Raw genomic sequence first — 57,671 nt, 5'->3', positions numbered from 1 at the left:
CGACAGTTTAAGCAGGAGTATCACTTTGATGGATAGTTTGCTGGGAGACAAGTTTTCTAACCATACTTCGGTTAAGATAATGAGCCATGCTGCCACGCTCGATCTTGATCAGTTCGAAAACTCTGCCTTTTACGATAAACTGGAGCGGGCAAGGCAACAAACGATTGGACGCACTATCCTGCTATCACAGGTGTTAAGCCAGGTGCAGGACTTAATCACCATGGCTTTTCTTGCAGCCGGATTACTTGCATTTAATCCGTGGCTGATTATTCTGTTGCTTGTTGCGATTATACCGGCTTTTCTTGGCGAGGCTTATTTTAATGATAAGACATACGCGCTAAGCAGGCGACAGACACCTGAAAGAAGAGAACTAGACTATGTACGTTTTTTAGGTGCAAGTGATGAAACGGCTAAAGAGGTTAAAATTTTTAATTTGTCCGGGTTTATTATTAATCGGTTTAAAGAGTTGTCGGGCCAGTTTTATAAAGACAATAAGTTGTTGGCAATGAGGCGAACGGTATGGGGAACACTGTTTACCATGTTAGGAAGTGCGGGGTATTACGGAGCTTATGTTTTTATGATCGCACAAGCAACACAGGGGAAAATAACAATTGGCTCCCTAACTTTTCTCGCCGGTTCTTTCAGACAACTAAGAAGTTTGTTGGAAGGAATATTAATTCGTTTTACCAGCGTTTCTCAAGGCGCAGTTTACTTGCAAGACTTTTTTGAGTTTTTCGAAATACAGCCTAAAATTGTTCTAGCTACCAATCCCGTGCCCTTTCCAAAACCAATTAAGTACGGATTTACTTTCGACAATGTTGGCTTCAGGTATTCCAATTCCGAACGATGGGCCAATCGTCACCTCAGCTTTACACTTCGTCCGGGAGAAAAGATTGCTTTGGTAGGAGAAAATGGCGCAGGCAAAACTACACTTGTAAAGTTGCTGGCCCGTTTGTACGATCCTACAGAAGGACAAATTCTGCTTGACGGAATTAACCTGCGTGAATACGACCTCGATGAATTGAGAATACAAATAGGTGTGATCTTCCAGGATTTTATTCGTTACCAAATGAGCGTGAACCAGAATATTGCGGTTGGAAATATTTCAGAGGTCAGCAATCATCCGCTTATTAAGAGCTCATCAGAGCAAAGCATGGCGCATCCTTTGATTGAGAGGTTGCCGAATAAATACGAGCAGATGTTAGGTAGACGTTTCAATAACGGAATTGATTTGTCCGGCGGAGAATGGCAAAAAATAGCCCTTGCCAGAGCATATATGAAAGACGCTCAGTTGCTGATACTTGATGAGCCAACTGCAGCCTTAGATGCAAGGGCGGAGTATGAAGTGTTTCAACGATTTGCTGAATTGACAAAAGGGAAGACAGCCGTACTGATATCCCATCGCTTTTCGACCGTGAGAATGGCTGACAGAATAGTTGTGTTGGAAAAAGGCCAGCTGGTAGAAATAGGCAGCCACGAAGAATTACTGCAAAAAGGGGGTAGATATGCAGAGCTATTTAGACTGCAGGCCATGGGCTACCAATAATGCATACATCATTCAAACTAGTTGTTTTCTCAGTGCGGCGGCGGGGGCAGATAGTACACGAGTGCGACGCAACAAAAGTTTTATAGTAGTGCTAAAGCCGGTACAAACGAAACAAAACAAGCACATAAGTTCAAAAAAAAATACAATCAAAGATTACCGTAACTTCCTTTTCTGCTTGCACAATCAAAATTTGAGGAATGACAAACCGAAGAAACTTTTTGCAAAAATCAGCCACAATGGTGGGCGCGTCTTTATTGGTGTCGGCCATTAATAACCAGGCATTTGCCATTTTTAAAAATCGTGTAATGCCCTCTGATCAAATAAATATCGGCGCCATTGGCATTAATGGAATGGGTTGGGCAGACGTATCAGCTGCACTAAAAGTACCGGGGGTAAACCTGGTAGCAGTCTGTGATGTAGACAAGAATGTGATCGACAAAAGAATGGCCGACCTGGCCAAGATGAAAGTAGACGCTTCGAAAGTGAAGGTTTACAGCGACTATAGAAGCTTATTAGATCAAAAAGATATCGATGCCGTAATTATTGGAACCCCTGACCACTGGCATGCGCTGATTATGATGCATGCTTGTGAAGCTGGGAAAGATGTGTATGTTGAAAAGCCTGTAGGAAATTCGATTGGAGAATGCCAGGCGATGGTAGCTGCACAACAACGATATAATAAAGTAGTTCAGGCCGGGCAATGGCAGCGTAGCCAACAACATTTTAAAGACGCGGTAGACTTTGTGCACAGCGGGCAGCTGGGCAATATTAGAACCGTGAAAGTGTGGTGTTACCTTGATTGGGCAAGACCTGCACCTGTCATTCCTGACTCTGCACCTCCGGCTGGCGTCGATTACACTAAATGGCTCGGGCCGGCTCCTATCCGTCCGTTCAATGCCAATCGTTTTCATTTTAATTTCCGTTGGTTTTGGGATTATGCAGGAGGCTTAATGACTGATTGGGGAGTGCATTTATTAGACTATGGCTTGCTTGGAATGAAAGCTTCTTTGCCCCATTCTGTTTCTGCTTTGGGCGGTCGTTTTGCTTACCCTGACTTGTTCGAAGAAACTCCAGATACTTTGACTACCACTTACGAGTTTGAAGACTTTAATATGATTTGGGACTCCGCTCTCGGCATAAATAACGGCCCTTATAATCGTGAGCATGGTATTGCATACATAGGCAACAACGGAACACTTATTTTAAACCGGGAAGGCTGGGAAGTGATAGAAGAAAGGCAAGGCAAAAACAAGGTAAGTAAACCCCTGGTTAAGCCTTCTGATAACGGCCTTGATAAGCACCTCGTCAACTTTATCGATGTAATTAAGTCGCGCAAGATGGAAGACTTGCACTGCTCAATACAGGCAGGAGCACATATAGCCACGGTCGCCCAAATGGGAAATACGGCGTATCGCAGCGGACAAAAACTAGTATGGGATTCGGCAAAAAGCAAGTTCACAGATAAAGACATTAACAGCAAGTACCTGACAAAGCAGTACCACAATGGTTACAAGTTGCCGAAGGTTTAAAGCAATTATGGCAAGAAATGAAAAGCAGGAATAAATAGGCATTTTTGCCTGAAACCACTTCGAGAGTTCTCAATTTGTAATTGAAATTCCATCAATTATCCTGTCTTTTCTTTCATAAGTAGAAACTGTTATAACCGTTATAATTCATTCCTTCATCATACCCGTTTCCTTATATTTGCCCAAATTTTTTAAAGTGAAGTCCCGGAACGTTATCCTCCTAATTCTGTTTATTCTTTTCATCGATCAGGCTTTTAAGTTCTACATAAAAACGCATTTTTTTATCGGTCACGAAGTGAAAGTACTGGGGATGAACTGGTTCAGGTTGCATTTCGTAGAAAACGAGGGAATGGCATGGGGCTGGAAGATGGGTGGCGATTGGGGGAAAGTTGCTTTGACATTGTTTCGCCTTGTTGCCGTGATAGCCGGTGTCTTTATCATCCGCGATTTTATAAGAAAAAAATACCACGCAGGTTTTATTTACTGCAGTGCTTTAATTTTTGCGGGCGCTCTAGGCAACCTGATAGACAGTATGTTCTATGGTCTTATTTTCAATGACAGTGATCCTTACATGCAAAACATAGCGCAGTTTATGCCAAAAGGGGGAGGATACGCGAGCTTCTTACATGGTAAAGTAGTTGACATGCTTTACTTTCCAATTATTACAAATACACATTATCCTAGCTGGTTTCCGTTTTGGGGCGGGGAAGAATTTGAGTTTTTCAGACCTGTGTTTAACATCGCTGACGCCTCAATTTCAATAGGAGTAATTGCTATCCTGATTTTTCAAAACAAATTCTTTAAGAAGCACGATGAGCAATTGCACACTACTACTTCAGAAATTAAAATAGATGACAAAGTGCAGGTGGTAGAATAATGCCTAATTTAAAAATACTTATTTAAAACATGAAAAGAGTGGAGATTGAATCTCCACTCTTTTCATTTAAAACAATAAATCAGCATCCCGCTGCTCCTTCTATACGCGTTGAAGACTCTTTATGCCCCATTCCGTTATTCCCTTCATAATCCCTTCTAATACAGTAGCGGCTATTCCTAACATAACAAAGGGTCATCTTTTTTTAAGACAACCCTTCGCTATAATAAAAAAACCTATTTTAAGTTTTCCTCACTTTTGCCCTGAATTTGCCATTGGTAATTGGTGCTACTGTACCAGTGGCGTTTACTGCTGACCCTCCAAATGTTCCGGTTACTATCCTCGTGGTTGAATCATATGCCGAAATGGTTATCGTTGTACTGGCAGACGGAGTATTGAAATCGGCTGTATATATCTTATTAACCTTCGAAGTATCCTTGTAATCAGTATAATAAAATGCAGCAAGAGAATTTGCACTATTGTAAGTACTTCCGGATGCAATTTTTCCCGTCTGAGAAAATACACCAAACTGGATAGTTGTATCACCGGTGGTAGGAGTATAGCCCAGGAAAATGAAGCCGTAGATATTATTTATGGTAGTGTCAAATACATCGTAAAAAGGACCATGGAAGAAGTTAGTTCCTCCGTTAAAGCTCCATGCTGAATCCCGGTCGTTTTCAGGAATTACATTGCCTGTTGTTCCGGCAGTTACGTTTACAGTAAAGCTACATGTACTGCTACCCGCAGTAACCGGGATAGAATTTGCACCAGCTGTAGTAGGTGTTCCACTTCCTTGCAAGACGATTGTTTGAGGTCCCAGGGTAGTAAAGGTTCCTGTTCCGCTGAAGCTCATACCTCCTGTTGATATTGTACTTACTGAGTAGCTGCCTAGAGCAGTTACGTTTACTTGTAATGAAACCTTGTTGGCAGAATTAAGAGCGATCCCGGTCGTGTATGTACCCTGCACGCCAGCGGTAGTACAACTTCCCGGCGTACCTGCAAGTGAGTAAGTAGCGGGTGTTTTGCTAATAACGGTTACAGTAAAAGAGCAGAAAGTAGTATCGAAGGCGACAGTAAACGTGGTTGCTCTCGCTGCTACCGGTCTACCTGTTGCTTTCAATTTTATTGTTTGAGTTCCAGCAGGCGCATAACCTGAGTCCTGGAAAGAAAAACCATTTTGAGTATCTGTAAAAATCCGGTAGGCTCCACCTGTAGCAAAATTCACCTGGACTGATACGTAGCTATTATCATTGAGCGTACTATCGACAATGAAAGGACCACTAACAGCAATATTCCGACAGTTATTTGCCGAGTCAAGTAACGACCCTGTCGCAGTCTTGCCTGCAAATCCACTGTCCAAGCTCAACTCCTTTTGACAGGCGATAAAAAAAACAAGGCCTGTCAATACAATCGACAAATACTTTAATGTTTTCATGGAACAAAGAAAAAGTTTTTTACTGAAAGATTTTTTTACTCCGCAAGTTTTTAGGCCTCGATGGAATTGCCTCTTACGAAGATGGTAGTTTAAAAGATATGGTTGGGAGCTATTTTAACTTTTTTCATACATTTTAACATACAATAAATATTGAGACAATACAATCCTTACCTGGTTTCAATGTACCATCAATATGTATGTACCAGTTTAGGCAACAGTATTAGCGGGTGCGATTGTATTATTTTTTAAAATTGAATCAACGTTTGACAAGGTTACCACAGCGATTTGAGTAAGGGCTTCATTGGTAAAAAATCCCTGGTGAGCAGTAATCAACACGTTGGGAAAACTGATGAGCCGTGAAATAACATCGTCTTGTATAATGCCACCGGAAAGATCTTTGAAAAACAACTTCTCTTCCTGTTCATACACGTCAATTCCTACATATCCAAGCTTGCCCGATTTCAGTCCCTCGATTACCGCCTTTGTATCTACCAGTCCTCCCCGGCTTGTATTGATCAGCATAGCTCCTGTTTTCATCATAGCAATCGTTTCGCTGTTCACCATGTTATGTGTTTGGTCATTCAGCGGCGAGTGAAGGGAAATAATATCACTTGCAGCTATTACGTCGATAAGGGGCAGGTACTCAACCCCCAAAGCCTCCACTTCTCTATTTGCTATAAGATCAAAAGCAAGCACTTTACATCCAAACCCTACCATGATTTTACAAAAAGCGCGACCAATATTGCCGGTGCCAACCACCCCCACAGTTTTACCATGCAAGTCAAATCCAAGCAAACCATTCAAAGAAAAATTTTGTTCGCGAACGCGATTGTAAGCTTTATGAGTTTTGCGGTTAAGAGTCAAAATCATAGCAACAGCATGTTCAGCAACAGCTTCGGGCGAGTACGCCGGTACTCGGCAGACCTTTATATTATTTTCTTTCGCTGCCGCAAGGTCAACGTTGTTAAATCCCGCACATCTTAGCGCTATAATCTTTACCCCCATTTCAGCCAGGCACTCAATTACCTCCCTGTTCACTTTGTCATTTACAAAAACGCAAACCGCTGCGCTTTTCTTAGCGAGCGCTACGGTTTTTTCATTTAAAGCGGCCTCTAAAAATTCGAACGTAAAGTTGAATGCACCGTTGTGCTTGTTGAAGAATTCTTTGTCGTAAGGTTGAGTGGAAAAGAATGTGATTTTCATAAGGTAAAATTACTAAATGACTTAAAGGTTAGTTATTTAAAAAAGAAACAAACGACGTCTTTATCGGGATGAAGATTTATTGATCAACGAAAAAAACTGTATAGATGTCCCTCGTTTTAAAAACAAATTCCTGTATTCGATTTTATATTTAATTTGTTCCTCATTGTAAACTCATCTGCTCCCGTTTAGGGGGAGATAAAAATCAAGATTTAGATGAAAAGATATTTGTATGCTTTTGCCAGCTGTTTGCTCTTACAAACTTCCATTTCCAAATCATTTGCACAAAAAAGTGACGCGGTTAAAATTGTAAAAGATCCAAAAGAAAATAAGTTTGATGTGACTATTGGTGGAAGATTTTTCACTAGTTTTTTATATCCCGGCTCTATAGAAAAGCCTGTCTTATATCCAATTCATTCTTCCAACGGAACAGAAGTAACACGGGGCTTTCCCTTGCGGACAAAAGCGGGGGACCCGACCGATCATCCTCATCATCTTGGACTTTGGTTCAACTTTGAAAATGTAAACGGTTTAGACTTTTGGAATAATTCATATGCTATCCCCGCAGAAAAAAAGAATTTGTACGGATGGATAAAAACAGATAAAATCCTTAAAACCTCCAGCGGTGATAAAGGGGTAATTGCCTACCATGCAAACTGGACCAATCAAAAGAACGAAGTGTTGTTAGAAGAAACAACCAACTACGAATTTTCAGGCAAAGGCAACCAACGAATTATAGACAGAACTACTACGCTAAAAGCAGTTACACAAGTTGTTTTCAAAGACGCCAAAGATGGCCTATTAGGGTTGAGAGTTGCACACGCATTGGAAATCCCCGCTAAAGAAGATCAAAAATTTACAGACGATAAAGGCAATGTAACCGTCGTAAAAGCAGGAACAGATAAGATACCGAACGGAAACTACATAACCAGTGAAGGCAAACAAGGCAACGATGCCTGGAGCACAAGAGCTGCCTGGTGTAAAGTATATGGTAAGATGGGTAATGACTCTGTTAGCATCAGCATTATCGATCATCCTTCCAATCCAAATTACCCTACGTTCTGGCACGCCAGAGGTTACGGTCTTTTTGCGGCAAATCCTTTGGGAGAGAAAATTTTCACCAATGACAAATCAGCAAAAAACTTAACCTTAAAACCGGGAGACTCGGTAACTTTCAAATACCGCGTTTTAATTGAAGAAGGAAAGCAATCAACCACTGCCGATCAACTAAACAAGGTCGCTGCTGATTTTGGCAAAAGATAAAAGACGGTTCATTTTCCTCCATAAAAAACGGGGCTTACTCTTTAAAAAGTAAGCCCCGTTTTTATTATTACAGCTACGCCACCAACATTTCCCTGTTGTATTTATTTCGGTACTCTAAAGGAGACAGGCCGGTGATCTTTTTAAAGCTAACCCTAAATGCTTTCGGGTCGGTATAGCCCACTTTATACATTGCATCGTTTACATTATCGCGTGTAGACTCCAGGCTAATTTTAGCCGCCTCAATTTTTACCCGCTGTATGTATTCTGCCACTGTATTAGCAGTAGCTTTTTTAAACCTGCGCTCAAAATTTCTACGACTTAAAGCAAACATGGAAGTCAGTCGCTCTATACTTATTTTGTCCTGGTAGTTTTTTTCGATAAACGCCTGCGCTTGTTTTATCGGCTCATCTTCATGGTTTTTCTGGCCCTCAAAAATCACGAACGACAATTGGTCTTTGCGTTCTATTTCTATGGCAAACACTTTGGCAGTCAACACAGCAATCTCCCGACCCGCGTGCTTTTCAATAAGGTATAGAATCAGGTTGAGATAAGAGAAAGCACCACCGCTTGAATAAATCCCCTGCTCGTCGGTAATGATCTTTTCGGTCACTAAATTCACGTCAGGGAATAGTTGTCTAAACCCTGCTTCAGCCATCCAGTGAGTGGCACATTTTCTTCCCTTTAGTAATCCCGTAGATGCAAGCAGGAAAGCACCCAAACAAAGGCTGGCAACCTCTGCCCCACCCTTGTATTGTTGTATGATCCACGGAATAAAATCCTTGTTATTTTCTATTGCTCCCGTTAGCTCGCCATCAAGGGCAGGTATAATGATCAGGTCCGTCTTTTTTACATCATCTAACAATACATCTGTGTTAGCCGTAAACAATCCCCCGCTCAGGGGCGTCTCCTTTGTAAGTCCAACCAATTGTACCTCAAAAATAGGCGGAGCACCTTTAGCTTTGAAGAACTGATTTACCTGGGTAAATAGTTGGCGCGAGCCTTCAAGGCTTCCCAATATAGCGCCCTTTGGAACGAGGATAGATATATGCTTCATGTTTCAAATGTAGGAAAACTCTTTGTCGCAATCAACCCCTTACATTGCCGTAGTTACACCTTTTCAAACATGAATAAAGACAGTAGGTTTGTATGGCAATGTGGTTGTCAGGAAACAGCAATACTGAACATTGTTGTGTACTCACTTGTACAGCAAATGTGTAATCAACTTAAAACAGCTGCGCATTATGGAAACTGAGGTACTTGAAAATGTTCTACCGGTTTTTGGCTTCCAGGTCAAAACTTTTCCAATGGGAATTAAAGAAGCTTTTGATGAGTTAACAACAAGGATTTCTGCTGAAGACGGCCGTTTTTACTATGGAATTAGTGAGTGTACTAAAGACGGCATTGTCTACATAGCGGCCGCCGCAGAAAAGTTCGAAGGCGAAGGAGATCAATATGGCTATCAACATTTTTTGATCGAAAAAGGTGAATACCTCGCAGTAACAGTTCTCGACTGGCTTTGTAAAACCGATAGTATAAAAGACGTTTTTGTAGAGATGTTTACAGACGCCCGGGCTGATCGCTCGAAACCATGTGTGGAAATATATAAGAGTGATGATGAAATGGTTTGTTTGGTAAAAACGCTTGAGGCGAGAGACTAAGGTTTAAATAATTTATTGCTCCATTTCTTAATAACACAAACATGTTTAAGAACACAAAAGCGTTTAGCGGCTTCTCCGTAAATGACCTTAATAAGGCAAGAACGTTTTATGGTGAAGTACTTGGTCTCGAGGTAATCGACAGCCCAATGGGCCTGTTGGAGTTGAAGATAAATGGAGGAAACAAGATCATTATTTATCCAAAGCCGAACCACATTCCAGCCACTTTCACTGTGCTCAATTTTCCTGTTGATGACATTGAAAAAGCGGTAGATCTGCTGATTGAAAAAGGTGTGACGTTTGAACAATATGAAGGACAAATTAAGACCGACGCAAAAGGAATTTGCCGTAGTCCTGTAGGTCCTCAGATTGCCTGGTTTAAAGATCCTGCGGGAAACATTTTATCGGTGCTGCAGGAGAAGTAAGAAAACTCCTTCGCTTCCTTAAAACGTAGTACGAGTTAGTTCAATGTTGAAAGAAGCAATAATGTAAAAGTGAGTGACACAACGATGTTGCTACTTGTACAAAAGTCCGTAAAACAAAGTTTATGATAGCAGAGAAATTATACATTGATGAACTGGTCAAGAGCTACGAGGAGATCTCGTCACAATTACTTCGGCTGGCCGAAAAGATGACCGAAGAAGAATTTACCGCCATCCCTTTTGAAGGAAGCTGGACCGCGGCGCAGGTTTGCGAGCACATCATAAAGTCAAACAAGTCTATAGTGAATGCACTGAAGGCAGAAGGTAAATTAGTTGCCAGGAACGCTGACCAACGAATACCTGAACTAAAAAGTCTGTTTCTTGATTTTACCAATAAATTTCAATCACCTGCACCGGTAGTACCAACACAATTAAGCTATAAAAAAGAAACGTTTGTTTACGAGCTAAAGAAGACAACGGAAGATGCAAAAGAATTAAGTAAGGCAGTGAACGAATTTGAAGCGATCAACGTACCCGGCTTTGGCGAACTAACCAAGCTAGAGCTATTATACTTTATCATCTTCCATACCCAGCGACATATTCAGCAATTAAAAAAAGTGGTTGAAAAGGTTGTTAGTAAGCATTAACAGCCTTACCAACGGCAACCACAAAGTATTCGTTTTTAGATTTCGAAAGAAAACAAGATCTTACAAAACGAAGTTTTTGAAAATGATTAAATATGGTAGAAGTTTTTAAAACCAATGTTAGAGAACATCATCACGCGAAGTTGCTGGTACATCATATTCACCAAAATTTTTGCGAATACAAAGCCAACTTCGACCTGGATGATTGCGATAACATATTGCGGGTGAAAAGTTCGACAGGACAAGTGGAAGCTACTGTGTTGATTGACCTTTTGAAGGAACTGGGATTCGATGCTGAAGTTTTACCTGACGAATAATCACCAAAAATAATCAGCGACTTTTTTCAACTAAAAAATAACCTCAAAAATTAAACAACCATGAAAATGCTAGTAAAAATTCTAGTCGTAATTGTAATCATCGTAGGAGTCGTTTTGATTATGGCATTGTTTGTAAACAAACATTACACTATTCAACGCGAGATCACGGTAAACAAACCAAAACAGGAAGTTTTTAATTACATCAAACACCTTAAAAACCAGGACAACTTCAGCAAGTGGGTGATGCAGGACCCGGGGATGAAAAAAGATTTTAAAGGAACAGATGGCACGATAGGATTTGTGTATGCCTGGGATAGCCAGGATAAGAACGCCGGCAAAGGCGAGCAGGAAATTGTGAATATAAAAGAAGGCGAAAAACTAGACGTTGAAGTAAGGTTTGAGAAGCCTTTTGCCGGAGTTGCTCACACTCCTTTTGCTACGGAAGCAGTCTCTGAAAACCAAACAAAAGTAACGTGGGGTATGACCGGTGAGAACCCGTATCCAAGAAATATAATGAACCTTTTTATGGACAAAATGATGGGGAAAGATATTGAAGCAAGTCTTACCAATTTAAAAGGGATCCTCGAGAAATCTTAGTAGATGTTATTACCGGGATTGGTTCATCAGCGACTAAAGAACAAGAAAAACATTATTCATTACAACTAAAAACAAAGATCATGGCAACTAAAATTTTCGTGAATTTGCCCGTAAAAAACCTTAACAAATCGATTGAGTTCTTTACCAAACTCGGGTATTCATTCAACCCACAATTCACTGATGAGAAAGCTACATGCATGATCATTGCTGAAGACATTTTTGTAATGCTGCTGGTGGAGCCATTCTTTAAAACCTTCGTTCCGGGTGAGATCGCTGATGCCACGAAAAGTACCGAATCTATTATTTGCCTCTCTGCCGAAAACCGGGAACAAGTAGATGAGATGGTAAGAAAAGCGATAGATGCGGGTGGATCAACTTATAAAGAAGCGCAAGACCATGGCTTCATGTACGGTCATGGCTACCAGGATCTTGACGGACACCTTTGGGAAATCATGTGGATGGATCAAAGTTCAGGAAGTCAGAATTAAGGTACGTCTGAACGTTCTTGATGCTATAATACATAACTGCCGGGCTTTTGCCCCGGCTTTTTTTATTCCCTAAACATTATTACGCAATAGAGGTTTTAATAAAAATGCAGTCTTTTTACGAATTGTCTATATTTCGTAGAAATAAAAACAGCTCGACTTGCACGTGCTGTTTTCATAACGCACTTCTACTTCTAAAACTTATTATCACATGACCGCAGAAGAATTGCGCTTGCAGAAACCGTTAGAGGGTAAAAGCAAATGGAAAAAATGGGGGCCGTATGTTTCGGACCGACAGTGGGGAACTGTGAGAGAAGATTATAGTGCGGACGGAAAGCCGTGGGACTATCTAACTCACGATATGGCACGAAGTAAGGCCTATCGCTGGGGTGAGGATGGCATCGCCGGCATAAGTGATAATGAGCAACTACTTTGCTTTTCAGTATGCTTTTGGAATAAAAAAGATCCGATCATCAAAGAAAGACTTTTTGGTTTGGGCGGCAACGAGGGCAATCATGGTGAGGACGTCAAAGAGTTGTACTACTACCTCGATTCCACTCCTACCCATTCGTACATGAAGATGTTGTATAAGTATCCACAAAGCGAGTTTCCATATTCAAAACTGGTGGAAGAAAATCGTAAGCGGGATAAGCTGCAGCCGGAATACGAATTAATGGATACAGGTATTTTTGATGAGGATAAATACTTTGACATTTTTGTTGAATATGCAAAGGCCACTGAAGAGGACCTGTTGATAAAGATTACCATTCACAACCGGGGTGATGAAGATGCTGCGCTACATGTTCTACCTCAACTTTGGTTTCGCAACACGTGGTCATGGGGATACAATAACTACAAGCCTCACCTTACATCTTGTGACTCGGGCAACGTCTTGGTCGACCATCAGGCGCTAGGTCATCTTACGCTGCATTTAGAGAAAGCAGCGCCACTTTTATTTTGCGAGAATGAAACGAACACCAAAAGATTATATGGTGTTGACAATAAGACGTCTTTACTCAAAGATGGAATAAATGAATTTTTAGTAAATGGCAATAAAAAGGCTGTTAGTAGCAATGCAGATACAACCAAAGTGGCCGTCAATTATGAGGTGGTGGTGAAAGGAAAAGAATCAACCACTATACGGCTAAGGTTATCTGCCGACAATAAACAACCATTTGAAGATTTCGAAAGCATATTTAAAACGAGGATCGATGAAGCGGATGAATTTTACGCATCAGTTCAAAACGATGTTGTATCAGAAGAGGACAAGATGATCCAAAGACAAGCGTATGCCGGCATGCTATGGAGCAAGCAGTTTTATTATTATGATGTGGATGAATGGCTTAAAGGCGATCCTGCACAGCCACCTCCCAGCCCTGCACGTTTAAAAGGAAGAAACCATGAATGGAAACATCTGAATAATGCCAACATTATTTCAATGCCTGATAAATGGGAGTATCCGTGGTATGCGGCATGGGACCTTGCTTTTCATTGCATCCCGATTTCTCTCATTGATCCACATTTTGCCAAGGGCCAACTACTGCTGCTAACGAAGGATTGGTATATGCACCCCAACGGACAGTTTCCTGCATACGAATGGTTGTTCAGTGATGTTAATCCTCCTGTACATGCCTGGGCCACCTGGCGGGTGTATAAGAACGATGAGAAGCAACATAATGGCAAAGGAGATACAGCGTTCTTACAGGCTGTTTACCATCGGTTGCTCATTAATTTCACCTGGTGGGTAAACCGCAAGGACGCTGAAGGAAATAACATTTTTGAGGGCGGCTTCCTGGGATTGGATAACATCGGTGTTTTTGATAGGAGCGCTCCCTTGCCAAGCGGTGGCACTATCGAACAAGCAGATGGCACCAGTTGGATGGCGATGTACTCGCTCAACATGATGCGCATTGCGTTAGAGCTATCTCGTACCAATCCCGTCTACCAGGATATGGCCTCCAAATTCTTTGAACACTTCTTGTACATCGCAGGCGCTATGGCTAGTATGGGCGATAAAAATTCAGGGTTATGGGATGATGAGGACAATTTTTATTATGATACGCTGAAGATGAAAAATGATGGAAGCGTGAAGTTGAAAGTGCGCAGCATGGTTGGTCTAATTCCGTTGTTTGCCGTAGAAGTGATCGATCACCAACTATTGGAGGAAGCGCCTGAATTTGCAAAGCGTTTGAAATGGTTTTTAAATAATCGTCCCGATCTTGCCAGCCTAGTTTCCAGGTGGCAGGATAAGAATGAAGGTGAAAAACATTTGCTTAGCCTGTTGCGCGGGCATCGAATGAAGAAGATTTTAGAACGCGTACTTGATGAAAACGAATTTTTAAGCGAGTACGGCGTTCGATCTCTTTCCAAAGTATACGAGAAACATCCGTATGAGTTTGAGTTGAACGGCACCTTTTTCAACATCCACTATTCGCCGGGAGAGTCTCCGATAGGAATGTTCGGCGGCAACAGTAATTGGCGTGGTCCAATTTGGATGCCCGTTAATTTTCTCATTATAGAAAGTATTAAACGCTTTCATAGTTATTACGGGGATGATTTTAGAATAGAATGTCCAAAAGGAAGCGGCGAGTATATGTCTCTTGCAGAAGTTGCAGAATATCTTTCAAAACGATTATCAAAGCTTTTCCTTAAAGATGAAAATGGACGGAGGCCATTTAATGGAGCTGATGATAAACTTCAAAGGGATCCTAATTTCTGCAACTATATTTTGTTCTACGAACACTTCCATGGAGATAATGGAAGAGGTGTTGGAGCATCGCATCAAACAGGATGGACGGGTTCAATTGCCAATCTTTTGCAGCCAAAAAAAGATTTATTTGCGTCAACAAACGAAGAAATAAAAGCAAGCGAACCACTAGATCTGCAAAGCAAATAGTGTTGTAATCATAACTAAAATGCCATTTCCAATAGGACATTACTACTGTCGTTGCGAAAGAAATAAAAACTGTAGCGGCACAATGATTGATTGGGTTTACCATACTTGTATGGATATAGTCGGGCAACAAAAAACACATTTTGCAAACAATCATTAAACAACCATCTCCTTCGATATTAATTGTAGAAGATGATGAAGACGATATTTTCATTTTAAAAGAAGGCTTCGATGATATCGATTTTAAGAGCATCACTTTTTATACAAGTGCTGCAACGGCCTCCGATTATCTCAATTCAATTGAAGAAGAATTTCTCCCTACAATCATTGTCACAGACTTTAATCTTCCCGCAGTCGATGGATTCGAATTTGTAAAATTTTTAAAAGGCAACGAAAAACTTTCAAAGATCCCCGTGGTCGTTCTTACCACTTCTATGTCTGCAATAAATAAAAAGCTTTTCTCTAACGAGGGCGTAGCACAAGTGATCCTCAAGCCAAATGCATTTGACGAATATAAAAAAGTAGCTGAGGTTTTAATAAACCTTGCACAGCAAAGCTTATCCTCGAAATAAGAAAGCAGGAACTTTTCGTTTCACTTCAGATGTTGTTTTATGCAGTAATATCTTAACTCATAAATTAAAAAGCAACAGCATGCCTCACACAACTCACCCGTTTAGTTTCCATTTCATTGATGTACGAATGCAGGTTGAAGTATAGTAGCATTTAATTTTTATTAATGCAGTTTTCCTACAGAAAGATCTGGTGATCTTTCTGTAATTTTTCACTACTAATCAACTATGCCAGATATATTTATAAGCTATGCCCGGGAGGATTTTGCTCTAGCTAAAGTGTTAGCAGATTCTTTCACCTCTAACGGCTGGAGCGTTTGGTGGGACAGGCAAATTAAAGCAGGTAGTAATTATCGAAAAGTAATTTCACAAAATTTAGACGCTGCTAAACATGTAATTGTACTTTGGACAAAAAACTCGATAACCTCGGATTTCGTTATAGATGAAGCTTCTGCCGCGATGGAAACAGGCAAACTTGTTCCGATTCTAATTGGTTCAATTCGCCCTCCTTACGGATTTCGCGGCTGCCATTGTATTACTTGGGATGAGCGGAACGAAGTAGGCGAAGAAAAAATGAAGGAGTTGCTACCTCATTTGACTCCTGCGATTAATAACCTCGATCTCAATTATCGTTCTGAGATCGATGAGAATTTTCCGCCTGATTTCGCTAGTAAAAACAAGTACTCAGTCTCCGATACCGTTGCGGATGATATATACTCTCGTCCAAAAATATGGCATTGTATCTTTTGTGGCTGGCGCTGCGAAGAGGAATACAATGATTATAAATGCAAAGAATGCAAATCAATTCGCCCTTTCGTTGGTGGCAGTGCTACAATGATGCCTTGTGAAAAATGCAAACATTACAGTTTAGCGTGTGCTTCGTATTGCGAGTGGTGTGGAGAAAAGTTTGAAGATTAGGTTTATGATATTAAGGGTAAGAAGCTCGAACCTTAGTAGCCGGACAACGTTGTGTTTGAAAAACAAGGTGTGAAGACTACAGGATTATCAACTTACCCTTCGAACTATCATTTTTATCTGTTTGCTTATAACAGTACTTTTATGCTCACTTATTGAATTTCTTTAAAATCACTTTTGACTGTTCAATCAAGTTAATTCATACCTACTAATTAAATCCGGAGTTATTTATCAGTTCTAACCTGAAACACTTACTTCCAAAAAAAAATCTACCTGCCAATATGAAAATCAAACATTGCCTGGTCTCTTATTTATTTCTTTTTTTTACTTATCAAGCCAGTTCTCAAGCCACAAAAAAGGTTCGTCCAACTCCGCCTCCGCAACCAACCTCTAAAGTCTGGTCTGCGGAAAAAGCAAACGTTTGGTACAATGAACACAACTGGATTACAGGGGCAAATTTTATTCCCAGTAATGCGATTAACCAACTCGAGATGTGGCAGGAGTCCTCTTTCGATCCGGAAACGATAGACAGGGAATTAGGATATGCGGAGGGGATCGGGTTTAATACAATGAGAGTTTTTCTTCACAGCCTTGTTTGGCAACAAGACTCTGTAGGATTTAAAAACAGGATAAATAAGTACCTCGACATTTCGAATAAGCATAACATCAAAACGATCTTTGTATTTTTTGACGATTGCTGGAATAAGGAACCAAAGCCGGGCGTACAACCTCCGGTAAAACCAGGCATTCATAATTCAGGTTGGATGCAGGATCCTGGCGATCCTTATTCAAAAGACACTACCGTTTACCCCAGTTTGGAAAAGTATGTAAAAAGTATCTTAAGGGGTTTTCGTACCGACAAAAGAATTTTGTTGTGGGACCTGTACAATGAGCCGGGCAATAACAACAAGAGAGATTCATCTATGCCCTTGCTTAGAAAAGTTTTTTCATGGGCAAGAGATATTAACCCAGAGCAGCCTGTTAGCGTAGGTCTCTGGGCTTGGGATTTTTACGAATTGAATGCTTTTCAATCAGCCAATTCAGATGTGATTACTTACCACAACTACGAGGACGTGCCTTTGCACAGCCGCGTGATGGACCTTTTAAAAACAACAGGTAAACCACTCATCTGTACCGAGTACATGGCTCGTACGAGGAAAAGCACTTTTAAAGACATTTTTCCTCTTTTGAAGAAATACAATGTAGGAGCCATCAATTGGGGACTTGTTGCCGGCAAAACAAATACGATGTATGCTTGGGACGATCCTATCCCAACAGGTGATGAACCGAAAGAATGGTTTCATGACGTTTTTCGTAAAGACGGAACACCTTATAAAAAAGACGAAACCGAGCTGATCAAAAAATTTACTTCACAAATTTCCCCTGACATTTCATTGGATAAAAAGGCGTTTCAATCAACCATTGATGGAAAAAATACCAATTTGTATTTATTAAGAAACAGGAACAACTATACTGCTGCCATTACAAATTATGGCGGACGGGTGGTAGGCCTTTGGGTGCCTGATAAAAAAGGGAAACTAACGGATGTTGTACTAGGACTTGCTTCTATACGTGAATACCAGCAACCATCAGGCGGAGCCTTTGGTGCATTAATTGGTCGCTATGGAAATAGGATAGCAAAAGCCAAATTTTCATTGGATGGAAAAGTGTATTCTCTTGCAGCCAACAACGGTCAAAATTCAATACACGGGGGCGTAAAAGGTTTTCAAAAAGTAGTTTGGGATGCAAGACAAACAAGCGACAAAACACTTGAACTAACGTATCTGTCGAAAGACATGGAAGAAGGCTTTCCGGGGAATTTGCTGGTGAAGGTGACTTATACGTTAAACGATAACAACGAACTTAAGATAGATTACGAGGCGACAACAGATAAAAAAACGGTAGTGAACTTAACCAACCATTCCTATTTCAATTTAAATGGTGAGGGTAGCGGCCCAATTACTGATCATACAATCCAGATCAATGCAAGCAGCTACACTCCTGTCGATGCCACTTTAATTCCGATTGGCAAAGTTGAACCTGTTGCAGGCACTCCTCTTGATTTCACTACACCGGCTACCATTGGTTCAAGAATCAATGACACTCACGAGCAAATAAAAATCGGGAACGGATACGACCACAATTTTGTTCTTAATAAGGCAGGACCCGATAAACTACAACTTGCAGCAATTGTTACGGGAGATAAAACAGGAATCGAGATGCAGGTGTTTACGACTGAACCGGGAGTGCAGTTATATACAAGCAACTTCAATAAAGGTATGTACACGTTAAAGGGTGGAGGCAAAGACGACTACCGCTCAGCATTTTGCCTCGAAACACAGCATTTTCCTGATTCTCCAAATCAGCCTGCATTTCCTTCAACGGTAGTAACGCCGGGAAAAGCTTACAAAACCTCTACCGTGTTTAAGTTCATTTCAACAAAGTAAACCATCAGCAACACAAAGCTTTAAATGAGAAAGTCGGGCACTTGCCCGACTTTCTCATTTAAACAAAATGCCAGTAAAAAGATTAAAACTGCGATAACTAAATGATGAATTAAGAAGTTGGTGACACCTGGAAACCACCAGCCTGCTTTTTTTCTTCCATGCTTTCCCGGGCTGTTTCCTTTGATCCCTTTACCGCAATCAAGGTTATTATTGCGGACAAAAGGAGGGCGCCCGACATAAATATGTAAGATGCTCCAAAGCCGCCGGTACTTCCATTCAAATAGCCAACTAAATAAGAGCCGGCAAATGATCCTAGCGCACCAAAACTGTTGATCAGGGCTATCGCTCCACCGGCGACGTTACGTGGTAGTATCTCAGTAATTATTGCGAAGAAAGGTCCGTAGGGTGCATACATCGCAGCACCAGCAATAACTAGCAACACAAAGGATAACCAGAAGTTAGTGGTGCCTGTTAAGTAAGAACCATAAAAAGCAATGGCGCCGATTAACAAGAAAGGCCAAACGAACACTTTACGGTGTAAAGTTTTGTCAGAAAAATACGAAGCGGACAACATTCCAATAATGGCAAAAACATACGGAACAGATGAAAGCCAGCCCGTTTTTACAATGTCCATGTTAGGGGCTGCATTAATGATAGAAGGCAGCCACATCACAAACCCATACACGCCAATACTCCATAAAGCATATTGAAGGCACAGGAGAATGACGGTCTTTGACTTGAATGCTTCTGCATAATTCTTAACCGGTTTTATACCTGCTTGTTCTTGCTGTAGCTTGTCCTCAAGAGCCTGCTTTTCAGGTTCAGTGAGCCACTTTGCGTTTTTCGGAACTTCGTCAACCAAACGCCACCACAGGAAAGCCCATATAATGGCTGGCAATCCTTCCCAAATAAACATCCATCGCCAACCTACAGATCTTATCAGGTAACCGGATAAGATAGACATCCACAAGATGGTAGCCGGATTACCTAGAATCAAGAAAGTATTTGCGCGAGAGCGTTCTGTCTTGGTGAACCATTTGCTTAAAAAAATCAGCATAGCCGGCATCACTGCACTCTCTACTACGCCGAGCATGAAACGAATAACAATCAGCATATTCACATTACTAATCATACCCGTCGCCATTGCCAACCCGCCCCAAAGAATAAGTGACCAGAAGATCAATTTTTTCGCGCTTTTATTAGCAGCATATAATGCCCCAGGAATTTGAAAAAAGAAATAGCCAAGAAAAAATAGTGACCCTAATAGTGAAGAAATGGACGGGGTAATATTTAGGTCTTTGGCCATTCCCCCGGCGGCGGCGAAACCAAAATTTGCACGGTCGAGGTAGGCAAGACTATACGTTATAAAAGCGATAGGTATTAACCGGTACCAACGCTTCATCGCAATCGTAGTTGACATGGAACTTAAAAGTTTATTTGTGTAGAACTGACCAATTTTAAATATGATGTAGAGAGCGCGATTACCAGGTTCTTTTACTCATCACCTTATCGAGTTCTGCCCGGGTCATCTTTCCCAACTCGGGGTGTTGCTCCAACCATTTAAGGAACCCCGTTTTAATGTCATCGGTCCATTGACTATCTATTTGCCCTGTGGTGTATTTGCCCGACTTCACCATCTCGAAACCGAACTGGTCCTTACGCACTACAAATTCGGCTGTGCTAACGACCTGCTCCGCAAGATGTGCCGGAACAAAAAGTACTCCTTCTCTTTGAGCGATTACAAGGTCGCCCGGCAAAACCATTACGGTTCCAATTCTTATGGGCGTGTTCAAACCCATCAATACCATATCTTCTAAAAACGAAGGATGAAAATCTCTCACAAAAGCATTAAAACCTTTTATTTCCTGCAGTCCTTCGATGTCTCTTGCCGCACCGTTAAACACTACCCCATTTCCTGTTTTGCTAAAAATGGCGTTGCCAAGCGTCGAGCCCATCAACGTTCCTCCTGCAATTTTTCCAAAACCATCTGCCACATATACGTCTCCTTTCGTCAGCGTTTCTATCGGCCACGAATTCGTATTGCCTTTCCTGCCTTGAGTTACCCCGCGAGCCTTAATGTTCTTTTCGATGTCGGGTCTTGTCGGCATAAACATAGCAGTAACCGCACGCCCCACAACAGCCACATTGTTCTCTACCATCTTCCAGTTGCCTTCGAACTGGTTTGTATAGCCTTCATTTTTCAAGACGGTCCAGGCATCGTCAATCCCAATGTTTTTCGCCCTTTTTAACAGATCATCCGAAATCTTTGGGCGGCCATCAGCAAAGCGCTCCCCTTTCCATTCGGAAGTAAGAAAAATCAATTCGTCTTTAGAAATAGTTTGCGCTACCAGGGGACCGGCACAGAAAAGGCTACAAACAAAAGCCAACAAAACAACAGCGGTAATTTTCATTATTCTAACTCTGATTTTTTATGTTATTTTCCTTCAAAGGAAGGCTTGAGGTTTTTCATTAACCCAACAAACAACTACTATTAAACATCGTTGCGTCGCACACTTGTACTTTTTTTTCTTCAAGCAACAATATTGATCTGATCCCACAAACTCGCCCAAGAGTCGCTTCCAACAAGATCCTTTGAAAAACTACTTTTGAACGGAGCGTCGCAACGATGTTTGGTCAAACTACAAATGCTTGCCAAAAAGAATAAAAGTAGCAGCAATGGTTTTTACTAATTGCGTCCTTCTTTCTTCAAGTAAGCCTCTACCTCTTTTGATGTAATGGCAGTTTTCTTTGGATACTTTTTAAACCATGCCCGAAATTCCTCTTTAATATTCTCTGCCCAATCCCCATGCACTTCGCCAGACGGATATTTGCCTGATTGCAGCATTGCCCGCTCAAATTCATCCCGAAGCCCGGTCATTTCAGAGGCAGTCACAAGGCCTTCCATCAGGTAGGCGGGTATAAACACAACTCCATATTCATTCGCAAAAACCACATCACCCGGTAGCACACTTACATCGCCCACCCGAATTGGCGCGTTGATAGAAGTGGGAGTCATGTCCTTAATGTATGACGGATCGCTTCCTTTAATCCAGGCGTTGAAACCTTTAGTTTCTTTCAACTCCTGCATATCGCGGATGGAACCATAGAAAATAACGCCCTTCCCTGTTTTGCCATAGATCGCATTGCCCAGGCTTGAGCCTATGAGGGTACCATCTTTAATCTTACCAAATCCATCAGCTACATAAATATCATTTTTGGTCAAAATGTCTATCGGCCAGATGTTGATGCCGCCGTGCTGCGAGCGACCTTCAGCTTTACCCTGAACTCTTACAAACGTATCAAGGTCAGGTCTCATGGGCATAAACTGGGCAGTCACCACTCGGCCTACCATAGTTTCGCCCGGTTTTAGAATTACCCAATTTTTCTCCACCTGGTTGCGGAAACCTTTGTTGCCGAGGTAACCCCAGATTTGCTCCAGCGTGCAATTTTGTAAGCGTTCGAGTAGACCATCAGATACCTTCGGGCGTCCGTCAGCGCTGCGTTCTCCCTCCCACTTGGAAGTCAACATCTTCACATATTCGGGGGTTGAACCAACGTGCTGGGCTTTTACAAAAAATGATGAGAGAACAAAGGCGGTAAGAAATATTCTTGTCTTCATAATGTAGAATTTACTGAATTGATTTTTACGTTTTATAGTTAGTAAAAGAGTTTTCTTGTTAACGGCGGATCCTGTAAAAGATGATCTTCCTAATTCGAAGGAACATGTACCAAAGCTTTGATACGGTTGATAATTATATAAATGAAATAAAAAAGTTGGTTTTAAACAAAAAAGAGAAGGCGATTTAAATTGATTAAACCTCATATAGCATCGTTAATTGTTTTTAAATAAAGCCAGGCAGCACGTATTCTTTTTTCCCAACAAGGAAATAATCATCAGAGAACTTACTTCCGAAAATATCATAAAGAACCCGACTAATCAAATGTAGCGATAAAGCTTTTTTATCAATGCTTAGAAGTAGTTTTCAAATTTCTTTTTAATGACTAGATAAACGGATTTTTCGATTTGCACTGTTTCTGCCCCAAATGTTTCAAACCTTAGAAACAAGTGGTGCTAGACGGTCTGTTGAATTAGGAGCAGAAAAACACTTGGAGCGAGACACCTAAAAAAGTTTTGTTTATCCTTTTTAAACCATTGGCAAACTGTCGTTATACAATTTTCTAATTTAGATTAAAGCGACAAAATAATTAGGGGTAATGGAGCTACCCTCATGCCCCAGTCTTTTCTGTAGCAATTGTTGTGGTACAAAAATTTATATCAGTAGTAAAAACATATTTTATGGCAAAGTCAGTTATTGGAAAGCACGTCGGTGCGGGCGCTGCGAACTCACTACTTAAAGAATTTTTTGTAGATGAATTGAAAGACATCTATTACGCTGAAAAGCAAATTGCAAAGACGCTACCTAAAATGAAAAAGGCAGCAACTTCAGAAGAGCTAAAAACAGCTTTTGAAAGTCACAAGACGATGACAGAGGAGCAAGTGGATAGACTTGAAAAGGTTTTTGAACTATTAGGCGAAAAAGCAAAAGGTAAAACTTGCGAGGCAATCGAAGGAATAATCAAAGAAGGCGAGGGAATTATTGCTGACACAGAGTCAAACACAGCTACCCGTGACGTAGGTTTGATTTTCGCTGCTCAAAAAGTAGAGCATTATGAAATCGCTACTTACGGTGGACTAGCGCAACTTGCAGAAACTCTAGGACTTTCTGAAGTCGCTCAACTACTGCACACAACCTTGGAAGAGGAAAAACAAACAGATGTATTGTTGACGAAGATTGCAGAGAACAACGTGAACTATGAAGCGTCAGAAGAGAAGGCATAAGGAACTTGTTCTTAGACAAAAAGCCACCGATTTCGGTGGCTTTTTGTTTGGCGCCATAGAAAAAAGAACCAACTTTTAGACAAGACGTTTACTACCGCCTTCCTATTTCAAAAAAGCGTCCAGTGCCTTAGTCGGTTTTCCGTCACTTCCCCAGGCACTTAAGCCATAGCCACTCCAGCTTTTTGCACCTTCAGGTTCCCAATAAATTACTCCCAGACCTTTCCCATTTGGCACAGCCCTCACCTTTTGTTGAACTGCAACCAGCATATCATAAGTATTTTGAACTTTTGTGTCTTCGCCTCCTACTTCTACTACCATTACTTCTTTACCATAACGGGTAACCAGGTCATTCAAATTTGTACTGAGGTCATTAATGGAAAGGGTGTAGTCTGGCTTACCATCTAACCAATATGGATAATATGACAAGCCAATTACGTCGTACTTAGCTTTATGAGCGGTAGCGCTATCAAACCAGCTTCTGAAGCGAGGAATGTTGTTTCCCTGGTCAACGTGAAGAATAACTTTTGAGCGTGGACTGGTAGCCTTTATCGCATCATAACCTTTATTAATTAGCTGCGTCAATTGTTTCCAGTTAGAAGTTTTGCCTTCGGGATAAATCATTCCACCTGGCGTTTCATTTCCAACCTGCACCCATTCAGGATAGACTCCACTTGTCTTTAAAGCAGTCATTACATCTGCAGTATAATTGTATACATCATCCAACAATTGTGGAAAAGAATGTCCTTCCCAAGCTGCCGGTTTTTTTTGCTTTCCGGGGTCTGCCCAGCTATCGCTGTAATGAAAATCAATCATAATTCTCATTCCCATTTTTTTCGCCCGTACAGCCATAGCTACCGTTTCATCCTTACTGCAGTGACCGCTTCTTGCATCATTCGAAGGATTGACAAACGTTCTGAGCCTGATTGTATTTATGCCATGATCTTTCAAAATTTTCAAGCAATCCTCTTCTACTCCCTGGTCATTATAAAATTTAAAACCAGACGCTTCCATTTGCGGTAACCAGCTAACGTCGCCGCCTTTTGCAAATTCTTTGCTTTGTTTTCCCTGCGCTGGTTTGGTCGATGAGCAGGCAGAAAACGCGGTAATAGCTAGTATTAAAAAAGCAAGAATTCCAGACTTATTATGTGCCGCACCCGCAAAATTTCTAATCATATAAAAAATTTTTCTTTGGCTTCAAACTTACAACATTACAGGAGGTAAACTTATGAACCGCTCGATCATGTGCTTCAGAAAACAACAAAATTCATACATCTTCTTTGACGATTTCTGCTTGCTACTTTGAGCCTTCGCTCCGTTCTTCTTTTACATAAACCGTTAGACGCAATCGACTTGTTAAACCTTTCTTAACTGATTAAAATTGGCGCTTAGTTTGTATTTAGTGCAACAATGAAAAACAATCTTTCAATAAAGACTTTTACAATGAAAAAAACTATACTATCAATTGCTATAGCTGCAATATTTGCTTCATGTAGCGACAAAGCGGGAGAAACAACCACTACTAAAACCGTTTCTTCAACCGATACAATTGGTTTAAGCGATTACAAGGAATGGAAACAAAAGCAGGAAGTAGCGTCTCAGCAGACATACACAAGTCCTGGTGTAGAAGAGATGCCTGCCGAAGCAGAGCCGACACCGGCACTAGAAGTAGAAAAACCAAAAACAGTAATTATTTATAGAGATGCTCCTGCAAAACCGCGGGTTGCAAAAGCATCAAGACCGGCAAGTCGTCCGGTCTATAAAGCACCTGAAGAATCAGAAAATGCAGAAGTGGCTAAGACGCCAAAACCTGTAAGTACAGGTACAAAGAGAGAACCTTACGGCAGAGGAACAGGAACAACCGGAACAGAGGGAACAGCAGGTAGTGGAACAGCTTCATCAGACGAAGGCAGTGGTGATGTTGCCGGAACTTCTTCTACTCCTGCCGAGGTACCTGCGAAAAAAGAAGGTGGCTGGAGCAAAGCAGCGAAAGGTGGCGCAATTGGCGGTGCATCCGGTGCTGTTATTGGAGCTGTCATTAGCAAGAACAAAACCAAAGGAGCCGTCATAGGCGGTATCGTTGGAGCAGCCGGAGGTTATATTTTTGGGAAGAAACAAGACAAAAAAGTTGAAAAGCAATAATTGTTGATCATCTATAATGAAAAGGAGCATAACAAGTTTGTGCTCCTTTTTTGTTTTTGATAGATCTGATCTTTTCAAAGGCTTTTTTGCTGGATGAATAATAACAACAAAAACATTCAAACCTCGCTGTATGCCAGAAGGACCGCAGATGGTTTTCCTTAAGGATCAATTGAGTCATTTTGTTGGAGAGACAGTTGTAGAAGCAAAGGGCCGCGAAAAAGGAATTCCTTATGAGCTGGTAGAGGGACAGGCGTTAGTTGATATTAAGACTTTTGGAAAAGAACTTTTATTCTGTTTTCCTCAATTTACCATTCGTATTCACCTGGTGTTGTTTGGTAAGTATGCTATTGACTCAACTTTAAACCGTGCCCTTCAGTTGGGACTTGCTTTTGAAAATGGAGAAGTGAACTTTTATGCCTGCAACTGTCGGTTTATAGAAGAGCCATTAGATAACATGTATGACTGGAGCATCGACGTGTTGCATAAGTCTTTTGAAGCAAAGAGGGCTGTTGAAAAAATGGTGTCGAAACCTACGCAACTAATTTGCGAAGCGCTACTTGATCAAAACATTGTTGCAGGAGTAGGAAACAAAATCAAAAACGAGGTTTTATTTAGAAGACAAATACACCCTGAAAGTTTAGTTGGTGAAATACCTGTAGATAAATTAGAAGCGTTGATTGAAGAATGCGTGACACTGAGCTCGGAGTACCTTGAATGGAAACGCGAGGGCACTGACAACGACCATTGGAAGGTGTATAAAAAGAAAGAATGCCCGCGAGACCATGTGCCACTGCTGAAAGAGAAAATAGGAAAGTCGGCGAGGAGTTGTTATTTCTGTGACAAGTGCCAGCAGCTATATCTTCCTGATAACCTTTAGCAACTTTCACTATTTACCTACCGCATATTCCTCCTGGTCAAGCCAATTTTTTCCTACTGTCACATTCACTTTTAACGGAACCATAAAGTCAGCCTTCGTCTCCATTATTCGCACAACTTCTGGAACCAACATTTGTAGCTCATCATCTGCTGCATCAAAAACCAATTCATCATGCACCTGCAAAATCAAACGGGTTCTTAATCTATTTTCAAGTATAAATTTGTGAATGGAGACCATGGCTTCCTTAATAATGTCAGCTGCCAACCCTTGTATTGGAGCATTTACAGCCATCCGTTCAGCTATCTTTCGTGTCGTACCATTGCCCGAGTTGATCCCTTCAATATACCTTATCCGACCGTACCTGGTTTTTGAGTAACCCCTTTCACGACTCTCTATAACCGATTTTTCGAGATATTCTTTTACTGAAGAAAATTCTTCGAAATATGCTTCAATAATTTGCTTTGCTTCTTTTTGCGATATTTTTAGCCGCGTTGCCAAACCCCATGGGGTGATACCATAAGCAATACCAAAATTTATCCCTTTTGCTTTGCCACGCATGTCTTTAGTTACCTCCTTTTCATCCACCTTAAATACCCGGCTCGCTGTTGTTGTGTGGATGTCTTTTCCTGACCTAAAAGTTTCTATCATCACCTTATCCCCGCTTAAAGCAGCAAGCAGCCGAAGTTCAACCTGGTTATAATCTATACTGAGTATACTAAAACCTGGCACTGAAGGAACAATTGCTTTTCTTACTTCCCGTCCTGCCTCACTTCGTATGGGAAGATTTTGAAGATTTGGTTCAGTACAACTTAGCCTGCCTGTACCCGCAACAATTTGCGAAAAGGTTGGGTGAATTTTATTGGTTGAGGGCCTGACGTATTTTGGCAACGAATAAACATAAGTGGTAATGATCTTATTAAGCTTTCTATATAAAAGCAAGTCAGCGATGAAGGGATACTTATTAGCAAGTTCTGCGAGATGAGGTTCGGCAGTTGAGATCTGTCCTGTCTTAGTTTTTTTAAGTTCAGATATTTCGCACACCTGTTGAAGAATTTCTGCTGTCTTTGCAGGAGAGTTGATATTGAACTTTGCACCTGCTGCCTCGTATAGTTTTTTTTCAAGGCTGTTGAGTTGTTGCGTTAAAACTTTATCAATCTCGCTTAAGGTTGGCTGGTCTATTTTTAGACCATGCAGCTCTATTGCTGCTATAGCCGATTGCAAGGGTAACTCGATTTCGAAAAACAACTTTGATAGCCCCATCTCTTCAATCTTAGTAAGCATGTTTTTATGGGCCAAAACCATAGATGGCAAATAGTTCAACTCACCCTCAAACTCTGCCAGCTGATACTCTGCCAACTGGTACTTCTCTTTTATGTACGGCAGCTCAATTTTTGAATCCGGCTCAAGTAAATAAGCGGCAAGAGACAAATCAATCCAATTACTTTCAAGACGGATATTTCCAATTGTTATTCTTTTCAATAAAGGTTTTAATTGCCAGCCCACTTTTGTTATGTCGGCATGATCAAGAAAACTGATCAACGCCTTCCAATGATTATTATCAGCAATAGGCACTTTAAATATTTCGGCGGCGCCAGTACCCATGATGAATAGATGGTCAGGAAGCTTCTCTAAAAAACCAACAGCAATGGTATTTATTCCCTCCAATTTTGCTATGGCTTCTTGTACAGTGATTTCAATCACTCTTACGTTCGCAGTTTGAATGTTATTCTTAGTAAAATCTTCAATCTTAATAAAACCCTGCTTTTCTAATCGCTCCCTAATTTTTACAAACTGCAATTCATCCAGCAAGGGAAGGAGTTGACTTTCATCGGGTGTTTGCATTTGAATTCTGTCCCATTCAAATGTTACCTCCAGATCACCTGTTAAAATGGCCAGCTGTTTATTCTCTGTTAGTTGATCCTTCGATGCTATAATTGACTCTCTTACTTTAGGCTGTTTAATTAATTCCACGTCTTCGATCAGCTTTTCAACGCTTTGAAATTCTGCCAAAAGTTGAGCAGCAGTTTTATCTCCTATGCCTTTAACGCCAATAATGTTGTCGACACTATCCCCACGTAAAGCGAGGTAATCAGCAATCTGATTTGGTGGCACTCCATATTTGTTTTTCACGCGTTCGATATCCAGTGTTTCCATTACTGCACCTTTATAAGCAGGTCTGAAAAGAAAAATATTTTCCGAAACAAGTTGGGCAAAATCTTTATCCGGACTTACAATAAAAACATCGTAACCCGCGGCTTCGCCTTTCTTAGCAAGTGACGCAATCACATCGTCGGCTTCATAACCTTCTTCTTTTAAAACAGGTATTTTCAAGGAGTCTAATAACCTCATTGCATAAGGAAATGCATGAGAAATCTCTGAAGGCATTTTCTCACGGTTTGCTTTATAAGTAGATGACACAGCTACTCTACCTTTTGGCTTTGAGTCAAGTGCAGCCGCCACAGCATCAGGTTTTGCTTCCGTCAATACCTGGAAGATATAATTGTAGAAAACCAAAGTTGTCCTGGTATCGATACCGGTGGTCGTACCAAATTGCTTTCCCATAGTTGCAAAGTGCGCCCTGTATAGTAGAGGCATTACATCGAACAGGAAAAGCTTTTTATTTTTCATAGACGTATTTTAAAATTTGCTGGTATTCCATTACTGCTGCTTCTTTGGCTTTCGCTTCGAGCATAACATCTACCGCCTGGCCGTATGTCTTTACTTCGTCGTAAACGTAGTCGGCGTGAGCTGTAGGTGGTGAAGCAGGATCTTCATACTTCTTCTTTGAACTTGAAAAATGAACCACCGGTATTACCTCTTCGGGCCACGTACTTACTGCCGCTAGTAATGCTTCCTCCTCGCTTAATTCGCCGGTACAAAACTGGTGATGGAAGTAGTCAAAAACAACGGGAATATTGGTTTGTTCATTCAACCATAAAAGGTCTTTTACATTAAACATATTTGCCTTGTCGTCGTTCTCGACAGTAAGCCTCTTTCTTGTATTGTCAGGCAACTTCATATAGCTTTCAGCAAAGCGTGAAAGGGCTGAAACTTTGTCTCCAAAAGCACCGCCTACATGAATATTAATTTTTGCAAAACAAGTTTGTGGAAGTTTTAAAAGATCGATAATTTCTGCATGTTGTCTTAACTCCTTGATCGTGTTAGTTAAAACAGTCTCTGTATTTGTTGCTAAAACATTAAAGGGTCCCGGATGAAATGTAAGTCGAAGCCCACTCTCATTGGCCTTTTGTCCGCACCTGTCGAGAACAGCTGAAATAGCTTCATAATCCGGCAAGTCTGCAATTTCATATTCACTCATCCACGGAAACATATCAGAACTCATCCGGTAAAAAAGCAAGTTATTTTCGATGTTCCAGTCTATCACTTTTTCCAAATCGATAACATTTGCCAGAGCGAGTGCAGAAGCATACTCTATTCCTTTTTCAATAAAAGTTCTTTTAACCATTGACCGGTTAACCTGGATTTTTTCCGCCGCCAGCGTTAAATTGATTGCTGCATAGCCATACTTCATGCGATAAATCTGGTAAAAACCGTACCTGAGAAAATGTATTCGTGGACGAAAAGCTTAGTGCTCTATAATTGTTAGGGCCGCAGAAACAATCAACTAACTATTAAAAATATTAATGAACTTAGCGATGTAGGTTTTACTGTTTTCTCGAACATTATTATTAATACCTCAATTGCTTATATGAAAAGGAAAATTTTCTACCTCTTACTTTCATCGGTTTTCTATGTTGGCTCCATCAGTGCGCAAAAAGGCAAGTGGACTATTTTGTTTGATGGTAGCTCTACCGACAAGTTCAGGGGATACAACATGCAAACATTTCCACAAGATGCATGGAAAGTAGAAGACGGAGCGTTAGCCACACAAACAGGTGTTCCAAATATTGACCTAGTGACAAAAGAAGCTTATAAAAATTTTGAACTAGACTTTGATTGGAAGGTATCGAAGGCAGGCAACAGCGGTGTATTTTTTCACATGAAAGAAACACTTGCTCACCAGTCTGGCAATGGCAATAGCCCAAACTGGTTAGACAATTTTGAATTTCAATTATTGGATGATATTAATTTCAATGACACTGCAGCCATCCGGTCTGCCGGCTCTTTATACGATTTAATCATTCCTACCAATAAAACATTAAAACCTGTAGGAGACTACAACACTGCAAAGTTGATTGTAAAAGGCAACCACGTTGAACATTGGATTAATGGGAAAAAAGTTGTTCAGTATGAAATGAATTCACCGGCGATGACCACTTTGCTCGCGAAAAGTAAGTTTAGCAAAAACCCGGATTACGGCAAGTCTCCCGATGGTCTCATTATGCTACAACATCATGGACAAAAGGTGTGGTTTAAAAATATCAAAGTAAAAAGGCTATAAGGCTTTAGAATTTCTTTCTATTTGCAACGAGTGGTGGGGCTGTTACTCTTCTACAACCAGTATACCTTGAACTTACGGTTTACTACACTTGTCTTTCTCAAATTAAATCACCCGTCTTCCATACTATTTGTTCAAACATTTGTTGATATATTTATCAGGTTCAAATAATTAAGCAACAAGCTGAGATTTTGAATTAGCTGCCAATATGAATTCGAATGATTAAGATTAATACAGACTTACAACCATCTGATCTTACTAATAAGCTCAAAAGATTCTGGGAACTGTCGGGTGAAAAGATCCGCTTGATCGAAAACAATTACGACGTTTCAAAAGGCTCACCGGTCTTTACAATAAACGGCCAGTATACCACGCGCGGCTGGACAGAATGGACGCAGGGTTTTCAATACGGTTCAGGGATTTTACAATATGATATTACGGGAGACCAATCATTATTAGACTCTACGAGGCAAAAAGTTGTCGAAGTAATGGCGCCTCATATTAGCCACATAGGTGTACATGATCATGGTTTTAATAACGTGAGTACTTATGGCAATCTGCTTCGCCTAATGAAGGAAGGCAAGACCTCATTTAATGAATGGGAAAAAAACTTTTACGAACTGGCACTTAAAATTTCCGGAGCTGTTCAAACCAGCAGGTGGACCACAATAAAAGATAGTGGCTTTATTCATTCATTTAATGGCCCGCATTCACTCTTTGTTGATACCATTCGTTCATGCCGTGCACTTATGGTTAGTCACCAATTAGGTCATGTTTTTCAGGCTGAAGGAGATCAGCGAATCAGTTTATTAGAACGCGCAGTTCAACACATGCAATCGACTGCAAAATATTCTGTGTTTTATGGTGAAGGACGGGATGTGTATGACCTTTGGGGCCGCACTGCGCATGAATGTATTTTCAATGTGAAAGACGGCAATTATCGCAGTCCTAATTCACAACAGGGATATACAGGCTTTAGCACATGGACAAGAGGACTTGCATGGGCGATGTGTGGTTTCGCAGAAGAACTGGAATGGTTTGATGCAAAAGGGAACGATTACCCAGGAAAAGAAACCCTGTTACCGGTGATGATCAAGGCAGCAAGAGCAACCTGTGATTTTTATATCAACCACACTCCTATTGATGGCATTCCTTACTGGGATACTGGTGCACCGAACTTATATAAGATCGGCGATTATTTAAATCAAACTGCCAATCCCTATAATGACTTTGAACCTGTTGACAGTTCTGCTGCAGCCATTGCAGCACAAGGATTATTGAGGTTGGGCAACTATCTTCAAAAACATAATGAGGCAGAAGACGGCAAGCGTTATTGGCAGGCCGGACTTACCGTACTAAATACCATTTTCGATGAACCTTATTTAAGTACTGATCCAAACCACCAGGGCTTGTTGCTGCATTCTGTTTACCATCATCCAAACGGATGGGATCATATACCAGAAGGCAGTAAAGTGCCGAATGGAGAATCAAGTATGTGGGGTGACTATCATGCACGAGAGGTTGCGCTTTACATACAGCGAATTATTAATAACGACACTTACTATACCTTTTTTAATATTTGATGAATCCAGCCAATCTTACAGATACTTCTAAATTGTGTGTCCATACGATCACTACTAAGCCATGGAATATAGAAGAGGCTGCAAAAAACTTTTCCGCTGCAGGCGTTAAGGGCATTACGGTTTGGCGCGATACATTGGCAGGAAGAAATATCAGGCAAACGGGGCAGATGTTGAGAGATTATGATTTGTCAATAGTGTCTCTTTGCCGAGGTGGATTTTTTCCCTCAATCGACAGTAATAAATGGGCGGCGGCAATCGACGATAACCGGAAAGCAATTGGAGAAGCACACGAGTTAGGCACTTCGATGATAGTTTTAGTTTGCGGCGCAGATCCGTCGCAACCACTGGAAGAATCGAGAAAACAAATTCGTGATGGAATCCAGGCTGTTCTTCCGGAAGCAGCGGCTGCCGGAGTAAAGTTGGCAATAGAGCCATTGCATCCTATGTATGCTGACACGCGATCAGCAATCAATACGCTTGCACAAGCAAATGATATGGCTGAAAACATCAATTCACCTTTTGTAGGTGTTGCTGTGGATGTATATCATCTGTGGTGGGATCCATCGCTTGAGAAAGAGATTAAACGATGCGGCGCAAATGGCAACTTGTCCGCATTTCATATTTGTGATTGGAAAGTACCAACAACCGATTTTTTAAATGATCGTGGATTAATGGGCGAAGGATGTATTCCTGTAAAGGAAATCAGGTCATGGGTGGAAGCTACAGGCTTTACCGGTTTTAATGAAGTTGAAATTTTTTCTACTAGCTATTGGAAAGAAGATCAGCATGAGTTTCTTGGGAAGATTGTAAAGGCATATAAGGAGTGTTCGTGAGTTTAGAGTTATGAATTATGAGTTATCAGTTATGAGTTTAAAAGCTGGTGACTAACCATCTAAACCAGGGATCAACGATAACGATGCATCTCAGCGACGAATAGAATTTCTACAAGTACAAGAGTGCGACGCAACGAAGGCTTAATAATTTGTTCAACTGCCAGGCTCATAAAAAAGAACTGCTATAAAATAAAATCATACAAATGAAAGAACATAAGATAGGGATCATCATGAATGGGGTTACGGGTCGGATGGGGACGAACCAACATTTATTAAGATCTATTGCAGAAATAATAAAACAAGGGGGCGTAAAAATCAATGCAGGCGAAACGATTATGCCTGACCCGGTACTTGTTGGGCGGGACGAAAATAAACTACAAAGACTTTGTTCGATAACCGGAATAGATAAGATGAGCACTAACCTTGACGAGGTCCTTGCTGATCCTTATAACACTATTTACTTCGATGCACAAACTACTGGACGGCGTGCTGAAGGTGTTAGAAAAGCAGTAAAAGCGGGCAAGCATATCTACTGCGAAAAACCGATTGCGGTTGATACGAAAGAAGCAATGGAATTATACCTGCTTTGTAAAGACGCGGGAGTAAAGAACGGTGTGGTGCAGGATAAACTTTGGCTTCCGGGAATCTTGAAATTAAAAAGACTTATTCAGCAGGGATTTTTTGGTAAAATACTTTCTGTACGCGGCGAGTTTGGATACTGGGTCTTTGAAGGTGATTCTATACCGGCACAAAGACCTTCATGGAATTATAGAAAAGAAGATGACGGCGGAATTATAGTAGACATGCTTTGTCATTGGCGTTACCTCCTTGATAATGTGTTTGGAAAAGTAAAGGCTGTATCGTGCCTTGGTGCAACGCACATACCTGAAAGAGTTGACGAACAGGGAAAAACATACAAAGCAACAGCAGACGACTCTGCATATGCAACGTTTGAATTGGAAGGAGATATTATTGCTCATTTCAATTCGTCCTGGACAGTCAGAGTAAGACGTGATGACCTGTTAACGCTTCAAGTTGATGGTACAAAAGGCTCGGCAGTTGCCGGGCTTCGCGGCTGTTACATTCAGCATTATGGTAACACACCGAAACCTGTTTGGAACCCTGATATTGATCAACCCATTAACTTTTATGAAGGCTGGGCAAAGGTTCCTGACCAGGAGAATTATGATAATGCTTTTAAAGTACAGTGGGAATTGTTTTTAAAACATGTTGTCAACAATGAACCTTTTCCATGGGATTTGCTTGCAGGCGTAAAAGGCGTGCAGCTTGCAGAAAAAGGACTGGAAAGCTGGAGTAAAAGGTGTTGGGTAGATGTTCCCGAAATTTAATTTTCTTTTGTGATGAACAGAGTAGCATTAATAACCGGTGGCAGCAGGGGAATAGGTTTTGGTGTAGCAACCGAGCTTGCAAAGAATGGCTTTGACCTTGCAATAAATGGGATGCGTCCTGCAACAGATGTTGAAGACGTGGTCAATAAATTAAAGGAATTTGGAAATGATGTCATTTATTGCCAGGGCAATATTTCTTCTGCTGGTGACAGAGATAAGATGCTTCAACAAATAGAGGATCATTACGGAAGGCTTCATGTGCTGGTCAACAATGCAGGAGTTGCGCCAAAGGAACGCAGGGACATTCTGGAGGCAACAGAAGAAAGTTTTGATGATGTTGTTTTCACCAATTTAAAAGGTCCTTATTTTCTTACACAGAAGGTTGCCAACTGGTTTATAGAACAAAAGAAAAAAGGGCCTGATTTCATCAGTACTATCATTAACATTTCTTCCATTTCTGCAACGGTAGCATCGGTCAACCGGGGTGAATATTGTATCTCAAAAGCAGGCGTCAGCATGGCAACGCAGTTGTTTTCAGTGAGGCTTGGAGAGTTTGGCATCCCTGTCTTTGAAGTAAGACCAGGAATTATTAGAACCGATATGACAGCCGGAGTACAGGCGAAATATGATAAACTGATCGAAGATGGTTTGTGTGTACAAAAACGTTGGGGAGAACCTGAAGATGTTGGAAAGGTGGTGGCATCGTTGGCTATCGGAAACTTTATGTACTCAACCGGCCAGGTGATTATGGTAGATGGCGGTTTGACAATTCCAAGGTTATAATAAAATATAGGAAACTACGGATCAATGAAAAACACAATCCTGATTGTACTAGCTGCTTTTTTGTTCCGGCTGTTGTTGATTGCCGGTGTTCCAGATTCTTTAGACAATTGGGACGCTGAAGACTCCACAAGAGTTGCAAAGGGCGAATCTCTGTTTAATCAAAACTGTACCGGTTGCCATAGTTTTCGTCAGGACGGTATCGGCCCTAACCTTGGTGGACTAACCGCTAAAGTTTCTCCTTCATGGATTGAGCGTTTTATAAAAAACCCTCAAAAAACAATTAAAGCAGGGGATAAGCGTGGGCAGCAGCTATTGAAAAAGTACAAGGTAGTTATGCCTTCTTTTGCGCTGAAAGAAGATGAAATGAAAAGCGTTCTTGCATTCTTAAGTACAAAAAAGTTGGTCTCAGAACCGGTAACAAAAGGAAACGGCAACGCATTGACCAACCCTATTCCGGAACCTATTAAAGTGTCAAACCTTGTAGGTACAATTGAAGCTATTACTACGATTCCTCCATCAAGCACCGGTGGTCAACTACCCCTAACAAGAATTACCAAGATTGGTCTGCAGCCTGCAAATGAAAATTTGTTTATTCTTGATTTAAGGGGAAAATTATACCAACTAAGAAATGGCCAGCCAGAGGTTTATATAAACATGGAGCAACTGCGTCCAAACTTCATCCATAAACCTGGCTTAGCCACTGGGTTTGGAAGTTTTGCTTTTCATCCTGATTTCAACAAAAACGGTCTCTTATATACTACTCATAGCGAACCGGCCCGTACTGCAAAAGCTGATTTTGCTTATGCTGATTCAATTAAAGTGGCACTGCAATGGGTACTTACGGAATGGAAAGCAGATAATCCTGCCGATCCAACTTTTACAGGCAAAGGCAGGGAACTTTTAAGAGTAAACATGGTAAGTGTAATTCACGGCGTACAGGAAATAACTTTCAATCCGCTTGCGAAGGCGGGAAGCGAAGACTACGGTTTGTTGTACATCGGAGTGGGCGAAGGCGGTTGCGTTGAAAATGGCTTTCCCTTTCTTGCTCATAACAAACAAACTGTATGGGGCACCGTTCTTCGTATCGATCCGGCGGGTACTAACAGTGCTAACAAACAGTACGGAATACCTAAACAAAATCCTTTTGCCCAGAGCCAGAACCAGTCAGTCCTAAAAGAAATCTATGCCTATGGTTTTAGAAACCCGCATCGCATTACCTGGACCCATAGCGGTAAAATGTTGGTGAGTAATGTAGGGCATGCAAATGTTGAGTCAGTTAACCTTGTCGAACCAGGACATGATTACGGATGGCCCATAAGAGAAGGTACTTTTTTGATAGACCCTTATGGTAATTTAAATAAAGTTTTTCCACTTCCTCTAAATGACAATGCGGTCAATGTTACCTATCCTGTTGCTCAGTTTGACCATGATGAAGGAAATGCGATTTCAGGGGGATTTGAATATACAGGGTCGGCAGTACCACAGTTAAAAGGGAAATTTTTATTCGGTGATATTCCTTCAGGAAGGCTCTTTTATTTCGATGTTGCCGATATAAAGCAAGGCAAACAGGCCACAATCAAAGAATGGAAGATGACGATTAATGGTGCTGCAAAAACGTTCAGAGAGGTTTGCGGAAGCAATCGTGTCGACCTCCATTTTGGAAAGGATTCCAAAGATGAATTATATCTTTTAACGAAAGCAGATGGAAAAGTATACAAACTAACAGGTGCTGAAATTAAAAAGTAAGAGGCGACTTTGGCCCAATGAAAAATTTTGTGTATCGTACTTCACTGCTTCTTGAATCATTGTTGCGGCGCACACTCGTACTAAAACCAGTATTTCATCACATAAACCTACAAGTAACATAAATGACAAACCCACCTCCCAAAACTATTTCCCAGGAACTCTTACGTATCCCGGTAATTGTAGCGGCCCTTGGATACCTGGTTGATATGTATGACCTGTTTCTCTTTAGCATTGTAAGGGTTCCGAGCTTAAAATCTTTAAATGTAGCGGGAGATAACATTTTGAAGGATGGCATTATGTTGCTCAATCTTCAAATGGCCGGTTTACTAATAGGCGGAATTGTTTGGGGAATATTAGGAGATAAAAAGGGGCGTCTGTCCGTTTTGTTTGGTTCAATCCTAATTTATTCCCTGGCGAATATTAGCAACGGATTTGTCAATTCTGTAGGTGCTTACGCTGTGTTGCGTTTTATTGCCGGATTTGGCTTAGCAGGTGAACTGGGTGCCGGGATCACCCTGGTAACAGAAGTTCTACCTAAGCGCATTCGGGGTTATGGAACTACTCTAGTTGCGACAATGGGAGTATTTGGAGCCCTGCTTGCTTATACTGTTTCATACTTTTTTGCGTGGAGAGCATCATACTTTATTGGCGGTGGACTTGGATTAATACTATTGGTATTAAGAATGAAGGTTTTTGAGTCTGGTATTTTTACCGAGTTAAAGGAAAAGAATGTCCGCCGAGGTGATATATTGATGCTTTTTAATAATAAGAAACGTTTCATTAAATACCTTACCAGTATAGTTATCGGTATGCCTATATGGCTAGTTATGGGAGTAATTATTACCTTCTCTCCCGAGTTTGGAAGAGCAATAGGTTTGGAAACGCCTGTGGATGCTGGTAAAGCGGTTTTATTTGCCTTCATGGGTCAAGTGCTTGGCAACATTGTCAGCGGTTCCCTCAGCCAGTACTTTAATAACAGAAAAAAAGTAATGCTTTTATTTATGTTATCGTCTTGTGTATTTGTCCTTATCTTTTTCCTTGTGCCCGTTACAAGTATTATAATGCTTTACATTTTGTGTGCTTGCCTTGGTTTTACTTGCGGCTACTGGACACTTTTCATTACTGTCGCAGCAGAACTATTTGGCTCTAATCTTCGGGCTACGGTCGCAACTACCGTACCTAATTTTGTAAGGGCAACTGTCATTCCTTTGACAGCTCTTTTCGTATACCTCAAAACTTCCGGGGGAACAATTAAAAGTGTATTGATAGTAGCAGCGCTAACCTACACACTTTCCTTAATAGCGCTTTTCTTCCTCGAGGAAACGTTTAAGAAAGACTTAGATTATGTAGAAGAGTAGTAGATGCTTTAGGAGCTTTACAACAAGCAGCATATAACACTTTGATGTGCGGTTCCCGAGCAATTTTTCTTCAGCAAAGCTCTACATAAAAGAGGCTCAGAGTACAATTTGAAAAGCTAGTCTAGACTCCACTAATGCGCCACCACAAATCTATAGGCTAATCAGAGAAGTAGCTTTAACGAAAAAAGCCCTCATTAAGAGGGCTTTTCGTTAAATATAAAATCTGTGCGATAAACCTTTATTCTTCTGCAACCTGGAAAGTCACATACTGAATAGCTTGGTAAATGACGTTTCTTCCATTTTGAACTGCAGGCTCCCATTTAGGACCCTTTTTAATAACCTTTACAGCTTCAGGTCCACAACTTGGACAAGCTTTAGGAACTTCAATTGCTTGTACGTTGCTAATTCCGCCTTCTTTATCCACGATGAACTGAACCTTCACGGTGTAGTTACCCGCAGGTGCACCGTCATCAGCAGCGACGTTTGCATTTAAGTTTCTCTCAAGATATCTTTTCCAGCCATCCATTCCACCCGGGAACTTAGCTTCTTTTTCCACCTTTGTAAAAACCTTGTCGTAATCCTCTTCCACCTTCTTTGGAGCTTCCACCACACCAGTACCTTTTTCTTCAACCGGAGGAGCTACAAAACCTTCGTCTTTTTTACCTTCCTGGTTGATGGTACCAATTTTTGTTTCCTCCAATTTTTCCTGTGGTGGAGGCGGTTCTTTAACTTCCTCATCCTTTACAATTTTAGGAGGAGTAAATTTTGTAATCTCCACTTTTGGTGGCTCAGGTTTAGGCGGAGGAGGCGGAGGGGGAGGTTCAGGTTTTTTCTCCTCCTTTTTGATATCCTCTAACTGCACATCCTGTACGATTATTTTATTTTTGTCCTTGTCACCATCGCTTCCGAATAACTGGGTAAGAAAAACGAGTAAACATACAGCAGCCATAACAATCATCGCGGTTGTTATTCTCCTATTATATGTTTTCCGTAATTCATAAGCACCATAATCCTTATTCTTCCCCTCGAAGATGATGTCCAGAATGTCGGCGTTAAGAATTTTGTTGACTTCCATTTTTTGTTTCTTTAAAAGTAAAAATTTATATCACCCATTATTTACCAGTAGCATCAGACATGCTTACCACTTTTTCTTCGACATCAGAGATGTCTACAAGTGCGTATCGCTTAATATCATTAATAGTCATCTCATCTAATGCATCGACAACGTCTTTGTAAGTCGACTCACTTGAAGCCTTAATTACAACCATTAAATCCTCCTCAGGAGTGCTTCTCTTTTTACGGATAATCTCTTCCCTTATTTTCTTCATTGTACTGCTTTTAAGATTGGCAGCCTGTTCTGCAAGCTGGCCTTCATAATAGTAAACACTATTATTTTTTCCTAAAAGCATTGTAAATGCACCGCTCTCTTTTAGCTTATTTTGCTCTTCCGGCTTGTCAGTGTCTTTAGGCAAATTCAACTTCATTGCCGTAGGTTGACTCATCGTTGTAGTAAATATGAAAAACGTGATAAGCAAAAACCCAAGATCCACCATAGGTGTTAAGTCTACTCTTGTGGATGCTTTCTTAGCTTTCTTGACGCCGGGGCCTTTCTTATGGCCGCCACCGCCCGATGTATCCATTTCTGCCATTGCGAAAAGTTTTTGTTTTTAAAAATTATTATTTACTCGGTAGTAGCAACTTCACCTTTCATATACTTTCTCCAAAGATCCGTTCCATTAGGTACACTCTCAGGATTGGTAATCATTTGAAATTTAAATTGGTCACTCTTCTTAAAAGCTGTGACAACGTTTTTGAAAATCGGATATTTCACCACGTTGTCTCCCTTAACTATAAGGTTCATCTTGGTGTTAGTACTTGAATGCGCTGCAACAATAGCGTTCATCCAAGTCGTTAACTCGTTGTGTGTGGTATCCTTAACTGGTATACCAGGCAACGAAGCACCGGTTAATTTATCTGACGGGATTTGTAAAGCAGATTTAATTTGAGAAATTGGCGTTCCGTAAAAACTCGCCTTCTTAAATGCTGCAATATCGGAAGGCGAAAGACCGGCACCAGCAGTTGAATTAAGCTGGTTAGCCAACTCGGCTTTAACCTCCTCGTTATCTAGTGAGACGAACACTTTGCCATCCTTTGTTACAGAAACCAAGGTTACATCTTTTTCCGGTGCTATTTTAGAAGAAACCGAGCTTGGAGTAGCAACTTCTACCGCCTCCGCAGCTTTAAACTTGGTTGTAAGAATGAAAAAAGATAGCAAGAGGAAAGCCACATCACACATCGCCGTCATATCTACAGACGTACTCTTTCGGGCTATTTTGGGTCTTGACATTATTTAAATTTTAGTTCAATTATATTGAGATGCCTGATTCGGAAATTTCCACAAAAAAATTTCGACTATTTGTAGTTGGCAGCAAAGCTCTGTGTAAGTGTGAAACCAGACTCGTCAATACCATAAGTAATACCATCAATTCTTGTAGTAAACACGTTGTACATGATGATAGCCAAAGCCGAAGTACCAATACCCAAAGCGGTATTATACAAAGCCTCAGATATACCTTGAGAAAGTTTTTGTGCAGCTTCACCTCCACCACTTTCGCCCAACGCAGAGAAAGACTTGATCATACCTACCACCGTACCTAACAAACCTAACAATGTTGCAACAGAAGCAATGGTTGACAAAAACACAAGGTTTTTCTCCAGCATTGGCAGCTCAAGCGCTGTAGCTTCTTCAACTTCTTTCTGAATATTTAGTACTTTCTGATCAGTGTCCAGTTCAGTGTTTGCAATCATTTCTTTGTACTTACGAAGACCAGCTTTCATTACATTTCCTACAGAACCTTTTTGTCTGTCGCATTCTGCTATAGCTTTATCAACATCTTTATTAGCAAGATTAAATTGAACCTTCCTGATAAATTCAGCAATGTTACCTTTTCCTGTTGCTCTTGTAACTGTCAAAAATCTTTCAATACAAAATGTTATTACTATTAGCATGCAACCGATTAATATAGGAACAATGATTCCCCCTTCATACATCCTTGAAATGTTTCCCTTTGGTCCCTGATGATCAGGCCAAAATCCACCAGCTTTATCAGGTGCTGTAAAATTCGCATCAGCGCCGATCACAAAACGCCATAGAACGTAACCTAAAATAATACAAGCTAAAGGGGCAATCCATGATATAGAATTTCCCGACTTTCTTGGTTGAACTGATGTTGCGCTTTTTACTGTTGCAGTTGGTTTAGTTTCCGCCATGATACAATTTTTTGTGTTTAAGAATTTGTTTGAAAAATTAAATAAAGATTTGTTCCACAATTCTAGTGAAAATAATAATCTAAAGATAAAAGGATAGTGCAAATATTTTTATCAATCGGCCAAAAAATAAAAATATGCATTGTTTCCCATCTTTATAAGAGACTACAATACAACTCTACAGCAAGTTTCAGGCCACTAGGTTTATTTTATTTGCATCAAATTGAAAAAGAAATCAGACCAAAAAAATCCATCTTATTATTTATTTTTTCAAGCAAGGCATTTTAACTATTTCCCAATTGCTGCATACTTTATCTTCATGCGTTTAAAACAGAAATAGTTATATGAAGAAACTTGTATTATTGTTACTTTTTCCAGGTTTAACATTGGGAGTTTTTGGCCAAAGGAGAAGAACTCCAACCCCAACTCCTACACCCACTACACCTCCCACTTCCACACCTCCGCCATTAGCTACAACACAAGCACCGGCAGGATTATTTGGAGGTCCGAGAACCGGACCAAAGCCTTACAAAGATGTCATCACTGATAAGGCAGTTTCACAAAAAGGTTTGTTTACAGTTCATAGAGTTGACGACAAATATTTCTTCGAAATATCCGATACCGTTATGAACAGAGAGATCATGGCCGTTACCAGGTTTGTTAGGGTTCCTGCAAACAAAGGCGTGGGAAGAGCAACTTACGGCGGCGAGTTAACAAACCAACAAACAGTTACTTTCGAGAGAGGTCCAAGTAACAATGTTTTTATGCGCGTTGTTACTTTGGTGAACGTGGCTGATAGCGGAAACGCCATCTATAAAGCGGTTTCGAATTCGAACTTAAACGCCATTGCTGCGGCGTTCCCGGTTGCAGCTTATACAAAAGACTCTGCGAGTGTTGTCATTGATGTAACCGAGTTTTTTAAAGGTGACAACCAGGTGGTAAGCATTAGCCCTTCAGCTAAAAGAAGCTTCAGTCTTTCTTCTATTGCTTCAGACAGATCTTACATTCAAAACATTAGTTCTTTTCCTATTAATACCGAGGTAAGGACTGTAAAAACTTTCAATTCTTCCCCTTCTTTACCGGGTGGATTTTCCCCTTTTCCATCTTCAACTATCCCTGCTGCAAACGCTGCAGGCGCAGTTACTATCGAACTTAATACCTCGATGATCTTGTTGCCAAGAATTCCAATGTCAGTTCGGTATTCAGATCGTCGTGTTGGTTTCTTCTCAGAAGACTTCACCAGTTTTAGCGATATACAGCAAAGGGTTGAAAACAACAAGTTTGCTGTGCGCTGGAGAATGGAACCTAAAGATGAAGACATTGAAAAATGGAAGCAAGGTCAGTTGGTTGAACCTAAAAAACCTATCATCTATTATATCGATCCTGCCACGCCAAAAAAATGGAGAACTGCGCTTATACAAGGTATAAACGATTGGCAGGTTGCATTTGAAAAAGCAGGTTTTAAAAATGCGATCATGGGTAAAGAATGGCCAGATACTGCATCTGCCATGAGTATGGAAGATGCCCGTTATTCAGTTATCAGGTACTTTGCTTCTGACGTTGAAAACGCCTACGGTCCAAACATTCACGATCCCAGAAGTGGAGAAATATTAGAGAGCCATATCGGATGGTATCATAACGTGATGAAGCTAGTACACGATTGGTTTATGATACAAACTGCAGCAATAAACCCAAGGGCTCGCAAGATGAAATTTGATGACGATTTAATGGCTCAATTGATTCGTTTTGTATCGTCTCACGAGGTTGGACATACGTTAGGTTTAATGCACAACATGGGTAATAGCAGCCAGACGCCCGTTGAAAAATTAAGAGACAAAGCTTGGGTTGAAGCAAACGGACACACGGCTTCGATTATGGACTACGCACGTTTTAATTATGTTGCTCAACCAGAAGATCATATTTCAGAAACAGGATTGTTTCCGCGTATTGGTGACTATGATAAATGGGCTATTCGTTGGGGTTATGGCTACATTCCGGGTAATACAAAGGAAGAGCAGAAAGCGACCAGTAATAAGCTTGTTATGAAAGCACTTGCTGAAAATCCAAGAACTTACTTTGGAACTTATGAGCTAGGAAATCCAAATGATCCAAGAAACCAAAGCGAAGATCTTGGCGACAACGCAATGAAAGCGAGTACTTATGGTATTAAGAACTTGAAGTTTATCCTAAAGAACCTGCCAGACTGGACAAAAGACGAGGTCGATCAAAATGAGAATATTGATGAAATGTATACCCAATTAGTTGGTCAATTTCGTCGATACCTTGGTCATGTAACAGCAAACATTGGTGGAGTTTCTGAGACCATAAAAACATCTGTACAAGATGAGCCGGTGTTCGAAGTAACGCCAAAGGCAAAGCAAAAAGAGGCGATGACATTTCTTCAAACCCAAATTCTTACAACGCCACGTTGGCTAATGTCTAAAAGCATTTGGGACAGGGTTAAGAATCCAGGAGAAACTGATCCTATTGCGACTGCACAGGAAAGTGTACTCAATAATCTTTTAAGTACCCCACGTTTAGCCAGGCTACAAGAGTCTACTGAAAGATTTGGTGCGGTAAAAGCGTATAGTGCAGTTGAATTGTTCGGCGATTTACAAAAAGGATTATTCGCTGAATTAAAAACAAAAAAACCAATAGACAGTTATCGTCGTCGTCTACAGAAGAGCTACGTTGATAAACTGAACAATATGATTAACCCCGGCTCTTCCGCCTCAGGTATTGTCATTTCTTTTGGAGGCGCTAGTGCCTTGTCATCCGCTGATATTAGCCGTACCGATATTCCTTCTATCGCGCGTGCTCAGATGATGCAATTAAAAACAGAGGTTACAGCAGCAATCGCGGGAACCACTGACAAGATGAGTAAGATCCATTTGATGGATCTTAAAGAAAGGATCAAAGATGCCCTTGATCCAAAGAAATAAAACAAAGCATTAAATGTAAAAAAGCCCGGTAGTTTACTATCGGGCTTTTTTATATCGTTTTTGTTTTCGGGCAAAATAAGTTTAATCCAGATCGTTGTGTCACTCACTTGTACCGCAACTCATTATTCAACTCTTATAGTGCAGAGCTGACGTTTCATAAATCCAAAGGGGAGTACATTTTACTCATATCTTAATGCGACTATCGGGTCTAGTTTTGAAGCTTTGATTGCAGGCCATAGACCTGCCGCTAAGCCGACAACACTACAAATGATAATACCTGTTATCACCCATCCCCATGGAACCACAAAGCCTGTACCTACCACCATTGCGAAGGCATTTCCAACAAGTACTCCAAGCACAATTCCAAACAGTGCACCTAATAAGCTAATAATAATCGACTCGAACAAGAATTGATTCCTGATACTTTTCCTTGTTCCTCCTAACGCCTTTATGAGACCGACTTCTTTGGTTCGCTCCGTAACTGCGACAAGCATAATATTCATAAGACCAATAGCGGCTCCAATTAAAGTTATAAGACCAATAGCGCCCGCGGAACCTGAAATACTTGATAGTAAGCTAATAAAGGTTTCAGCGAGGCTATCGCTTTTGTCAATAAAAAAATTTTCGTTGTCCTTTATGTCCAGCCGACGAATTGCTCTCAAGGTTCCGGTTGCCTCCCCTATTGCCGGCTCTAGCTGTGTTAGATTGTCAACCATTACATTGATGGTATAGGAAGTTCCTGCGTTGGGCAACCGGCGTACATTGTTATAGCTGGTTACTATTACCTTATCCATTTGTAAAAAAGCACTGCTTCCTTTTGGCTTTAATAGCCCAATGACACGATATGGAAGATTTGCAATCCTTATTATCTTTTCAAGGGCAGCTTCAGGCTTATTAGGAAATAGTTTCTCTGCTATTTCACTTCCTAAAAAGCAAACATTCCTGCCTGTTTCTACATCCATACGGCTAAAGTTTCTCCCTGCCTGCAGCGTATACCCATTGATCAATAAAAAATTCTCGTCTCCCCCCCGAATCTGCACTTCGGGTGTTGTTTCCTTATTTCCATATTTCACAATCACATTTCCGGGACCATTAAGCTGGAGACCGATTAAAGAAGGAAACTTGAAATTTTCCTTGAACATCTTGGCTTGCAAGTAATCTATTTTCTTTCCTACGTTAGAGGTCTTATCGGGCCTTGCACCTTTCTTAACAGCCGAAATACTTCGCCGTCCTCCAATATTTATATTCCTGTCTTTATACCTGATTGCAAAAGCATTAGCACCTAAAGTTGAAAAGCTTTCTTTAATACTTTGGTTCATTGCCTGGATGGCCGTGATAATACCTATTAAAGCCATTATTCCAAAAGCAATAATGGCAACTGTAATTCCAGTGCGGAGTTTATTACTTGTGACAGTCTTGTAAGAAAGCGCCAGAATATCTGCAGTCTTCATAGCCAAATATAAGGTAAACTTAGAAGTCGAAAAGCCCTTAAGAGAGATGAATAGAGGCGGAAGGCTTGACTATAAGCGGTAGGTGAGAGATAGAATTAACAAGAGCGAGACAGCACAGCAAGTGAAAATGCAGAGTAATGAATTTACAGCAAAAGTGAGTGACACAACGATATTGAGCATTGTTGTAAAGCTGGCTACAAAACTATCACGGCGAATATTTGCCTTTTTTAAAATCTCTCTTAAAAATAAAGAAAGCTTAGAAGTGCGTTGGGGAATACACCCAACACAACAATAAGGACAGCAACAAAAAGCAGCAAGTATTTGAAGCGCGCGGTAACAGGCGCGAGTACAATATTTCCATCTTTGAAATACATTGCCTGAATTACTTTAAAGTAATAGTAGGCGCTTACAGCCGCAAACAAAACTCCTATTATCACCAACCCAAGGTATTTACCTGTTTTGACGACGGCGGACAACATATAGAATTTGGCAAAGAAACCAGCAGTAAGTGGAATGCCCGCAAGCGACAGCAGGAAGATCGCCAGCAAAGCAGCAATTAAAGGTTGTGATTTAGAGAGTCCATTGAAGCCTTCAAGAGTCATATCGTCCATCTTGGCCAGCACAGCAAAAATGCCAATAGTAGCAAGCGAGTAGGCGGCGGCATATAAAAGCAACCCTTCCTTGGCTGCATCATTGACAGCAAACAATGAGAAAAGCATGAAACCAGCTTGGGCGATACTAGAATAAGCCAACATTCGTTTCACGCTTTGCTGAAACACAGCAGTGAGGTTTCCAAAAGCAAGGGTAAGTATAATGACAATGGCGATGAGGCGATCTGTTTGGCTTCCCATGCTTCCCAAGCGCCCTTCAATCAGGCGAATAAAGGCAGCAAAACCAGCGACTTTTACAACAGTAGCCATAAAAGAAGTGATGACTGCGGGAGCACCGTCATACACATCAGGCGTCCAAAAATGAAAAGGTGCGGCTGATACTTTGAAACATAATGCAATAAAAATGAGAACCATGCCTAAAGCTGATAAATAAGAGACAATGCCGTTTTTAACTACGTTTTCAACCATGAACGTTCCGCCTGATCCATATAGCATCGCAATACCCATCAGCATTATTCCGGTTGAAAAAGATCCCATTAAAAAGTACTTCAGCGCAGCCTCGTTTCCTTTGAGATTTTTTTTATCGCTTCCGGTCAAAATATATAAGGGAATGGAAAGGATTTCAATTCCAATAAATAACATCAACAGGTTGGTGTAAGAAGTAACTATGCCGATACCACACAAAACAAAAAATATTAGTGCGTGGGCTTCAGCCGTATTATTTCCTGCCTTCTCAATATCTCTTCCACTGAGCATGACATAAATCAAGGTGGAGAAAATGCAGATACTATTGAAAAGCAAACCAAATTTATCGAAATGAAGAAAGTTGGTAGTATCGATGTGAAATAAAGGAGAACCTTGGCTTTCAGTGATATTTAATACGAGCAGTAGTAATAAAGCAACTGATGAAATGCTTTTGTAAGCAGAACGATTATGAATGAAAATGCCACTAAACATCATCACCACACCAAAAATTGCCGAAAGTATAATCGTATTCATAAGTAAACTAATGAGGCGCTATTTTATTTGAGCTATAATTTTTGTTACAGTTTCGGCGCATAAATTAATCATAGGTTGAGGATACACACCAAAGAACAAAACAACTGCGACTAATATAGCCAACATTAATTGGGTATTGATTGGAACGTTCAATGTAATCCGCTCTTCATTCGTCACCTCGCCATAGAACACTTTCTGCACCATCCATAAAGTGTAAACAGCTGCAAGTATAATACTGATGCATGCCACAGCACCCAGCACAACACTATGATTGAAAACGCTATTGAACATCAAAAATTCTCCAACAAAGGAATTAGTGAGAGGCAAGGCTATATTAGCAAAAGACATGATTACAAACATGATGGCAAGAACGGGCGCTTTTTGAGCAAGTCCACCTAACTCACTAAATTTACGGGTTCCTAGTTGCTGCTCAATTACATCTATAACTATCCACAGGCCGATTATATTAACGCCGTGCGCAAACATCTGAAATATCACACCCTGCATACCAAATGCACTACCGGTAAACATAGTTGCAGCCATCAAACCAATGTGGGCTATTGACGAGTAAGCAACCAATCTCTTCATATCATCTTGCCTGATGGCAATCAAACTTGCGTAGATCATTCCTACAACCGCAAAGATCATTATAAAGTCCGCCATCCTTACAGAAGCAGCTGGGAACATCGGTAGTAACCACCTGATCACTGCGAAGACACCCATTTTAACCATAATACCACTCAGTACCATAGTTACAGCTGTAGGAGCTTGCTCGTATGTATCGGGCTGCCATGTATGAAAAGGGAAAACAGGCATCTTAATGGCAAAGGCTATAAAAAATAACCAAAATATAAAGTTTTCCTCTCCAGCAGTAAGTGCAAGATTATGCAATGAACTAATTGCGAAAGAATGATCGGGCGTTTTAAAGTAAACGAATAAAATACCTACGAGCATTAATAGCGAACCAAGGAAAGTGTACACGAAAAACTTAAAAGTAACTGCAATCCTTTTTTCTCCACCCCACTTGGAGCAAAGAAAGTAAGCAGGGATAAGAGCAAGCTCCCAGAAAAAATAAAATAAGAAAAGATCCATGGCACAAAAGACACCCATTAATCCTGCCTGTGTTAGTAGCATGAAGCCATAAAACGAGTTAGGATTTTTGTACTTATTATTATAGGTCGCAGCAAATATGATTGGAAAAGAAACAGCGGTTAGCAGGGTAAGAATTTTTCCCATCCCATCCAGGGAAACTAAAAAACGACTGCCTAACATGGGCAACCACGAGGCGTCCGTAGAAAGAGAGTCGCCGGATTGAAAAAGACTAATCAGGGAAACTGCAAGTGTGGCAACCGAACTGAGCAGAGCGAAAGCTTTTGCACTTCTTTCCTCTTTTAGAAAGAAAGAAATCAGGCCCGTTACCAGAGGAATTACAATTAATAAAACTGGGATCATACTTTATTTTTACCTGCAGTTACTTTGAAAAATATTTAAGAACAGGATTCAAATTATTACCATAAAAAACAAGGATAATCATCAGAACCATACTTAAGACCATCAGAAGGATATAGTTTCCTACCTGGCCACTTTGCATCAACCTGATCTGTCGACCTGCATAATTGACGCCTCTTCCAACACCGTTCACCAAGCCATCTATTCCACTTTTTTCAACCACGTTTTTCAGAAAACCTCCAAGAGCTATGAGTGGGTTAGCAATAATTTTATCATACAGTTCATCTACATACCACCTGTTTGCTAGAAGCTTTCCTGCGCCTTCTGCTTCTGCTATCTCAGGTTTTTTGCTAAACCTTGTCCATGCGTAAATGATAGCGATCACAGCCAAGGCAACGGAGATAGCCATAAGCATATATTCCGTACTGGTGTCTAAACCATGCGCGGCGTCGGCAGACTTTACTATAACAGGAGAAAGAAAGTGTTCTAACGCATGGGCATTGTGAGCAAACGCTTCAGGAATACCAACGAATCCTCCAATAACACTTAATATCGCAAGAACGATCAAAGGGATAGTCATTGCGGACGGACTTTCATGCAAGTGATGCTCCTGGTCATGAGTACCTCTAAATCCACCTAAAAAAGTCATCACATACAACCGGAACATATAGAAAGCTGTAAGACCGGCAGTAATCGCGCCGATTAACCAGAGAACTTTATTATGCTCATAAGCCGCCGCCAATATTTCGTCTTTACTAAAAAAGCCGCTAAAAGGTGGAATACCTGAAATCGCGAGGCAAGCCAGCAGAAAAGTGATATGAGTAATAGGCATGTATTTCTTCAACCCTCCCATCACACGGATATCCTGCTCATTGCCCATTGCATGAATGACGCTACCGGCACCAAGGAACAATAAGGCTTTAAAAAAAGCGTGAGTCATTACGTGAAAAACTGCACCGGTATAAGCACCAACACCCAATCCTAAAAACATATATCCTAGCTGGCTCACTGTTGAGTAAGCCAGCACCTTTTTAATATCGTTTTGCTTAAGTGCAATAGTGGCTGCAAGGAATGCAGTAGCCAGACCAACAATCGCTACAACCGCCTGCGTTGTCGGAGCCATAGTATATAAAACATTGCTGCGAACAATCATGTAAATACCAGCCGTAACCATAGTGGCAGCATGTATGAGAGCGGACACTGGAGTGGGGCCGGCCATTGCATCTGGTAGCCAAGTGTATAAAGGAATTTGAGCGCTTTTTCCCATAGCCCCAACAAACAACAACATGGTGATAGCTGTTACATCAAAGGTGCTGAAGGTCGAAGCTTTTGCAAAAACATCTCCGTAGGAGACTGTTCCTAATTTTGCCAATATCCAAAAAACGGCCAATAAAAACCCGACATCGCCAATACGGTTCATTACAAAGGCTTTGCGGGCTGCGTAGTTATAGTTGTTGTTTTTGAACCAATAACCAATCAATAAATATGAACAAAGTCCTACACCTTCCCAACCAATAAACATAATGACATAGTTCGCTCCCAAAACCAACAGCAACATTGAGAACACAAAGAGATTTAAGTAAGCGAAGTACCGCCCATAGTGTTGCGTCTCTTCATTGTGCATGTATGAGGTCGAATACAAATGAATAAGAAAACCGACGCCTGTAATGATTAGCAGAAATAAAGAAGACAACTGGTCAACCTGAAAGGAAAAAGGGATATTAAAGGATTGAACTTTTATAAAGTCAAATAGGTGAACGATCTGCGGCTGAAATCCGTCTTGCTTTACCTGTAAAAAGATGCCAACACTTACCACAAATGAAGCAAGGATAACACCACATCCTAGCAAACCAATCAATGATTTAGACAAAGTTTTACGACCTAAACCGTTGATAAGAAATCCTATCAAAGGAAACAATGGTACCAGATAAGCGAGTTTTGCCATATTACCCCAACCCCTAAAGGAAATTTGCCCCCAAACCCCTAAAGGGGCTTAAGAAAGTGAACCCTAAATCCCTAAAGGGATTTAAGAAAATATATTTTAAAAACGTTTTTGAATTAATCCTCCTTGCCCAACTCCAATTATTTATAAGCCTGCTTTACTCTCTTCTCCCTTTAGGGCCGGGGCTAATTCTTTAACCTGTTTAAGAAATTTACATCTACAGAATGCGTATTCCGATACATCATAACAATAATCGACAAACCCACGCAAACCTCTGCTGCCGCAACTACCATTATAAAAAATACAAACAACTGGCCGTCTATTCCTACAGTTGAAGTTGGGTTTGATACTATTGCCTTTCCATTATGCATTTTTGAAAAAGCAACAAGTAAAAGGTTTACCGCATTCAACATTAATTCAATACACATAAAAATGATAATTGCATTTCTCCGCGTCAATACTCCAACAACCCCAATGCAAAACAGAACAATCGATAAGACTATATAATATGTTATTGGCATACCCCAAACCCCTAAAGGGGCTTTTGCCTTAATTCTTTTTAGAAATTAAGTTGTTATTAAATAATTACCACAAAATATTCGCTCCGTTATTCCCCTTACGGGCTAGGCTGTTAATTCCTCTTACCTATTACTACTGCACCCACCATTGCTGCTAAAAACAGCACACTGCTTATTTCGAATGGAATTACGTAGTCTTTAAACAACACCATCCCAAGGTTTTTTATCAACCCTATATTGCCTTCTTTAACCAAAGCTTTCGCGTTCTGAACCTCGCCCGCATCCCTAATTACATCAATCATTATCAACATTAAACATCCCCCTGATATAGCACCTGCAATTTTAAACCGGTTATTTTTCTGTGGCTCCGAGTCGCTATTCAAATTCATTAACATCACCACAAACAGGAACAATACCATTATAGCACCCGCATATACAATGAGGTTAACGATTGCCAAGAATTGTGCGTTCAATAAAATGTAATGACCTGAAATTGCAAAGAAAACAATGATCAGCCACAAGATACTGTGAACAGGATTTTTGCTTATTAAGACCATTGTAGCACTGACCAGTGCAAGAGCGGAAAGAAACCAGAATAAAATTTCAGTTGTACTCATTAGTGGCGGTTAGTAAAGTTGTTATTGTGTTGCCGGTGCCCTTTCCCCTTTAGCCTTTTCATACTCTTCAGGTTGGGTAAGCGGATTAGGTATCAGCAAATCTTCTTTACCATATATAAATCCTTTACGCTGGTAGTTGGCCGGAGCAAATGTTTCACTTAAATAGATTGCATCTTTTGGGCATGCTTCTTCACAAAGGCCACAAAAAATACAGCGCAGCATGTTGATCTCATATTTTGCTGCATATCTCTCCTCACGATATAAATTCTCTTCTCCTCGCACACGTTCAGCAGCTTCCATAGTGATGGCTTCTGCAGGACAGGCTAATGCACAAAGACCACATGCAGTACACTTCTCTCGTCCTTCTTCATCCCGATTTAAGACGTGTAAGCCACGAAACACTTTAGCAAAAGGACGTGTTTGTTCCGGGTAACTAACCGTCGGAACTTTTTTGAAAATATGACTAAACGTAATTGCCATTCCCTTAAAAATCTCGGGAAGGTATAACCTTTCGAGAAAGGTCATTGGCTTGCGTTCTACTTGTTTTACTTTTTTTGTTAACGGTTGCATATAAAGAAAGCTTTTAGCAATTGCTGCCAGCTTCCGGCTTTTTTAAAAAGGTTTGCAAAAATATTTTTCTACCTCTAACCTACCAACTTTATTTACCTACACCTTTGAGAGGACTTTTTTAAATCTTTTTGTTGGTGGTCACTTTATCTTTTATCAACATCGTTGTGTCACTCACTTGTACTTTCTGTTCTTTATTCTTCGGTGAACAATAATCTGCCTAACATTCATCATTGAATACCTGGTCAACCGACAGTAAACGTTCCATACCAAATTTTCGATGCTCTACATTCACCGTAAGCTTGTTACTTACCATTTCCTTTGATCCAACCGAGTTACTACTGATGAACGAAATGCGACGCAACAATGTTTAATCGGAGCGGCATAGCTTGTACCAAAAACTCTCTGATAACGACACTTACAAATTATCCTTGTCTCCATAATATAACTGCCCCGGTTATGAACATATTTACCAAAGCAAGAGGAATTAATGATTTCCATCCAAGGTTCATCAATTGGTCGTACCGAAAACGAGGGAGTGTCCAACGAACCCACATAAATATAAAAATCAGGATAAAAGTTTTTCCGAACAGTGCCACGAAACCAATGATAGCTGCAAGATTTACAGACAAATTTGCTTCATTTACAAAAGGCATATCATAACCTCCAAAGTAAAGAGTTGCCATAATAACACTGCTGATGAACATATTTATGTATTCAGCAAACAGGTAAAAACCGAGCTTCATACTTGAATACTCCTGGTGGTAACCGAAATTCAATTCATTCTCAGCTTCCGGCAAATCAAACGGAGCGCGGTTACATTCAGCAAAAGCGCAAATAATAAAAATAAGAAAGCCAATAGGCTGATAAACTATATTCCACCATGACCCTTGTATTTGCTGCTCCACAATAGTTTTCAGACTAAGTGAACCACTTAGCATTAAAAGGGCAATCATTGAGAGGCCCATGGCTAATTCATAGCTAATTACCTGCGAAGCTCCACGCATTGCGGCCATCAGCGAAAACTTATTGTTACTCGCCCATCCGCCGATCATGATACCATACACGCCTGTGCTTACAACACCAAAAATGTAAAGGATTCCGATATTAATGTCTGCAATTTGGAGGTTCACCGTACGATCGATACCAAACATATTGATGTGTATCTGGTTGCCCCACGGGATAACTGCACTTGTCATCATCGCAGTTAACATAGCCAGGCAAGGGCCTAAAATAAACAGGGTTTTGTTTGAGGTATTTGGAATGATTTCCTCTTTAAAGAATAACTTACCTCCATCGGAAAGGGGCTGTAAAAGGCCAAAAGGACCAGCACGATTAGGACCTTTCCGGTCCTGTAAAATAGCCGCCACCTTGCGCTCGCCCCATGTAGAATACATCGCGATCACCAACGATGCAGTTATAATAGCTCCGATAAGGGCAAGTTTTTCGAATAATAAAGCCCAGTCAATTTGTAAAAGCACCATTATTTATCCCTTTATTTATAAGCCTAATCTTAGTTCACTATTTTGTTTCAGGCAAAAGTCTACCATTTTCTTTATTAAATACCTCGCTTGTGGCCGGACCTTCAATTTCGCTTAGATGCACAGTTGGCTTGTTTACTTCGCTCACTGCATGAATATCCATTAAGAGTTTCGGTTTCCGTCCGCCCATTACCTCGGCAATCGTTTCGTGAGGACGCTTAAGGTCATCTAAATAATGATTGGCAGAAATGACTGAATGCCTGTTTATTTTTCTCGGACCTTCAATAACCCAATCACTTGTTTTCTTTTTATCGAAGCGACAAGTGTTACAAATCCATCCGGTCTTACCGTCAAAATCTTCAACTTCACCCCACTCATCTTTTCTTGCAGTTACACGAAATACTTCATCTCCCCTGTTCCAGATGGTTACTTTACCGCAGCACTTATCGCAATCTCGGTGGGCGTTCAATGGCTTTAAAAACCACACCCTTTGTTTGAAGCGGAAAGTTCTATCAGTTAATGCACCAACAGGACAAACATCTATCATATTTCCGCTAAAGTCGTTGTCAATAGCTTTAGAAATGTAGGTGCTTATTTGGGCGTGTTCACCTCTATCTAAAATACCGTGCATCCTGGTGTTGGTAATTTGGTCAGCTATGTAAGTACAGCGATAACACAAAATGCAGCGGGTCATGTGCAATTGAATGTAAGGACCGATGTCTTCTCTCTCAAATAAGCGACGCTGGAACTCGTAGCGTGTTTCTTCTTTTCCGTGCTCATAACTCAAATCCTGCAGATGACATTCTCCTGCCTGATCACAAATTGGGCAATCGAGGGGATGGTTGAGCAATAAAAATTCCACCACGCCTTTACGCGCATCAAGCACTTTCTCACTGGTTATACTCTTCACAACCATTCCATCCATTACGTTGGTGCGACAACTTGCAACGAGTTTAGGCATTGGCCGGGGGTCAGCAGTTGAACCTGCGGCGACCTCAACCAAACAAGTTCGGCATTTACCTCCACTGCCTTTCAGCTTGCTATAGAAACACATGGTAGGAGGAGCTACATCTCCGCCTACCTTTCTTGCTGCCATTAATATAGATGTACCCGGAGCTACCTCGACAGTTATATTGTCGATGGTAACTTTAAACATTTGAGGAGCATCTTTTTTTACTTCTTCAGCCATATTTTATTTTTTCACGCCTGCATAAGTAGCAAGGCGGGAAGTTTAAAGTTATTTATGAATACAAAGCTTACACCATAACCTCTCTCGCATCAGCGTAATGTGCTAATCCGAAATTTCTTACCTGGCTTTCTTCCGGGTTTAGTACATGCCACTCAAATTCATCTCTAAAATGCCTGATCGCAGCCGCTACAGGCCATGCGGCGGCGTCACCTAAGGGGCAAATGGTATTTCCTTCAATTCTTCTTTGTATATCCCACAACAAATCGATATCGCTCAATTTGCCCTTTCCGTACTCGAGGTTATATAGAACGCGTTTCATCCAACCGGTACCTTCCCGGCACGGACTACATTGACCACAGCTTTCATGATGATAAAAACGCGCAAGAGTTAACGTATGTCGAACAATGCATTGATCTTCGTCCAATACTATAAAGCCTCCTGAACCCATCATACTTCCTGTTGCAAATCCTCCGTCTGACAAACTCTCGTAGTTCATCAAACGTGTTTCGCCTTTCGCAGTTTTAAATAAAAGATTAGCAGGCAAAATAGGTACGGATGATCCACCAGGAATACAGGCTTTTAATCTCTTACCATTTGGAATACCACCGCAATACTCATCGCTATAAACAAATTCCTCAACACTAATTGTCATGTCGATCTCGTACACGCCTGGCTTGTTGATATTTCCACAAGCGCTTATCAATTTAGTACCTGTCGATTTACCAACTCCAATCTTAGCATACTCCTCACCACCGATATTGAAAATAGGAACGATAGCGGCAAGGGTCTCAACATTATTAACGACTGTAGGACTTTCCCATAAACCCTTGATAGCAGGAAACGGTGGCTTGATGCGAGGGTTACCTCTTTTGCCTTCAAGACTTTCTATCAAAGCAGTTTCCTCTCCACAGATGTAAGCACCGGCACCACGCTGCACATATATCTCGCAATCAAAACCCGTCCCTAAAATGTTCTTACCTAGCCAGCCATTTTGCTTAGCCTCTTCAATCGCATGTTCTAAAATATCTGGGATCCAGGCATATTCACCTCTGATGTAGATATATGTTCTGTTGCTTCCTAAAGCAAAAGATGAGATAATCAGACCCTCTATTAACAGGTGCGGGAGGAACTCCATTAGATATCTGTCTTTAAAAGTTCCAGGCTCACTCTCATCTGCATTGCAAACAAGATAACGAGGAACGCCTTCCGGTTTTGCAAGGAAACTCCATTTCATCCCCGTTGGAAAACCTGCTCCTCCCCGACCCCGCAAACCACTTTTCTTTACTTCTTCAACGATCTCTGTCGGAGTCATTTTGAAGGCTTTTTCTACTGCAGCATATCCGCCGTTCTCGCGGTACGCTTTGTAAAAACGTATTCCTTCAATATTTGCCTTGTCTAATAATAATTTTGTACTCATTTCTCCAAATAAAAAATCAAAACAGATAATTCTTTTTGACTTATTAATTTAAAATTTTGACCTATTTCTTCAATTCGTAATTAAACATCCAATTAACTCCAAACCTGTCTTTCAGCATTCCAAACCTGGCGCCCCAGAAAGTGTCCTGAAGTTCCATGGTAACCGTACCACCTTCTGACATTCTTTTAAAAACATCGTCTATCTGACCTTCCTCACTTAGCTCAATGGACAATTGAATGTTTCCTTCAGTTTGCACATTTTTACCTTTAAATGTATCAGATATCATAATCACGTTATCTCCAAACTGAATTCTTCCATGCAGCACTTTGTCTTTATAATCTTCATCTGACGCCATTGGACTATCACCATATCGACTTATCGCAATCACATTTCCTCCTAAAGCTGCAGTGTAAAAATGCATTGCCTCTTCAGCATTTCCCTGGAAGTGTATATAAGGTGTAAGTTTCATGACCCTCTTTTTTAAACAAACCGAATTCTTATCTATAAAACCTTTAAACTAATTATT

At 40.8% G+C, this 57,671-nt stretch carries 50 protein-coding genes (2 of these 50 cut by a window edge); 25 read left to right on the top strand and 25 right to left on the bottom strand.

All coding sequences use genetic code 11. The features are described 5' to 3' along the window. From SAE01_RS08010 to SAE01_RS08000, 3 genes are all read left to right on the top strand, one after another. Positions 1–1,546, top strand: partial view of an ABC transporter ATP-binding protein gene (locus SAE01_RS08010; protein WP_147203229.1) — the 3' portion only. It extends 314 nt beyond the left edge of the window; only the last 1,546 of its 1,860 coding nucleotides appear in the window; the start codon falls outside the window, past its left edge; it ends in the stop codon at positions 1,544–1,546. Positions 1,547–1,743: 197 nt separating this feature from the next. Then, positions 1,744–3,075, top strand: coding sequence for a Gfo/Idh/MocA family protein (locus SAE01_RS08005; protein ID WP_147203228.1), 1,332 nt, complete (start codon positions 1,744–1,746; stop codon positions 3,073–3,075). Between the two features lie 193 nt (positions 3,076–3,268). Then, on the top strand, positions 3,269–3,949 hold the full coding sequence (locus SAE01_RS08000) for a lipoprotein signal peptidase (protein ID WP_246113185.1): 681 nt from the start codon (positions 3,269–3,271) through the stop codon (positions 3,947–3,949). Positions 3,950–4,187: 238 nt separating this feature from the next. Here the strand turns inward: SAE01_RS08000 and SAE01_RS07995 are convergent, their stop codons facing one another. Next, positions 4,188–5,381: a hypothetical protein gene (locus SAE01_RS07995; RefSeq protein WP_147203226.1), complete on the bottom strand. Its 1,194-nt coding sequence runs from the start codon at positions 5,379–5,381 to the stop codon at positions 4,188–4,190. 207 nt (positions 5,382–5,588) lie between these two features. Beyond that, positions 5,589–6,584, bottom strand: coding sequence for a 2-hydroxyacid dehydrogenase (locus SAE01_RS07990; protein WP_147203225.1), 996 nt, complete (start codon positions 6,582–6,584; stop codon positions 5,589–5,591). Positions 6,585–6,797: 213 nt separating this feature from the next. On the opposite strand from SAE01_RS07990, the gene SAE01_RS07985 reads away from it, so the two are divergent. Continuing rightward, positions 6,798–7,844, top strand: a complete 1,047-nt coding sequence (locus SAE01_RS07985; RefSeq protein WP_147203224.1) for a DUF6807 domain-containing protein — start codon at positions 6,798–6,800, stop codon at positions 7,842–7,844. 73 nt (positions 7,845–7,917) lie between these two features. Here SAE01_RS07985 and SAE01_RS07980 read toward each other — a convergent pair whose 3' ends face one another. Further along, positions 7,918–8,898, bottom strand: coding sequence for a GlxA family transcriptional regulator (locus SAE01_RS07980; protein ID WP_147203223.1), 981 nt, complete (start codon positions 8,896–8,898; stop codon positions 7,918–7,920). Positions 8,899–9,085: 187 nt separating this feature from the next. On the opposite strand from SAE01_RS07980, the gene SAE01_RS07975 reads away from it, so the two are divergent. The 10 genes from SAE01_RS07975 (at position 9,086) to SAE01_RS24900 (ending at position 18,788) form a co-directional block, all read left to right on the top strand. Continuing rightward, entirely contained in the window at positions 9,086–9,502 is a 417-nt protein-coding gene (locus SAE01_RS07975) for a hypothetical protein (protein ID WP_147203222.1), read from the top strand. A 41-nt stretch (positions 9,503–9,543) separates the two neighbouring features. Continuing rightward, positions 9,544–9,924, top strand: a complete 381-nt coding sequence (locus SAE01_RS07970) for a VOC family protein (RefSeq protein ID WP_147203221.1) — start codon at positions 9,544–9,546, stop codon at positions 9,922–9,924. 122 nt (positions 9,925–10,046) lie between these two features. Further along, a complete protein-coding gene (locus tag SAE01_RS07965) occupies positions 10,047–10,568 on the top strand; it encodes a DinB family protein (protein WP_147203220.1) in 522 nt (173 codons plus the stop codon). A 92-nt stretch (positions 10,569–10,660) separates the two neighbouring features. Beyond that, positions 10,661–10,882, top strand: a complete 222-nt coding sequence (locus SAE01_RS07960) for a hypothetical protein (RefSeq protein ID WP_147203219.1) — start codon at positions 10,661–10,663, stop codon at positions 10,880–10,882. Positions 10,883–10,942: 60 nt separating this feature from the next. Continuing rightward, on the top strand, positions 10,943–11,479 hold the full coding sequence (locus SAE01_RS07955) for an SRPBCC family protein (RefSeq protein WP_147203218.1): 537 nt from the start codon (positions 10,943–10,945) through the stop codon (positions 11,477–11,479). A gap of 80 nt (positions 11,480–11,559) precedes the next feature. Then, positions 11,560–11,967, top strand: coding sequence for a VOC family protein (locus SAE01_RS07950; RefSeq protein WP_147203217.1), 408 nt, complete (start codon positions 11,560–11,562; stop codon positions 11,965–11,967). A gap of 208 nt (positions 11,968–12,175) precedes the next feature. Beyond that, positions 12,176–14,860: an MGH1-like glycoside hydrolase domain-containing protein gene (locus SAE01_RS07945; protein ID WP_147203216.1), complete on the top strand. Its 2,685-nt coding sequence runs from the start codon at positions 12,176–12,178 to the stop codon at positions 14,858–14,860. Between the two features lie 140 nt (positions 14,861–15,000). Continuing rightward, positions 15,001–15,429 carry a response regulator gene (locus SAE01_RS07940; RefSeq protein WP_170234109.1) on the top strand — a complete coding sequence of 143 codons (429 nt, stop codon included), beginning with the start codon at positions 15,001–15,003 and terminating at the stop codon, positions 15,427–15,429. A gap of 225 nt (positions 15,430–15,654) precedes the next feature. Next, positions 15,655–16,344, top strand: coding sequence for a toll/interleukin-1 receptor domain-containing protein (locus SAE01_RS07935; RefSeq protein WP_147203214.1), 690 nt, complete (start codon positions 15,655–15,657; stop codon positions 16,342–16,344). A gap of 278 nt (positions 16,345–16,622) precedes the next feature. After that, positions 16,623–18,788 carry a galactose-1-epimerase gene (locus tag SAE01_RS24900; RefSeq protein ID WP_147203213.1) on the top strand — a complete coding sequence of 722 codons (2,166 nt, stop codon included), beginning with the start codon at positions 16,623–16,625 and terminating at the stop codon, positions 18,786–18,788. 109 nt (positions 18,789–18,897) lie between these two features. Here SAE01_RS24900 and SAE01_RS07925 read toward each other — a convergent pair whose 3' ends face one another. The 3 genes from SAE01_RS07925 to SAE01_RS07915 all read right to left on the bottom strand — a co-directional run bounded on the left by SAE01_RS07925 (position 18,898) and on the right by SAE01_RS07915 (position 22,407). Beyond that, complete coding sequence (locus SAE01_RS07925) at positions 18,898–20,208, bottom strand: MFS transporter (RefSeq protein WP_147203212.1); 1,311 nt, start codon at positions 20,206–20,208, stop codon at positions 18,898–18,900. A gap of 61 nt (positions 20,209–20,269) precedes the next feature. Next, entirely contained in the window at positions 20,270–21,199 is a 930-nt protein-coding gene (locus SAE01_RS07920; protein WP_147203211.1) for an RraA family protein, read from the bottom strand. Between the two features lie 275 nt (positions 21,200–21,474). Then, complete coding sequence (locus SAE01_RS07915) at positions 21,475–22,407, bottom strand: RraA family protein (protein ID WP_147203210.1); 933 nt, start codon at positions 22,405–22,407, stop codon at positions 21,475–21,477. 678 nt (positions 22,408–23,085) lie between these two features. Here SAE01_RS07915 and SAE01_RS07910 point away from each other — a divergent pair. After that, positions 23,086–23,628 (top strand): YciE/YciF ferroxidase family protein, encoded by a 543-nt coding sequence (locus SAE01_RS07910; RefSeq protein ID WP_147203209.1) that lies wholly within the window; start codon positions 23,086–23,088, stop codon positions 23,626–23,628. Between the two features lie 102 nt (positions 23,629–23,730). Here SAE01_RS07910 and SAE01_RS07905 read toward each other — a convergent pair whose 3' ends face one another. After that, positions 23,731–24,801: a glycoside hydrolase family 53 protein gene (locus tag SAE01_RS07905; protein WP_147203208.1), complete on the bottom strand. Its 1,071-nt coding sequence runs from the start codon at positions 24,799–24,801 to the stop codon at positions 23,731–23,733. A 267-nt stretch (positions 24,802–25,068) separates the two neighbouring features. Here SAE01_RS07905 and SAE01_RS07900 point away from each other — a divergent pair, with 267 nt between their 5' ends. Beyond that, positions 25,069–25,767 (top strand): YMGG-like glycine zipper-containing protein, encoded by a 699-nt coding sequence (locus SAE01_RS07900; RefSeq protein WP_218029116.1) that lies wholly within the window; start codon positions 25,069–25,071, stop codon positions 25,765–25,767. 130 nt (positions 25,768–25,897) lie between these two features. Further along, entirely contained in the window at positions 25,898–26,644 is a 747-nt protein-coding gene (locus tag SAE01_RS07895; protein WP_147203207.1) for an endonuclease, read from the top strand. Between the two features lie 9 nt (positions 26,645–26,653). On the opposite strand, the gene polA is transcribed toward SAE01_RS07895, so the two are convergent. After that, positions 26,654–29,272: a DNA polymerase I gene (polA, locus tag SAE01_RS07890; RefSeq protein WP_147203206.1), complete on the bottom strand. Its 2,619-nt coding sequence runs from the start codon at positions 29,270–29,272 to the stop codon at positions 26,654–26,656. Beyond that, the gene (uvsE, locus tag SAE01_RS07885) at positions 29,262–30,176 is read right to left on the bottom strand and encodes a UV DNA damage repair endonuclease UvsE (RefSeq protein ID WP_147203205.1); all 915 of its coding nucleotides are present in this window, start codon (positions 30,174–30,176) and stop codon (positions 29,262–29,264) included. Before uvsE ends, polA begins: the two co-directional genes overlap by 11 nt. Before the next feature lie 177 nt (positions 30,177–30,353). On the opposite strand from uvsE, the gene SAE01_RS07880 reads away from it, so the two are divergent. The 7 genes from SAE01_RS07880 (at position 30,354) to SAE01_RS07850 (ending at position 38,695) form a co-directional block, all read left to right on the top strand. Continuing rightward, a complete protein-coding gene (locus SAE01_RS07880) occupies positions 30,354–31,046 on the top strand; it encodes a 3-keto-disaccharide hydrolase (protein ID WP_147203204.1) in 693 nt (230 codons plus the stop codon). 215 nt (positions 31,047–31,261) lie between these two features. After that, entirely contained in the window at positions 31,262–32,626 is a 1,365-nt protein-coding gene (locus SAE01_RS07875; protein WP_147203203.1) for a glycoside hydrolase family 88 protein, read from the top strand. Further along, entirely contained in the window at positions 32,626–33,459 is an 834-nt protein-coding gene (locus tag SAE01_RS07870) for a sugar phosphate isomerase/epimerase family protein (protein WP_147203202.1), read from the top strand. The genes SAE01_RS07875 and SAE01_RS07870 overlap by 1 nt, the downstream gene beginning before the upstream one ends. Before the next feature lie 203 nt (positions 33,460–33,662). Beyond that, the gene (locus tag SAE01_RS07865; protein ID WP_147203201.1) at positions 33,663–34,808 is read left to right on the top strand and encodes a Gfo/Idh/MocA family protein; all 1,146 of its coding nucleotides are present in this window, start codon (positions 33,663–33,665) and stop codon (positions 34,806–34,808) included. Positions 34,809–34,820: 12 nt separating this feature from the next. Further along, positions 34,821–35,591: a 3-ketoacyl-ACP reductase gene (locus tag SAE01_RS07860; RefSeq protein ID WP_147203388.1), complete on the top strand. Its 771-nt coding sequence runs from the start codon at positions 34,821–34,823 to the stop codon at positions 35,589–35,591. A gap of 24 nt (positions 35,592–35,615) precedes the next feature. Continuing rightward, the gene (locus SAE01_RS07855) at positions 35,616–37,337 is read left to right on the top strand and encodes a PQQ-dependent sugar dehydrogenase (protein WP_147203200.1); all 1,722 of its coding nucleotides are present in this window, start codon (positions 35,616–35,618) and stop codon (positions 37,335–37,337) included. A gap of 122 nt (positions 37,338–37,459) precedes the next feature. Next, entirely contained in the window at positions 37,460–38,695 is a 1,236-nt protein-coding gene (locus tag SAE01_RS07850) for an MFS transporter (protein ID WP_147203199.1), read from the top strand. Positions 38,696–38,933: 238 nt separating this feature from the next. Here SAE01_RS07850 and SAE01_RS07845 read toward each other — a convergent pair whose 3' ends face one another. From SAE01_RS07845 to SAE01_RS07830, 4 genes are all read right to left on the bottom strand, one after another. Further along, positions 38,934–39,770: an energy transducer TonB gene (locus SAE01_RS07845; RefSeq protein ID WP_147203198.1), complete on the bottom strand. Its 837-nt coding sequence runs from the start codon at positions 39,768–39,770 to the stop codon at positions 38,934–38,936. A gap of 37 nt (positions 39,771–39,807) precedes the next feature. After that, positions 39,808–40,344 (bottom strand): ExbD/TolR family protein, encoded by a 537-nt coding sequence (locus SAE01_RS07840; protein WP_147203197.1) that lies wholly within the window; start codon positions 40,342–40,344, stop codon positions 39,808–39,810. 32 nt (positions 40,345–40,376) lie between these two features. After that, positions 40,377–41,042, bottom strand: a complete 666-nt coding sequence (locus SAE01_RS07835) for an ExbD/TolR family protein (protein WP_147203196.1) — start codon at positions 41,040–41,042, stop codon at positions 40,377–40,379. 65 nt (positions 41,043–41,107) lie between these two features. After that, positions 41,108–41,965, bottom strand: coding sequence for a MotA/TolQ/ExbB proton channel family protein (locus tag SAE01_RS07830; RefSeq protein ID WP_147203195.1), 858 nt, complete (start codon positions 41,963–41,965; stop codon positions 41,108–41,110). Positions 41,966–42,306: 341 nt separating this feature from the next. Between SAE01_RS07830 and SAE01_RS07825 the strand changes: the two genes are divergently transcribed. Then, on the top strand, positions 42,307–44,904 hold the full coding sequence (locus SAE01_RS07825) for a zinc-dependent metalloprotease (protein ID WP_147203194.1): 2,598 nt from the start codon (positions 42,307–42,309) through the stop codon (positions 44,902–44,904). Between the two features lie 179 nt (positions 44,905–45,083). Here the strand turns inward: SAE01_RS07825 and SAE01_RS07820 are convergent, their stop codons facing one another. The 12 genes from SAE01_RS07820 to SAE01_RS07765 all read right to left on the bottom strand — a co-directional run. Then, complete coding sequence (locus SAE01_RS07820; protein ID WP_147203193.1) at positions 45,084–46,355, bottom strand: ABC transporter permease; 1,272 nt, start codon at positions 46,353–46,355, stop codon at positions 45,084–45,086. A 239-nt stretch (positions 46,356–46,594) separates the two neighbouring features. Further along, entirely contained in the window at positions 46,595–47,965 is a 1,371-nt protein-coding gene (locus SAE01_RS07815) for an NADH-quinone oxidoreductase subunit N (protein ID WP_147203192.1), read from the bottom strand. An 18-nt stretch (positions 47,966–47,983) separates the two neighbouring features. After that, on the bottom strand, positions 47,984–49,417 hold the full coding sequence (locus tag SAE01_RS07810) for a complex I subunit 4 family protein (RefSeq protein WP_147203191.1): 1,434 nt from the start codon (positions 49,415–49,417) through the stop codon (positions 47,984–47,986). A 19-nt stretch (positions 49,418–49,436) separates the two neighbouring features. Continuing rightward, complete coding sequence (gene nuoL, locus SAE01_RS07805; protein ID WP_147203190.1) at positions 49,437–51,359, bottom strand: NADH-quinone oxidoreductase subunit L; 1,923 nt, start codon at positions 51,357–51,359, stop codon at positions 49,437–49,439. A gap of 182 nt (positions 51,360–51,541) precedes the next feature. Beyond that, positions 51,542–51,877 carry an NADH-quinone oxidoreductase subunit NuoK gene (gene nuoK / locus SAE01_RS07800; protein ID WP_147203189.1) on the bottom strand — a complete coding sequence of 112 codons (336 nt, stop codon included), beginning with the start codon at positions 51,875–51,877 and terminating at the stop codon, positions 51,542–51,544. A 110-nt stretch (positions 51,878–51,987) separates the two neighbouring features. Further along, a complete protein-coding gene (locus SAE01_RS07795; RefSeq protein WP_147203188.1) occupies positions 51,988–52,491 on the bottom strand; it encodes an NADH-quinone oxidoreductase subunit J family protein in 504 nt (167 codons plus the stop codon). Positions 52,492–52,512: 21 nt separating this feature from the next. Next, positions 52,513–53,061 carry an NADH-quinone oxidoreductase subunit NuoI gene (gene nuoI, locus SAE01_RS07790; protein ID WP_147203187.1) on the bottom strand — a complete coding sequence of 183 codons (549 nt, stop codon included), beginning with the start codon at positions 53,059–53,061 and terminating at the stop codon, positions 52,513–52,515. A gap of 422 nt (positions 53,062–53,483) precedes the next feature. Next, a complete protein-coding gene (gene nuoH, locus SAE01_RS07785) occupies positions 53,484–54,542 on the bottom strand; it encodes an NADH-quinone oxidoreductase subunit NuoH (protein ID WP_147203186.1) in 1,059 nt (352 codons plus the stop codon). Between the two features lie 37 nt (positions 54,543–54,579). Further along, positions 54,580–55,728, bottom strand: coding sequence for an NADH-quinone oxidoreductase subunit G (locus SAE01_RS07780; protein ID WP_147203185.1), 1,149 nt, complete (start codon positions 55,726–55,728; stop codon positions 54,580–54,582). Positions 55,729–55,795: 67 nt separating this feature from the next. Continuing rightward, positions 55,796–57,145, bottom strand: a complete 1,350-nt coding sequence (nuoF, locus tag SAE01_RS07775) for an NADH-quinone oxidoreductase subunit NuoF (RefSeq protein ID WP_147203183.1) — start codon at positions 57,143–57,145, stop codon at positions 55,796–55,798. A gap of 61 nt (positions 57,146–57,206) precedes the next feature. Beyond that, positions 57,207–57,614, bottom strand: coding sequence for a VOC family protein (locus SAE01_RS07770; RefSeq protein ID WP_147203181.1), 408 nt, complete (start codon positions 57,612–57,614; stop codon positions 57,207–57,209). Between the two features lie 48 nt (positions 57,615–57,662). After that, positions 57,663–57,671: the 3' portion of an NADH-quinone oxidoreductase subunit NuoE family protein gene (locus tag SAE01_RS07765; RefSeq protein WP_147203180.1), read on the bottom strand. Its footprint extends 492 nt past the window's final position; the window shows 9 of its 501 coding nt (coding positions 493–501); its start codon lies beyond the right edge, outside the window — the gene reads right to left on this strand; it ends in the stop codon at positions 57,663–57,665.

This window comes from Segetibacter aerophilus (genome assembly GCF_007991655.1).
In the GTDB taxonomy this organism is placed as follows: domain Bacteria; phylum Bacteroidota; class Bacteroidia; order Chitinophagales; family Chitinophagaceae; genus Segetibacter; species Segetibacter aerophilus.
Note: the sequence above shows the minus strand (reverse complement) of the source record. Positions and strands in the feature narration are given on the sequence as shown.

Bases quoted from the DNA above. Each gene is read 5' to 3' on its own strand.
- SAE01_RS08005 (WP_147203228.1), top strand. From the start codon at position 1,744: ATGACAAACCGAAGAAACTTTTTGCAAAAATCAGCCACAATGGTGGGC.
- SAE01_RS07995 (WP_147203226.1), bottom strand. From the start codon at position 5,381: ATGAAAACATTAAAGTATTTGTCGATTGTATTGACAGGCCTTGTTTTT.
- SAE01_RS07990 (WP_147203225.1), bottom strand. From the start codon at position 6,584: ATGAAAATCACATTCTTTTCCACTCAACCTTACGACAAAGAATTCTTC.
- SAE01_RS07985 (WP_147203224.1), top strand. From the start codon at position 6,798: ATGAAAAGATATTTGTATGCTTTTGCCAGCTGTTTGCTCTTACAAACT.
- SAE01_RS07980 (WP_147203223.1), bottom strand. From the start codon at position 8,898: ATGAAGCATATATCTATCCTCGTTCCAAAGGGCGCTATATTGGGAAGC.
- SAE01_RS07975 (WP_147203222.1), top strand. From the start codon at position 9,086: ATGGAAACTGAGGTACTTGAAAATGTTCTACCGGTTTTTGGCTTCCAG.
- SAE01_RS07970 (WP_147203221.1), top strand. From the start codon at position 9,544: ATGTTTAAGAACACAAAAGCGTTTAGCGGCTTCTCCGTAAATGACCTT.
- SAE01_RS07965 (WP_147203220.1), top strand. From the start codon at position 10,047: ATGATAGCAGAGAAATTATACATTGATGAACTGGTCAAGAGCTACGAG.
- SAE01_RS07960 (WP_147203219.1), top strand. From the start codon at position 10,661: ATGGTAGAAGTTTTTAAAACCAATGTTAGAGAACATCATCACGCGAAG.
- SAE01_RS07955 (WP_147203218.1), top strand. From the start codon at position 10,943: ATGAAAATGCTAGTAAAAATTCTAGTCGTAATTGTAATCATCGTAGGA.
- SAE01_RS07950 (WP_147203217.1), top strand. From the start codon at position 11,560: ATGGCAACTAAAATTTTCGTGAATTTGCCCGTAAAAAACCTTAACAAA.
- SAE01_RS07945 (WP_147203216.1), top strand. From the start codon at position 12,176: ATGACCGCAGAAGAATTGCGCTTGCAGAAACCGTTAGAGGGTAAAAGC.
- SAE01_RS07935 (WP_147203214.1), top strand. From the start codon at position 15,655: ATGCCAGATATATTTATAAGCTATGCCCGGGAGGATTTTGCTCTAGCT.
- SAE01_RS24900 (WP_147203213.1), top strand. From the start codon at position 16,623: ATGAAAATCAAACATTGCCTGGTCTCTTATTTATTTCTTTTTTTTACT.
- SAE01_RS07925 (WP_147203212.1), bottom strand. From the start codon at position 20,208: ATGTCAACTACGATTGCGATGAAGCGTTGGTACCGGTTAATACCTATC.
- SAE01_RS07920 (WP_147203211.1), bottom strand. From the start codon at position 21,199: ATGAAAATTACCGCTGTTGTTTTGTTGGCTTTTGTTTGTAGCCTTTTC.
- SAE01_RS07915 (WP_147203210.1), bottom strand. From the start codon at position 22,407: ATGAAGACAAGAATATTTCTTACCGCCTTTGTTCTCTCATCATTTTTT.
- SAE01_RS07910 (WP_147203209.1), top strand. From the start codon at position 23,086: ATGGCAAAGTCAGTTATTGGAAAGCACGTCGGTGCGGGCGCTGCGAAC.
- SAE01_RS07905 (WP_147203208.1), bottom strand. From the start codon at position 24,801: ATGATTAGAAATTTTGCGGGTGCGGCACATAATAAGTCTGGAATTCTT.
- SAE01_RS07900 (WP_218029116.1), top strand. From the start codon at position 25,069: ATGAAAAAAACTATACTATCAATTGCTATAGCTGCAATATTTGCTTCA.
- SAE01_RS07895 (WP_147203207.1), top strand. From the start codon at position 25,898: ATGCCAGAAGGACCGCAGATGGTTTTCCTTAAGGATCAATTGAGTCAT.
- polA (WP_147203206.1), bottom strand. From the start codon at position 29,272: ATGAAAAATAAAAAGCTTTTCCTGTTCGATGTAATGCCTCTACTATAC.
- uvsE (WP_147203205.1), bottom strand. From the start codon at position 30,176: ATGAAGTATGGCTATGCAGCAATCAATTTAACGCTGGCGGCGGAAAAA.
- SAE01_RS07880 (WP_147203204.1), top strand. From the start codon at position 30,354: ATGAAAAGGAAAATTTTCTACCTCTTACTTTCATCGGTTTTCTATGTT.
- SAE01_RS07875 (WP_147203203.1), top strand. From the start codon at position 31,262: ATGATTAAGATTAATACAGACTTACAACCATCTGATCTTACTAATAAG.
- SAE01_RS07870 (WP_147203202.1), top strand. From the start codon at position 32,626: ATGAATCCAGCCAATCTTACAGATACTTCTAAATTGTGTGTCCATACG.
- SAE01_RS07865 (WP_147203201.1), top strand. From the start codon at position 33,663: ATGAAAGAACATAAGATAGGGATCATCATGAATGGGGTTACGGGTCGG.
- SAE01_RS07860 (WP_147203388.1), top strand. From the start codon at position 34,821: ATGAACAGAGTAGCATTAATAACCGGTGGCAGCAGGGGAATAGGTTTT.
- SAE01_RS07855 (WP_147203200.1), top strand. From the start codon at position 35,616: ATGAAAAACACAATCCTGATTGTACTAGCTGCTTTTTTGTTCCGGCTG.
- SAE01_RS07850 (WP_147203199.1), top strand. From the start codon at position 37,460: ATGACAAACCCACCTCCCAAAACTATTTCCCAGGAACTCTTACGTATC.
- SAE01_RS07845 (WP_147203198.1), bottom strand. From the start codon at position 39,770: ATGGAAGTCAACAAAATTCTTAACGCCGACATTCTGGACATCATCTTC.
- SAE01_RS07840 (WP_147203197.1), bottom strand. From the start codon at position 40,344: ATGGCAGAAATGGATACATCGGGCGGTGGCGGCCATAAGAAAGGCCCC.
- SAE01_RS07835 (WP_147203196.1), bottom strand. From the start codon at position 41,042: ATGTCAAGACCCAAAATAGCCCGAAAGAGTACGTCTGTAGATATGACG.
- SAE01_RS07830 (WP_147203195.1), bottom strand. From the start codon at position 41,965: ATGGCGGAAACTAAACCAACTGCAACAGTAAAAAGCGCAACATCAGTT.
- SAE01_RS07825 (WP_147203194.1), top strand. From the start codon at position 42,307: ATGAAGAAACTTGTATTATTGTTACTTTTTCCAGGTTTAACATTGGGA.
- SAE01_RS07820 (WP_147203193.1), bottom strand. From the start codon at position 46,355: ATGAAGACTGCAGATATTCTGGCGCTTTCTTACAAGACTGTCACAAGT.
- SAE01_RS07815 (WP_147203192.1), bottom strand. From the start codon at position 47,965: ATGAATACGATTATACTTTCGGCAATTTTTGGTGTGGTGATGATGTTT.
- SAE01_RS07810 (WP_147203191.1), bottom strand. From the start codon at position 49,417: ATGATCCCAGTTTTATTAATTGTAATTCCTCTGGTAACGGGCCTGATT.
- nuoL (WP_147203190.1), bottom strand. From the start codon at position 51,359: ATGGCAAAACTCGCTTATCTGGTACCATTGTTTCCTTTGATAGGATTT.
- nuoK (WP_147203189.1), bottom strand. From the start codon at position 51,877: ATGCCAATAACATATTATATAGTCTTATCGATTGTTCTGTTTTGCATT.
- SAE01_RS07795 (WP_147203188.1), bottom strand. From the start codon at position 52,491: ATGAGTACAACTGAAATTTTATTCTGGTTTCTTTCCGCTCTTGCACTG.
- nuoI (WP_147203187.1), bottom strand. From the start codon at position 53,061: ATGCAACCGTTAACAAAAAAAGTAAAACAAGTAGAACGCAAGCCAATG.
- nuoH (WP_147203186.1), bottom strand. From the start codon at position 54,542: ATGGTGCTTTTACAAATTGACTGGGCTTTATTATTCGAAAAACTTGCC.
- SAE01_RS07780 (WP_147203185.1), bottom strand. From the start codon at position 55,728: ATGGCTGAAGAAGTAAAAAAAGATGCTCCTCAAATGTTTAAAGTTACC.
- nuoF (WP_147203183.1), bottom strand. From the start codon at position 57,145: ATGAGTACAAAATTATTATTAGACAAGGCAAATATTGAAGGAATACGT.
- SAE01_RS07770 (WP_147203181.1), bottom strand. From the start codon at position 57,614: ATGAAACTTACACCTTATATACACTTCCAGGGAAATGCTGAAGAGGCA.